Source organism: Microcoleus sp. A003_D6 (assembly GCF_036702825.1).
Taxonomy (GTDB): domain Bacteria; phylum Cyanobacteriota; class Cyanobacteriia; order Cyanobacteriales; family Microcoleaceae; genus Microcoleus.
In genome coordinates, this window is sequence record NZ_JAUBWA010000044.1 from 1 (window position 1) to 50605 (window position 50605).

Here is a 50605-nt window from a genome sequence, read left to right on the forward strand (position 1 = left end):
ATAGACCTCTTGCAAAAATAATTAGGACGGGCTCTCCGGCCCATCCCACAAGAGTTATTTTTTCTTGTGGGATGGGCAAGATGCCCATCCCATCAATTGATGAAAAGGATTTTTGTAAGAGGTCTAATATATTGCTTTTATCTCAAACAACCAGCTCGATCGACATTCCATCAATCTAAAATCTAAAATCTAAAATAATATTATGAGATCGATCGACGAAATCAACGATAAAATCAGCCAGGGCAAAGCCACAGTCTGGACAATCGAAGAACTCAAAACAAGAGTTCAAGAAACCAGCATTACCCAAGCCGCCAAAGAAGTCGATGTGATTACCACAGGCACCTTCGAGCCCATGGAATCCTCCGGTGCAATCATCAACCTCGGCCATACCGACCCGCCGATAAAAATCCGCCAGTGCTGGCTAGACGGCGTTTTAGCCTACTCCGGCTTCGGGGCAGTAGACCTGTACCTGGGAGCCACCCAAGTAGCCGAAGACGGCGAAGAATCCCGCGATCGGGGCGGCGGACACGTCATCGAAGACTTAATAGCCGGCAAACCCGTGCAGTTGCGGGCCTTGGGGCAAGTAACAGACTGCTACCCCCGCGCCTCCTTTGAAACCACGATTACCCGCGATACCATCAACCAGTTTTATTTATTCAATCCCCGGAACGCATATCAAAACTTTATTGTGGGAGTCAACGGGGGCGATCGCCCGCTGTTCACCTACCTCGGCCCCCTGCAACCGAACCTCGGCAACGCAGTCTATTCGAGCCTGGGAGCCATGTCTCCCCTGCTAAACGACCCCGACCTCCAACTCATCGGCATCGGCACCCGCATCTTCCTAGGAGGCGCTCAGGGCTACATTACCTGGGAAGGAACCCAGCACTTCCCTCTGCAAAAACGCCAGCCCAACCGCACCCCCGTCGGCCCGGCCGCCACCCTCGCACTCATCGGCGACGCCAAACAGATGAACTCGAAATGGGTGCGCGGCTGCTACTTCAAAAACTACGGCCCATCCCTGATGCTGGGAGTCGGCATCCCCTTTCCCGTCTTAAACGAAACAGTCGTCGCCAACTGTGCAGTATCAGACAAAAAAATAGTAGCGCCGGTGGTAGATTTCTCTATCCCCCGGCGCGTTCGTCCTACCTTCGGTTTAGTCAGCTATGCCCAATTAAAAACAGGTCGTATTTTGATAGAGGGCAAACCAGTGCGGGCCGCCCCCCTTGCGAGTATGTTTCTGTCCCGGCAAGTAGCATTGGAATTGAAGCAGCAAATTGAAGCGGGTCAATTTACCCTCACGGCCCCAGTTGCTCCCCTACCCACCGATCGAGTATTTCTCCCGCAAGATTTGTGGGGTGCCCAAGTGAGGCTCGAATAAAGGATTTTAGATTTACGATTTGGGGATTTTAGATTATTTCGCGATCGCACTAATCTAAAATCGCCCAATCGTAAATCGCTCTATTGCTCGATCGGCTTAGGCTTCTTGACCGGCTTAGGAAGAGGTTCCTTCGGGACAGGCGGTGGTGCTGCTGCTGCGGACTTGATGGTAGGACGCCCTACAGGAGTACCATCACCGCTGGGCTTAGGAGTAAAGGGACGCTTCCCTCCCCCTCCTTTGAAGCCACCGGGCGGCTTGCTTCCGGGGGGGAATTTCCGCTTTTTGATCGGCAGGGCGCCAATATTATTAGCCTGCTCAATCATCAGACTTTCAGCTTGCAATTTGACGTGGAAATCCCAAAAAAACCCGATCGCCTTTGTGCCTAAATCTCCCTTGAGTTTCAGCTTAAAAAACTTCATCTTGTCATCATTCTTGCGGGGAGCTTGCTTGATTTTGACGATGACATACTTTTCTTTTTCTTCATCTTGGGCTTGTTGATAAATCACCTCGCCTCGAATCGAAAAATAGCCATCTTCAACATCAGGTTCCGAGGGCGGCAAAGATGCGATCGATGCTTCGGCGCTAGTCTCAATCTCCGCTGCTTCCTGATTTTCCTCATCAGAGGACGGTTCGGGAGCTTTCTTGAGCGTTTCCGGCTCCCAAACTCCCATAATCTGCGCGTGCAAGTTGCCGTCTTCTTGCCTGGTGCGGGGATAGACCACCCACAGGTGTTCTTGTTCCAGATCCAGGTGATTTTTGACTAAACTCATGACTCTACCCAGCAAAACTGCGTCGATGGCAGTTCCGTCGGCAGCTATCAGCATACCCCGGGTGAATTGCTCTTCTGATTGGGTGTAGCGGCCCCGCACCAAACCAACAGCTCGGTACTGTCTGGGTTCGCTGGGGGGAGGAATGGGATGTTGGCGCATGACGGAGGGTATGTCCTCGGCCGCCTGATTTTCGCTTTGAGCAGCAGGCTCGGGGGTTGCCGGCGGTGCGACTGCGATCGCTGGAGTATCGCTGGCCCCGGTCGCAGGCGCTGCTTGCTCCGAGGGTGCAGGAGCATTGCTGGGCGGGTCTTTTGGCTTTGTTTTGTCCTTATCGAGGGCAGAACTGTAGCGGGGTCGTTGCAGCGAGTCCTTTGGCGCTGGGGCGTCCGTTGGCGCTGGTGGTCGATCTTGGTCAACAGGTGCAGCCAACGCCGAAGGTACCGGACTTTCGTCTGGCGTCTCGGGAACGGAGGCTGTAGCTGCGGGCTGATTGACGGCCGGCTCGCTCGGCTGAGCCTTGCGAGTTGAAGTAGATTTGGGCGATTTGGAAGAGCGGTTTGGAGAGGGGTTCATAAAAAACTCCTTGCAGCGGAGACACATCCCTTGAGGGAAATTAGGAATAAACTGAAGAAACTGCTTTCAAAACTACTAGCACCAGACAGGCGGGCTTGCGCCGGAAAGTTTGGTTTTGACCCGTCAACGCCAACTTTCAACGGTACGAGTGAGCCCGGGGATCGCTGGCTGCTAAAATCCTTGCTGGCAAGGATTTTTAGAGTTTTTGAACCCAAGGCTTTGGTCGATATCGCCCGAAAGCTGGCGTTGCTGGCTAATAGCATTTAGGATATTCAGCCTGCCTATTTTACTTAATCCAATTACCTAACGGGCCGATCCGCCATCTTTTCGGTAATTTTTAGCTGAACCAAACTAAATTGGACAGAAGTCCCAGTCCTTGGGGCTGTGGGTCTTTGTGTCCAAAATTGTTTAGCTAGCGTGGAGTTGTGGGTCTGTTACCATATTAGCTGCAAGCAAAAGACTGGTTTGTCAATTGGGACTTTGAAGTTAAGAACTTTTATGGTTGCATGGATCTAGTTAAATGGCAGAGGCCCCCTGGCGATGCGTTAATTCTTAGAAAATAGTAGATTTTAAGTTGGGATAGTTGAATTATGGAAAAAGCAAACAAGCGTCGCGGGTTGATTACTGTGGTGGTGGTGCTTTCGCTCATCGCTTTTTTGGGATTTTCTTTGGTTCCAATTTTGGACAGTATTCTCAAGGCCAGCCAAGTGCAAAGTCGATCGACTCCAACGCCTACTCAGACGGCGCAGTCTGGGGATAAGCAATCAGAGTTGCTGCAAGCTCAGGCTAAGGGGTACGAATTGGTTTTGCAGCGGGAACCTGATAATGTAACGGCTCTGCGGGGACTTTTGCAGGTGCGGCTGGAGTTGATCGGACAAGGAGTGGGGAGCATTAAGGATGTGGTGTCTCCTTTGGAAAAGTTGGCTTCGCTGAATCCTGAAACTACTGAATACGGGATTTTGCTGGCTCAGGCGAAGGAACGCACGGGCGATCGCGAAGGAGCTGCTCAGGCTTACAGGTCAATTTTAGCGTCTAAGCCTGGGGAAATTAAGGCTTTGCAGGGGTTGGTGAATTTGCTGTTGGTGCAGCAGCGGCCCGAAGCTGCGATCGGACTGCTGCAAGATACGCTGAAGGCGGCTCCGGCTGCAAATCAGGCGAAACCGGAAAGTGTTGATGTAACTTCAGTGCAGTTGATTTTGGGGCAGGTTTATGCTGTGCAGAAGCGGTTTGAGGAGGCGATCGCGATTTACGACGAATCGGCTAAGAATAATCCGAAAGATTTTCGCCCGACTTTAGCTCATGCGATCGTGCTGAAGGAACAGGGTAAAACAGATGAAGCAAAAACGCTGTTCGATCGAGCTACTGAGTTAGCTCCTCCTAACTATAAAGACCAAATTAATCAGTTAGCTAGCGGCACTCCTTCGCCTTCTCCTGCGGCTGCGACGACTCCCGAACCGGCTGCTTCTCCTAGTCCTGAAGGTGCGCTACCGAAACCTTAAGGAAAGTTTTGAGTGAAAGACTTTTGAGTTTTAAGTGAAATAGTTTTAAGTAAAAACTTGATACTTAAAACTCAAAACTACTCGCTTTCTTCCTAATTACGCAGGACTTACGAAAAGAAACCCGGTTTCTACGATAAATCTTGGTTGAGCGACGAGGGATACATGAAGAAACCGGGTTTCTCAGCCCTCGCGCGGAGCGTCCTGTTACCGATTACCAATTACTAATTACCGATTAGATAAAACCTCGGAGGGAATTATGACTACTAGCGTTAACCGCGTTGTTCTACCTCCTGCTTTTCCAGACCACACTCAATTACCAGAGTCGGATGGTACTTTTGTGAAAAATTTTCAGGAGCATCCGCAGAGCTTAATTTTAACTGATTCGCTCGGTCAGATTTTGCAGCAGCGGCATCCTGACGGACAATATGCGATCGGTCAAGACTGCGGCATTTACTGGCGAGAAACTGAACCGCCAGAAAAAGGTGCAGAAGCTCCTGATTGGTTTTATGTTCCCAATGTACCTCCTAATTTAGACGGTCAAATTCGGCGTTCCTACGTGCTGTGGCGGGAACACATAGCACCGTTAATTGCGTTGGAATTTGCGAGCGGGAACGGGGATGAAAAGCGCGATCGTACTCCTTTATCGCGCACCGATGAAGGGCTGTTAACGAAACCGGGAAAGTTTTGGGTTTACGAACAGGTGATGCGAATTCCCTATTATGGCATCTACGAAATTAACAGCGGCAGATTAGAAGTTTATCGGTTAATTGACGGGTATTATCGGCTGTTAGAACTTAACGAGCGGGGTCATTTTGCGATCGTACTTTTAGGCGTAGAATTGGGACTTTGGCAAGGAAGTTATCAAAATCAAGAGATGCTGTGGCTGCGCTGGTGGGATGAGGAAGGTAATTTGCTATTGATTGGCGATGAAAGGGCAGAATTGGAGAGAGAGATTGCGAGGGAACAGCGGGAAAGGGCAGACAGTGCAGAACAAGCGCGACAGCAAGCTGAACAAGCACGACAAGCTGAATTTCAAGCAAGAAGGGCTGCAATTCCCCGGTTGTTGGGAATGGGTTTGAGTGCCGAACAGGTGGCGGAGGCGTTAAGTTTATCTGTGGAGGAAGTTACGGAGAATGCTGGAGAGTGAGATAGCGGGAGAGAATTGGGGAAAAGGGCGATCAATCTTAATAGACTTCATCATGAGAACCCATTTTGAGCAATAAAATAGCTTCCTCCTCATCTTCTGGATCGGTCACAAACTCAAATAAAATCCGATAATCATAATCTATTGAACACGACCAGATACCCGATAAATCTCCTGTCAGTTTGTGAGTTCGCAAGCTGGGGTTAAAGCAGTCTTCAGACAAAAGTTCAAGCGTAGCTTCAATTAAAAGGCGAAGCTGAGGATTTTTACGAACTAACTTTTTGAAAGTACGAATAGATTTTGGAGTCCAACCAATTTTCATCAATCATCCAACTCCGCCATAAAATCGGCTACCGACCCAAATTTAACATTGCCCTCAGCATACTCTTGACGAACTTCTGCCACTTCCTTGAGTAATTCATTTCGTCGCTGTTGTCGCAGACGATTCTGAAGAATATCGAGAAGCATGGCTTGATCTTCTAGTGATAAAACTTCTACAGCTTCAAGAGCTTGCTGGAATTGAGATGTCTGTGTCGTTTTACTCATATGTTGTTTTTAGCTACTTAGAATCACGTTGGGAGAAGCAATCACCAGCGCCACATCCTCGCGTGTTGCTCCGATTGCTAACAAAGTTCTTACCATCAAATCAAGAGAAACAGACGGATCGCCAGCTTCAATTTTAGCTACCCGTGACTGACTTGACTTGATTTTCTTAGCTAAACTCTCTTGAGAAAGGTTTTGACTGATCCGAAGCTGCTTCAAGCGTTTACTCAGAGACAGCTTCATCTCAATAAAAGCAACTTCTTCGACCGAAAGTTCCAGAAAGTCGGCGGCATCTCCCACGCGCCAACCTGCTGCTTCTAAACGTTGACGTTTAATGGCATCCATTGTAAATTTTACCTCATTTAATTATGTAAATTTGGCGTTGCTGATTGACGGCATGAATTAAGTTCTACCCAAAAGCTCAAGGACTAAGGTATGTAGTTGCGCTTCAGCGCTCTTTGGTTGGGTATATAAAAGAGCGCTGTGTTGCTGATTGACGGTAGGAATTAAGTTCTACCCAAAAGCTCAAGGACTAAGGTATGTAGTTGCGCTTCAGCGCTCTTTGGTTGGGTATATAAAAGAGCGCTGCGTTGCTGATTGACGGTAGGAATTAAGTTCTACCCAAAAGCTCAACTACCCAAAAAGTCTGTGTTTTGCTCAAGCGTAAAAATGTGAATTCATACTCAAGTTCAGCAACGCCATGTAAATTTCACAGAAATCGGCTAACAAAAACAAAAACCAGTCACTTCAGCTAGGGGACTATTCCCAGAAACCCGGTTGCGCCACAAAGAGTGCAAGTCCTAAAAAATTGAATACGGTTCAGTTAACAGTGTTTGTTTCCGGAGAGCCCCTCGCATCCCCTCTTCAGAAGGGGGACGAAAGAGAATACTCTTGTTCCCCCCTTTTTTAGGGAGTAGGAGGGTTCTTCCTGCGGGCGGCTCAGTCTTAACTGAACCGCATTACTGAAAATTTAGGTTCCTCCTGAGATTTTATCGTACGAGCTCAGTCGTCTCTGACACTTTTCAATTACGGGGTTAGGCGTTCTCTGAGTGTTTTTTTTAAACACATCTGCGATGACAATAGCATCGAAGTCTATTCGGTAAATAATTCGCCACTGTTTATCGGCTTTACTATCACCGATCCGCAATTCGTGGCAGTGAGGGCCGATGCTTGGCATAGGTCGAGAATCAGGCATCGGTAAAATTTCTCCATTTTGTAACCTCCTTAATAACATCCCTGCCCCACTTCGCGCTGAGTTTGAAAAAGGGGGAGTTTTTACTTCGCCACTCAACCAAACAAGATTTTTATTCTCGCCTTGGGATTCCATAAGTTAACCACTGTATAGTCATAGAGCATCGATTTAGGGTTATGTCATATCTGATATAATTATAGCAACCCCTAACTAAAAGTGGTACAAGACACCAATGATTGCAGAATTTCTTCTCAATTCGTAAGGTGCGCACCGCAAGCCCAGACCTGTCAAGGTGTCTGCTGAGCCTGGAGAAAATCACCTCAAACCCTTGAAATCTAGAAAGCTGCGCTCGTTAAATCTGCTTTTTTTACCAAAAAACTAGGTGGATTGCCTCCAAACGGGCCAGTAGGATGAGGTAAATAAGTCGTAGCAAAGCGGGCCGTAAGCGATCGCGCCAATATGCTAAGAAGGCAATACGCACCTACAAACTATGAGATTTCAAGTGTTTTAGAGACTTTGAACCAAGCTCGATAGACACCCCAGACAGGACTGGCATCGCAAGCCCTGTCAATATGGTCAAAAAGTCCCTCAAACATCTTGACAGGGCTGGGTGCGCAGTGCGCACCTGTCTCCTCAAGTTTCAGCGCCTTGATTCTGAACACAAACTCCGAAAAGTAAGTAGGGTGCGTCAGCCATTTGGTAATCATGTAAAAAACAAAATTTATTGATGGCTGACGCACCCTACAGATTAATACTTTCGTTCCTGCGGCTCAAACATCGTAATCGCTACGGGCATATAAGCTAAATCAATCCCCGCAGGCGAATAATAAGCCAGGGTATGCTTCAAGAACTTCTCATCATCCCGCTCGGTAAAATCTTCCCGCGAATGAGCTCCCCGACTTTCCTGCCGGTTCAAAGCCGAAGTTAAAATCATTTTTCCGACAATTATTAAACTCCGCAACTCCAAAGCTTCCACAATTTCCGTATTCCACAACTTGCCTTTATCGTCTAAGTAAACCTCCTCATATTGTCGCTCTAAATCCTCCAATTTCTTTAAACCTTCCTGCATCAAATCGGCGCTACGAAATACGCCACAATACTCAGTCATAGTATCTTGATACTGCTGCCGCACTTGATTAATTCGGTATTTTCCGGGACGCTCTACAAGTGCTTGAATTTGCTCTTTTGCTTCCGCAATATAACGCTGTTCGTCCACTGTTGGAAGCTTGCGGTTTTGCACGAATTGTGCTATGGTTGCGCCAGTCACTTTGCCGTAAACGACGCATTCTAAAAGCGAATTGCTGCCCAAACGGTTCGCGCCGTGAACTGACACGCAAGCTGCTTCGCCGGCTGCAAAGAAACCGTCTACCAAACTGTCAGGACTGCTGCGAACTTGCCCGCTAACATTAGTAGGAATTCCCCCCATTGAATAGTGAACGGTAGGGCGCACGGGCATCGGCTGATTTACGGCATCAATGCCTAACAAACGGTGGGCTTCTTCCCAAGCAAAAGGAATTTTGCTCATGATTTTTTCGCGTCCCATGTGCCGCAAATCGAGGTAGATAAAGGGGCCGCCGGCACTACCATCAACATTAATTCCTCGGCCGGCGCGAATTTCTATGGAAATCGATCGCGATGTAATATCCCTGGGCGCTAATTCCATCCGCGACGGGGCATAATTGGCCATAAATCGATCGCCCTCTGAATTAATCAAATAAGCGCCTTCGCCCCGCACAGCCTCCGAAATCAACACTCCCACAGGATACAAACCAGTCGGGTGAAACTGCACGAATTCCATATCTTCCAGCGGCAATCCCGCCATAGCAGTCATCGCCAAACCGTCTCCAGTTGAGGCGTAATCGTTCGAGGTCGTGTTGTAAACCCGACCGTAACCCCCCGTAGCAAACATTACCGCCTTAGCCCGCACAACCTCAATTTGACCGTCTAGCAGGCGGTACATAACTACGCCCTTGGCTTGGCCTGATTCCAAAATCAGGCGGGTGACGTACCACTCCTCATAGATGTGAACTCCGTAACGGCGCAGATTGTTGACCAATTCGTGCAGGATGGCGTGACCGGTTTTGTCGGCGGCGTAGCAGGTGCGGCGGTGGGAATGTCCGCCGAAAGCGCGCTGGGCAATTCTGCCGTCTGGGAGGCGGGAGAAGAGGACTCCCATGTGTTCTAAATCGATGACTACACCGGGTGCTTCGCGGGTGAGGATTTCTACCGCGTCTTGGTCGGCTAAATAGTCTGAACCTTTTACTGTGTCGAAGGCGTGGGCTTTCCAACTGTCTTCGGGATCGACATTCTGCAAGCTGGATGCCATGCCGCCTTGGGCTGCGACAGAGTGCGATCGAATCGGGTGAGTTTTGGCAACAACAGCTACCTTTAAACTGGGGTCAGTCCGAGCAATTTCTACTGCGGCGCGGCAACCTGCTAAACCGCCGCCTACAATGATTACGTCGTGTTCTAGCATTTTTTTGAATTATTTTGAGTGTTCTCCTTTACATATATTGATACATAAAAAAAGTCCTCACCCAAAGGTAAGGAAGTTTTTAACTTTTGATTTTTAGTTCTAAATTGAATTGAAAATCTCAAAGTGTACTAGCCGACGGTTTCGACAGACTGCTGATTGGACTGATTTCCCGTTGCAGAAGGTTGATCTTGGCTGGCGGGGTCTACGGAAAGCACTTGAATGTTATTTAGCAAAGTTGTAACGAAAGCAAACAGCAAGAAGGGCAAAGACAGCACTAAAATCAAGCCGACAGTAGCCAAGGCGTAGATTTGGCGGGCGCTGCTCCACAGAGCGAGTGCCGACGCTAGACTTAGGAAGATGACTATCAGCCAAACAATGATTTGACCGTAAATGTCGCCAAAGGTGAGGGTACATTTAAGGCGATAGTTGTGGATGTTATTCATTTGATGCCTCGCGAGATTGCTATTACGACTTGTCCAAAAATACTTTGACAGTGCGTCAATGTTTCACTGTAAATTCCTAAGTTTAGCTGCATAAACCTCGTTTTAGGGCTGTTTTAAACATTTTTATAGAAGTTTGCAACAACACTTTATGAATTTTTGTTTCTGACTGGGAAATTTTGCCGAAACAAGACTTATGCACTCCGACAAAGAAACCGGGTTTTTTACTGTTTTGGCGGGCTGTAACCCGTCTTTTCGCAAAAAACCCGGTTTCTGGCAACTCCTGCGTCCAGGATTGTGAAACAAAGGCACAAGGGGAAAGTATACTTTTTGGCTGAGCCCCGACTTGGTAAAGTAATGTTAAGCTGCATGGGGATGGAATCAACCTTTATAGCGTCGCACCTGTCTTTTCGCCCATGTCTTCAGAGAGCACATTGCTGATTTCGCGCTGTTTCCTGGCTGGTCTGGGAACGCAGATGTTTGTGCACCGCGAAGACCGGATTCCCCAAGAGAGTCCGGTGCTGGTGGTGAGCAATCACCGCAGTTTCTTAGATCCTGTGCTGCTGACGGCGGCTTTGGGTCGATCGATCCGCTTTGCTTGTCATCACTACATGGGTCAAGTCCCGCTGATTCGGGAAGTTGTCACTACTTTTGGCGCTTTCCCCTTGGAAGCACCGGAGCAACGACAGCAACATTTTTTCTCTCAAGCGACGGCGCTGCTGCAAAGTGGGGAGATGGTGGGGGTGTTTCCAGAGGGTGCAGAACCGATGGTGAATTTTACTAAGCCTAATACTGTGGGGAAGTTTCAGCGGGGATTTGCTCATTTGGCTTTGCGGGCTCCGGTGCGGGATTTGGCGGTTTTGCCGGTGGCGATTGGTTCGATGGAAGAACAGTCGGTGCGATCGGGTGTACCGCTCAAGTTGTTGAGCTTGTTCGATCCTTCGGAACCGCTGTTCGATCGAGCTGGGTGGCATCCTGTGATAATTTATCAGCGAGTGAATGTTTTAATCGGTCGCCCTTACTGGATTACTGTCGATCGACAGCAGCAATATCGAGGCAAAAAAGCCAAAGCAGTTGTTGCTGAACTCACAGATCACTGTCAGGGGGAAATTGCAGAATTACTCCAACGAGGTTGTTTGTAAGTTTGTTGACTGTTGACTGTTGGCTGTTGACTGTTGGCTGGTCTCAGATTTCCAATCTAAAATCTAAAATCTAAAATCTAAAATCGATTGACTTTAATCATGCCAAATGCTAGCAACAAGGTTCGTTTTCTAACCCCGAAACCGCCGATCGCCGATCGCCCTTTATTTGTATTTCTGCCCGGTATGGATGGCAGCGGTTTGCTACTGCGGCCGCAAATTTCTAAATTAGCAAATGATTTCGACATTCGCTGCTTAACTTTACCGGCTGACGACATGGCCAGTTGGGATGTACTGGTTAGGGAAACAATTGCCTTAATTGAAGCAGAAAAGCAAAGTGGAAAGCAGCAGCGGCCGGTTTATCTGTGCGGCGAGTCATTTGGGGGCTGTTTAGCGATGAAAATTGTTTTAGAAGCTCCCCAATTGTGCGATCGGTTAATTTTAGTCAATCCAGCTTCTTCATTCCGACAGCAGCCTTGGGTGCAGTGGGGTTCCCACTTGACTCAGTGGCTACCCGCCAACCTTTATCCGCTGTCGGTAATCGGTCTTTTGCCGATATTAGCATCGTTAGGAAAGATTGCGCGCGACGACCGCCGCGCTTTGCTAGAAGCGATGCAAGCGGTACCGCAAAACACTTCTGTGTGGAGATTGGCGTTAGTGCGATCGTTTAATGTTGACGAAAATCAGTTGCGCGGCATCAAACAGCCGACGCTAGTAATTGCTAGCGGTGCCGATCGGCTGCTGCCTTCTATAGCAGAAGCGAAGCTGTTAGTCAAGGTAATTCCCAATGCTGAAATGGTGATGCTGGCTAACAGCGGTCATGCTTGTTTGTTAGAAGTAGATGTTGACCTTTTCGCGATTATGCAAGCTCGCAATTTTTTGACCAAATCCGAAGAAAATCTGGCATTAGTCAGCAGTCATTAGTTATTAGTCAATAGTCATTAGTCATCAGTCAATAGTCATTAGCTATGACTTCTCACTTCTGAGTCAGTCGGGGCAAAATTAGAGATTGGGAGAGGGATAAAGTTTATATTCTAATTAACCTGCCCTCACACTGATTAGTAAGTGCCGGAAGACAAGCCACTAAGGACTAATAACTAATGACTGATGACTAATGACTAATTAAGATTCAGCCATTTTTGAGCGTTAAGCCGCTGGACGACACCAAACACCATGAGGTCTAGAGTCACCTTGCGCTCGTCTATCAAAAAAGGCTCTAAAGTGCTGGTTTTGGTATTATTTTCAGCGCAGGAAAAAGCCCTTTGACTTTGAATATTTTCTTGAGGAAAATACAGGTTAAATTGGCGCTGACCTTCTTGGAATTTCCCAATTACCTGCCAGCAATCCCCAGCGGAACTCATGCCCGCAACGGGGAGTTTTTGCTTTGCCAAACTCACCTCTAAATCCTTAACACCCTGCTTAGTCAAAGCAGTTTGCAAGGCGGGCAAATAATCTTGTTGCATAAATTCAGCAAACGGCTTGTCTTCAACAGCGGGTGCTTTTTCCTTTTTAGCTTTAGCTGGGGGCTTGTCGCCGTCGGCCTTGGCTGCTGGCTTTTTAGCAGCCGCCGGAGGTTTGTCAGTGCTGGGTAAGTCGGTTGTCTCGGGTGCGTCGGAACTTGGGGCGTTGTCGATCGCAGCAGTGGGAGTTTCCGATTCTCCAGCGGTAGGATTTTTCGGTTCTTTTTTGGCTGCGGGCTTTTTAGCAGCCGCCGGAGGCTGGTCAGCGCTGGGTAAGTCGGTTGTCTCGGGTGCGTCGGAACTTGGGGCGTTGTCGATCGCAGCAGTGGGAGTTTCCGATTCGCCAGCGGTAGGATTTTGCGGTTCTTCTGACATTAACACTTCCTTTTAAAATTGATGAGTAGAGGAGTCAGTAGTCATTAGTCAGCAGTCGTGCCGTCTCAAGCTCTCTCTTCGGGACGATCGGAGGCTCTGACTAATAACTAATGACTAATGACTAATGACTATTCTAAATCTCAGCGACAGCTCGTTCAATCAAACGGCGGGCGAGAGTTTGAACACCGGTGTGTTCGTAGTAGTTGGTACTTATGTCGAGGAATGCGCCCACGTAGTCCACCTTGTCAGCAGAAATTTCCACAAAATTCTGCAAGTGGCCGAGTACGTTTTGAGGAGTCAAACCTCGATCGCTGACAAAAGAGCTCATCCAGCCAGAAACCGAGTTAAAGCTTTCGCCGATGAAGCCGAGTTTGCCTGCGGGAGAGCCCCCTGGAATCTGGTCGCCGATCGATTTAAACGCCTGATTATCTTGCAAATCGCTGGGAGAGAGCTTTTGAATCCAGGACTGAGTAGCGAGGATAAAGTCTGGGCCCAGGGGAATCAAACCGTCGAAACAAACCAAAGCAGCCATCCGCATCAGGGATTCGCCGCCGTAGTCGCCCAAAGCCCCGGCAAAATCGCCGATGCTGTCGCCCGGAAGGCCGTTGATTTGGCAAAAAGCGAGCAACTCAGTGACTAATTTCAAAGAAAGGTCGATCGTTTGAGCTTTTTCAGCCTTGGGAGTGATCTTGCCGAGGAACGACAAAAACGAGACATTTTCCGCAACCTTATTAGCGAGGGCGGCACTGCCCAAAGCCTTGTCGGCGCTGTCAATAGTTTGGTAAAGCCACAGAGCGCGCTGATAGCCCTGAGACTTATCGTTGTAGAGGTAGATGGCGCGATCGCCAATTTGCTGGATCAGTTCTTCGTCAGTTTCGCCAGTAACGGTGCGAATGGTATTTTCAAAGCCCACTAAATTGTTCCACTCGCCGGGAACCACAAAGTCAAGCGCTCGCAGGGCTTTGACAGTCATGTTGTCTTTAGGCAGGTTATCGACTAATTCAAAGACTGTTTTGCTCACAAAAAACTCCTTTTGCTAGAACGGGAATCAAAGCTATTACTTTTGGCAGATGGCAAAAACTTCACAGTCTCATTGTGGCAGACTTAGTTGTCCTAGCACCAGACAGGAGTCGGGCGCGGAGTTTGACAAGAGACATTGCTACTTGACGCTGGCGAGGCCGCCGAGGTTAAATTTTGACAGCCAAGCTTCGCGATCGCTAGCGGTAAAAGAGGCATCGCGGGATTGAACTTTCACCTGATAGCGATTTGCCACTAAAACAGCAGTGATATTAGTACCCTGATTAACGGCGGGATAGCCGCCGATTTGCTTGGTACTTTGCTGGAATTTTGCACCTGCGGTCGGGTTGCCGGCGATGTCGTTAATCGAGAGCATCGCGACATTTTTACCGCCTTTGTTGAGCTTAGCTTCAGCAAAACCGGATTTTTCTTGAGCGAAGACGCGATCGAATCCACCGCCAGAAGACGGGAAGTATTTATTTAACTTGCCACCTGCGACTGCCTTCTTGGGCAGGTTTTGATTTTGAGCAGTTGATTTGTCAGCAGTTGTCTGCTGGGCGTTACCAGGTTTTTGGGTGCTTTCCTGCTGGGCTTTGTCCCAGCGAGAGGGCGCCTGAGTTTGACCGCAAGCGGTGACTAACAAGAGTACCGAGATCAGGAATGGAGCTAAGATTTTGCGCGCGGAGGGAAATGGCATCGCTGTCTCCTTAAGATAGTTTCCTTGACACTCCCCAACCTAAAGGTGTGGGGATTCTTAATTCAGCGACTGACCTTTAAGTGCTACGTCCTTGCGGCAATACTCAAACTTTTTAACCGTAGGAATCCTACCAATTAACGAGCCTGATTCGCAGTCACCAAGCGAGAGTCTATCTTCAAAAGCTTACTAGGATATTGACCTAGAGTTCGGGTATGCCCTACCCTACCTAACAAAAATGAATTGTTTGTTTTTCTGGTTGTGAGGCTGTATTAAGCCCCTGGCTGTTTTTAGAGTTTTCGCCGCTCTTTGTCCCCCGGTTTACGCCTAAAAGTGTGTCTGAGTAACCGTTTCACGAGGGCGTTGCGAGTTTAACCTTGACTATTCTAATATACCACAAAAACCAACATTTTCGTGTTCTTTGAAAAAGGATTTAACAAATTAAAGCCGTCCTAGAATGACGGGGTTTTAAACCCAATTTTATGATAACAATTGTGATTGTGGCTCAGGAATTGGCAATTTGTCTTGTACGAGCGGATGATTTGTGCTGCGGGAAAAAATCTTTGTAAAAAAAATCCTCTGCCCGCACGGCAGAGGATTTTTCGCGATCGCGAACTTAGATGGAAGAAGACAGAAGGATTGCTCCACACAGTCAAGTCTGTGGGTTGGGGTAAAGAAATTAAATTTTCTAATTACCAGCAATCCCAAAACAATTTTTTCTGATTTTCCCTAGATTTATGAGAGAGGTTTCAGAACATTTGTCTGTCTGTCTTCCAACTTAGGTCTTGCTGTGCGCGTACAGATCAGGCGTCGCTTTCAATGTGAATAAACAACAAACCCATTACCACAACCGGCATCAGCCAGCAAACGACCGGAATCAAAATCCAAGGCAAGAAAGAAGCAGCGTAGGAACCTGTCATATCAAATTCTCCAAACTAAAGTTAGTGTGTTCCAACAGGGATATTTGGGAGTGGAGTCTAATTGTTGACTAAACCCCGGAAAATGGCATCAACGCCCTTAAAGTTTTCGAGTAAGAAGTAGGCAGCAAAGACGCCGCTCATCCCGCCAATGAAGAAACCAGCGGTAAGCTGACTCCAGCCTTCAGCATTTCTGAGGGAATCGGGGGTCATCGGATTAGCGCTAGGGTAGCTGGTATTGTCTTGTTTGAAAGAGACCAAACCGTAGGCAGACATACCTAGTGTGCCGAGTAGAACTAAGACGAGGGCTGTAATTAGTCCGCCGAGATTAGCTGCTTCTGGATAATCCCGCAGGGGGCCGAAGACGATTTCGGGGCCGACGAGGAAATAACCGTGTGCCAAACCAATTTCTAGACCTCGAACAAGGGGCGAGAGTCCTTTGCGGTAGGCGGGTAAGTTCCCAATAAATGCTTTTGTGAAATCAGAAGCACTGATGGGGGTGGCTAGATGACCCGTGAAGGGGTCGCCGTTAAAGGGTTTAATAAGCTCTGCATCTCTGGGATCGGCCATATTCTGTTTGTCCTCGCAGTTTAAAAAGTTGAGGCGTTCAAGTCATATTTTACGCAGGGACGTGTTTCCTATTTACATAATTAACGGCGAGCTTTAGAAAAGTTCACTATTCTTTAGTTTTTGGAAGAATTTTTCTTTTGCCTCTTATACCAGAAAGCGAGTCGATCGGGCGACACTCCCAGGAAATAAGCGATGATTACTATTTGATTGATGGCGGTGGTTTGGATGACCCCAAGCTGCTGCCAGCGACGGGCGGAGGTCAGGACGGGCTGGGGTACTATTTCAATGCGGCCTTGTTTTTTCAACCGGCGCACGAATTCAAAGTCTTCCATGAGGGGCAAGTCGGGAAAACCGCCGATTTTGTCAAAGGTAGCTGCATTGAGGAAAATGGCTTGATCGCCGTAGGGTATTTGCAGAAAGTTCGATCGCCAGTTTACCCCTGTTTCTACCAGTCGGAGGCTGAGACTGCGGGCGTCAATCTTGAGTTCAAAGGCCCCCGCTACCGTACACGGGTTAGCTAGTGTCCGACGCGCGCAAGAGTCGTACCCGCGAGGCAAAAGAGTGTCTGCGTGGAGGAACAGCAATATATCTCCTGTAGCGACAGTGGCACCTGCATTCATTTGGGTGCCGCGGCCTGGGGCGGTGCAGATAACTCGGATGCCCAAAGATTTTGCTATATCTGGTGTACCGTCGCTGCTGCCGCCGTCGGCGACAATTATTTCAACATTTTTGCCCTCAAGGGCGGTGGAGATGACTGGGGCAATTGTAGGTGCTTCGTTTAAGACTGGAATGATAATGGAAATTTTGAGATTGGGATTTTCTGGCGGCATACAGAATTAAGCACCCCGAGAGAGAGGGCGGGTTTTGTACAAAGCTTATCTGCGATCGGCCAATTTCTTGCGCCGAGTCCGCTCTTAGATTCAGCATTATTAACTGGGAGGGCGGGTTTGGTACAACGCTCATCTGTTATTTGCTAATTTCTGGCTTTTTCAGGTGCCTACATTGGGCATTTATCTGAGAGGACGGATTTGGTACAAATCTTATCTGTTATTATTGCTATTTTTTGGCTTTTTCCCGCGCTCGGGAGTATTCTCCCAAGCGCGGTCTAACCACTACTGATATTCAGCATTTGGTTAGACAAATACACTTACTATATTATGACTTTGTGGTTTCACAATCAAGTAGTTTTTTTATAATTATTTATGATAATTTCTAATGATTTACCTAGTTTAAATATAGCTTAGTTATTTCAATATATTAATATCTAAACCTAGGAGGTCTTCTGGTCGATCGATATCTGCAAGAGTGGGAAGATAAGCAACATTCAGGTCGAGGTTTTGGGCGATCGCCAGCGTACTAGCAAATACTTCGCTGGTTCCCCAGTTAATGCCGTCGAACAATTCCGGTATCGATCGCCGCAGCCCTATCAGATAATAACCTCCGTCTTTTGCAGGGCCCAAAACTAAATCGTGCTGGCTCAATTCCTCAAAAGCTTGTGCCATGATTTCTGCATTCAAACCAGGACAATCAGTGCCGATAATTGCAGTTTTCTCAACCCCTGAATTAAAAGACTTTTGAAACGCTGCTGTCATTCTTGCGCCCAAATCGCCGTCTATTTGATTTTGATAAATAATATCAGTTCCCAACCAGTCTTGCATCTGTTGTTGGCTGCCGCCGGCTTGGTGAATTTCTACCGATAATTGGCGGGATTTTTGAAGAGAGAGAGCGCAGGCGATCGTCCGTTGGGCCATCAAGCGGTGAAGGTTGGCAGCACCTGTTTTTCCCAGTACCGGAATTAGTCGAGTTTTGGTTGTTCCCGGTTCGGGATAGCGAGTGAAAACAATCAGTTTTTCTAAAATCATCGATTGTCCATAATTTTTAAAGAAATGACCTAATGAAGTCCTAGACGCACGCGGGGCTAAAAACCCGGTTTCTGTGGCGAGCATCCACAATTTTTCGGAGAAACCGGGTTTTTCGCGTCCATGATTACTAATTTAATCTGTGGATTTAACCCATCCTAAAATACTGTCAACTGACAACTGACAACTGTCAATTGACAACCGTTAGCTCATTTCTAGCATTCGCTGGATGGGCTGCAAGGCTGCTAGTTGAATATCTAGGGGCATGGTAATTTCGGGGGTTAGATTTTTCATAGCTAGATACAATTTTTCCAAGGTATTTAATCTCATATGCGGGCATTCGTTGCAAGCACAACTATTATTGTTGGGAGGAGCCGGGATGAAGCGTTTTTGCGGAGCTTGCTTTTGCATTTGGTGAATGATTCCCGGTTCAGTCGCGACAATAAAAGCTTGGCTAGAACTGGACTGAGAATATTTGAGCAAAGCAGTGGTGGAGCCGATATAATTAGCGTGGCGAAGCACGGGAGGTTCGCATTCTGGGTGGGCAATTATTTCGGCTTCGGGATTTTCGATTTTGAGTTGAACTATCTTTTTTTCTGAGAAGTTTTCGTGGACGATGCAAGCTCCTTGCCAGAGTTCCATGTTTCTGCCAGTTTGTTCCATGACATAGCGGCCGAGATTGCGATCGGGTGCAAAAATTATCGGCTGATTTTCGGGAATTTGGTTGACAATTTTAACAGCGTTAGAACTGGTGCAAATTATATCGCTCATTGCCTTAATTGCGGCGGTACAATTAATGTAAGAAATTACCAAATGTCCTGGTCGATCGGCTTTGAAAGCTGCAAAGGCATCGGGAGGACAACTGTCGGCGAGGGAACACCCAGCATTTAAGTCGGGCAGCAATACTAATTTGTCGGGATTGAGAATTTTTGCGGTTTCCGCCATGAAATGAACTCCGGCAAAAACTATGACATCGGCGCTGGTGTTGGCGGCTTTGCGGGCAAGTTCTAGGGAGTCGCCAATGAAGTCTGCGATGTCTTGAATATCGGAGTCTTGGTAATAGTGGGCGAGAATGACGGCGTTTAACTCTTGTTTGAGGGCGTTAATGGCTGCAAACAAGTCGTGGGGCAGTCGGGTTTGAGTAAAGTTCGGAGCAGGTGCGGTGGTAAACACAGTTAGAATATTCCGGGGAAGGTGGCGAAGAGAGCTAAAGTGTATTTTGAATTATAGTTGAATTCACCAAAAACTGCTGGCTGTTCAGTGGAGCCAATTTAAAATCTCAAATCTAAAATTGCCTGGGGGAGAGTGCAAAAATGGGTCGCTGTTTCTTATGCTGAGTAAGAAGGGGCTAGGGATCGATCGCACATGACAAATCACATGAATAAAGCTAAATCTATCAAAATTGCGGTGGTGGGGGACGTTCACGATCTGTGGGAACCTGAAGACGGCGAGGCCCTGAAGCATCTGGGCGTTGACTTGGTGCTGTTTGTGGGGGATTTTGGCAATGAGTCGGTGGATGTGGTGCGGGCGATCGCATCTTTGGACATTCCCAAAGCAGCGGTGTTTGGAAATCATGACGCTTGGTACACGGCGACAGAGTGGGGCCGCAGTCAGTGTCCTTACGATCGAACTCAAGAAAATTGGGTAAAACAGCAGTTAGATTTAATGGGGGAAGCTCACGTCGGTTACTCTAAGCGTGATTTTCCAGAATTGGGCGTAACTGTGGTGGGAAGCCGCCCGTTTACTTGGGGAGGTTCGGAGTGGAAGTACGCGGATTTTTACAGCGAGTGGTTTGGGGTGGAGAGTTTTGAAGAGTCGGCACGACTCATTGCAGCGGCTGCTGCGGAGGCGGACTGCGAAAATGTGATTTTTTTGGGTCACACTGGCCCGACGGGCTTGGGAGAGGCTCCAGAAGACCCCTGCGGGCGAGATTGGAAGCCGTTGGGAGGGGATTGGGGCGACCCGGATTTTGCGGAGGCGATCGATCGAACTCGGAGTTCTGGGAAGCACGTACCTCTGGTAACTTTTGGTCATATGCACCACAAACTGCGGCACACGAAGCAGGAGTTGCGGAAGTCGCTGGAGGTGAGTGCGGAGGGTACGGTGTATTTGAATGCGGCCAGCGTACCGCGAATTGTGGAGAGAGAGTGCTCGAAACTGCGCAATTTCTCGATCGTCCTACTGGAAAATGGAACAGTGTCGGAAGTGTCTCTGGTTTGGCTGGGGGAGGATTTTGCGGTGGAAAGAGAACAAATTCTTTACCGACGCGCTGAATCTGCGGCTATTTGTAGTTAGAGACATTTGCTGGTATGATAAAATTTATGCGCCAGGAGAGGTGGCAGAGTGGTCGAATGCGCCTGACTTGAAATCAGGTGAACCGCAAGGTTCCGTGGGTTCAAATCCCACCCTCTCCGTTTAACAATTCTCTTGTCCGTTAAGGGTTTGAGATTCTCTATTGCCTCAAGAGTTCTCTTTTCCGCTCATGTTTGGCTCACTCGTGGTATTTCCCCCAAAAAAAACACCCCCGCAGGGGTGCTGTTGCTTACCAGGTAATTTTTTTTCTAGCCAACATACTCAACTAAACCCTTCCTCATCTGCCGGGTCGCCGTAGGGGTCTTCGCTCGCCGGACTCACGTTGCCGAACATTCCAGCATCCGCTACCTCGTCGGCGGGGTCGCCGTAGGGGTCTTCGCTGGCCGGACTCACGTCGCCGAACTCTCCGTAGTCGGCGGGGTCGCCGTAGGGGTCTTCGCTGGCCGGACGCGCGTTGCCGTACTCTCCGGAATTTGAGGGATCTTCGTAATTGCCGTCAGGATCGACTTGCTCGCTGTCTGACCCGACGACCGCATCTTTTATCTTCCGGAAAAAATCGTTTACCATGATAAAGTTCCTCTTTTTTATGTGTTGAAAAATGGCTGTTTTAGATTGGGAATCCCAGATTTAATTGAAAATCACGCAACCGGCAATCTAAAATCTCAAGTGGTTAGGCTACTGGGCCGGAACAGGAGCTGTAGCTTCCGGCACGCTAGTAAGGTCTCGACCGGTTTCTTGGTTGTTGTAGCCCTGGAATTCGCGATAAGCGGCTGCCTCGGACTCCGGCACTTTAATTCCTTCTGGCGGCGGCGTTACCCAGTGAGCGCGATTCTGGGCATCGCGGTAGTAAACGCGACCGTTTTTGGAAAGGTAATGTTTTCCCTGCGGCCCCTTTTCTTGTTTATTTTTGTGCTGATTGTAGATGTAGTAAAGGGCGGCTGCTCCTGCTAAAGTAATCCCTACTTTTTGAGCATTACTCAATCCTTTTTTTGCTTCGGGCGTTGGGCTGGAGGCGCGATTAGTTTGCACTCCTCCCGCGCGAGTATCGTCAACAGGAGGCGGAGGAGCGGAACTTTGCTGGCTAGAACCGCAAGCACTCATAAACGGAAATGTCAGCAGCGTTGTCAGCAGCAGAGCCATGAAGCGCGATCTTTTGGGTTCGGGTTTGATTTTGTTCATTGCCGCTCCGAATTGTCGGGATTATAGGTAGGGTGTGTTCTGGCGAGGTTGAGGAACCTGAGCTGCTGCTAACAGTTTTTATTTTAGAGTAAATTAATTTCTCAAAGCAATTTTGACAAAAGTAGTTGCTGAGAACTTAACAGCGCAGCTACAGTATGGCGTTTCTATATTAATTATCCTCAAGTCTCTCGAAAATTTCCTCTTTCCAGGGATATAAATAAAGTTTCTTTGATTTCAGTCCGCAGGTATATGCAAATACGCCCATTCGGGTAACAATATATTTCATTTGTGGACTGCTCAAAGCAAAGTGAAGCAGGCGGAGGGGGCGATTCCGAAACTCAAAGCAGCACTGGCGAGGGGAAAGGAGGGGGGATTTATAAGTCTGGCGGTGTTTAATTGCGATGGACTGGTTCTCGGAGATGCCTGCATTTTGTTGTGAAAATTCTGGAGAGGTCGATCGCGCTCCTGTATTAATAATTAACCGCGAGAGAAAGCCGCCGAAGCTTTTCGGATATTTATGAAATTTTAAAATTTAGTTACTTTAGTTACTGTTGGATTGTCGATCGCAGCGTTATTCGCTGCGGCCAAATACATATCCGTTTTAAACCAGCTTGCACCAAGTCAAGCAACTACTCGAAACTAAACAGTGTCACGAATGCAATCTCAGCAATGCAAACCTGAAGGGAATAGAATGGCAAGGATTTAACTTGCAGAGAGCCAACATTGAAAATGCTAACTTCTCAAAAGCAAAATTGGCGAATGCCAACCTAAAAAATGCTAAGTTAAATAGAGCGAACCTGACTGGATCTGATTTGGGCTGTAGCGGCATAAGTTTCAATCTTTATTCTAATCAAAAAGAAGCAAATATGGATTTTAAAGTTAGTGCAGTCCCCGAAAATAATAACCCAAAAAATGCAGTAGTTGGTTTTAACATGAAAGCAACAGATCGAGGAACCATAATGCGTTTTAACCTGCCGGGATGCGCCGACTTAGAGAATGCTAGATTGCAGGAAACTAAAATGCCCGATGGCAACATTCATCCTTAATTGCAGCAAATACAGCAATCTGCTGTGTCCTCATTTGTCAACTTCTTTTCATTCTTTCCGCTCTCTTTTTTCTCTTTCTCTGTGTCCTCTGTGGCCTCTGCGGTTCATAAAAAAAAAACCGCCGTCTGAATAACAGACAGCGGTTTTTTAAGCAACTAACAGCCCCTAAAATTAGTGAGCAGAACCGTTACCGTGATACTTGTCGCTGTCGTAGAATCCGTTTTTTGTGCCGAAGAACAGACAGCAAACGGTGAAAACTGCCGTCAAGACTGCTAAAACTAACTTAACGTCCATAATTTACTGTGTCCTATTGAGTGCAAATACTCAGATTGTAGAATCTTTTTGGCTGGCGCGGCCATCTACCAACGTAGCGCCAGATTTGCTGGGATGTTCTCTGGTGCGGCAGTTTCCTGACGGCGAGACGATTCGGGGAATTATTGTCGAAACCGAAGCTTACGGCCCAGGAGACCCCGCTTGTCACGCTTATAGGCTGCGAACTCCTCGCAATGAGGTGATGTTCGGGCCTGCGGGTATGAGCTACGTTTACTTAATCTACGGGATGTATCACTGTTTCAACGTGGTGACGGATGCAGAGGGAGTTGCTAGTGGTGTGCTGATTCGAGCTTTGCAGGTAGATGCGGTTCCCCAACAATTCGCTGGAATTCCCGATAAGAAGCGATCGCGCCTCGCCGCCGGGCCTGGGAAACTGTGTAAGGTACTGGATATCGATCGAACTTTAAGCGGTTTTCCCTTGGGTGCAGGCCAACCGCTGCGCTTGGAACACCGGAGCGATCGCTTTCAGCAGGCTCTGGAGGAGGGTACAATAAATTTTGTGCAAACTACGCGGATCGGGATTTCTCAAGGAATTGATTTGCCTTGGCGCTGGTATGTAGGGAACTCTAAGGCTGTGTCACAACTCTAGTAATGTCAAAGGTATCAGTGTAAATTTTGTCGCTTATCTTAGTGAAATTATGACTTACTCTTCTGAAAATCCGATCGTACAACTCAAGAAATGCCTAACCCTGGTTCAGGATGTTAGCACTCACACCGAAGCCAACCGGGCCTTCGAGCAATTGTGCGGGATTATCGATGCTGAAAATCCAATGGCAGCGCAACTTTTGGAGATGCTGTGGGAAGAAGCAATTATGGCGAGGCGATCGGCTTTATTTTGGCAGCAAATGAGCGATGTTGAGAAAGATATGGCTAATAGAATGATGGAAAATATGACGCAGATGAGACAAAATTATTTGCGGTTGATGCAGGAAATGTAAGATTGGGCAATGGGTAATTGCTAATTAGTAATTACCCATTGCCCAGACTGCGATCGGAAACGAGAAAAACGAGCAAAAGCAGGGTAAGCGCATCTAATTTAGTATCAAATATAACAGACAAAAAATGGCGGTACAGTATTATCGCCGATCGGTTTGTCTGAGAGATTCTATAATGACTCTCAAGCACGGATTCTGTTGAACCCCTATTGACTGGATACTTATTCATATCTTGCCCTTAAAGTCAAGTACAATTTATACCAAATTAGATGAGTTTACCCTGCCTTGTGTCAAGCCTAATTGAGATGCTCTTACCCTGAAGTTAGGAATGCTAAAAATTGACAGCGAATCATCCCATCAAAACGCAACTGAAGATGAAGTGTGCGGACTTTCGGTAGATTCTGGCATCTGTCTTGTCAAGCATTACGAAGCTACCCGATGCAGCGAACAACCCGATCTAGTTGTGCAGGAGTTTTTGGAAATATTGAGTCAGGCATAGGAAAGTTTTAAGTCTGCAATTGTCAGCTATTTTGGCATATTTGCGGGGGTTTAATTTTCTACTTATTGTAGCATGGTTAATTCAGCACCATACTCACTAGGATTTTTAAATTTTTTTATCCATATTTTAACAAATAAGGTGGGCATTGCCCACCTTACTCTTAGTCCGCGAAGGCGGACTTTGTTTGTGTAGCCTCGAATTCGATTTGGCAGGTTAACATCGGGTTTTTAATCCGATGTTACTAACCCCGATTCTTCTCCGACCAAATCCGAGTTGGCAGTCCCCAAACATAGACAAACCCTTCGGCCGCCTTGTGGTCGAATTCGTCTTCTGCGCCGTAGGTTGCTAAGTCGAAACTGTACAGAGAATTGTCAGATTTGCGCCCGACAATTGTGGCATTTCCTTTGAATAGTTTGAGCCGCACGGTTCCAGTTACTCGCTTTTGGGTGTCCTGAATAAATGCGTCTAAAGCTGTTTTTAAAGGGTTGTACCAAAGACCGTTGTAAATCATTTGGCTGTAGGTTTCTTCGATGCCTCGCTTGTATCGCGTTACATCTGCTGTCAGCGTCAAACTTTCTAAGTCTCGGTGCGCGTGCATCAAAACTAAAATCGCTGGGGTTTCGTAAATTTCCCGCGATTTAATCCCGACTAGGCGGTTTTCAATCATGTCGATGCGCCCGACTCCGTGATTCCCAACTATTTCGTTGAGTTGGGAAATTAAGGCGACTGGTGATAACTCTTTGCCGTTCAAACTGACAGGATTTCCGTACTCGAAACCGATTTCAATGTATTCGGGTGTGTCGGGAGTTTGCTCGATCGCCTTTGTCATCAAATACACCTCTTCCGGCGGTTCCGCCCAAGGATCTTCGAGGATTCCGGCTTCAATTGCCATACCCAATAAATTGCGATCGATACTGTAAGGCGAAGACTTCTTCACGGGCGACGGAATGCCGCATCTCTCGCCGTAAGCAATTGTTTCCTCGCGGCTCATTTTCCACTCGCGGGCCGGTGCTAAGATTTTAATCTTGGGATTCAGCGCGCCGATCGACACATCGAACCGCACCTGATCGTTTCCCTTGCCGGTGCAACCGTGGGCGATCGCATCTGCACCGTACTTTTCGGCAGCTTCCACTAACAGTTTAGCAATCAGCGGGCGAGCGAGGGCTGTAGAAAGGGGATAGCGGTTTTCGTAAAGTGCGTTGGCTTGAATCGCTGGAAACGCATAGTCTTTGACAAATTCCTCAGTAGCATCAATTACCAGCGATTCCGAAGCACCGGATGCTAAAGCTTTTTTGCGGATCGGTTCTAATTCGTCTCCCTGTCCCAAATCCGCAGCCAAAGTAATTACTTCTTCAACACCCCACTCGTTTTTGAGGTAAGGAATGCAGACGGAGGTATCGACTCCGCCGGAATATGCTAGGACAACTTTTTTAGCGCGACTCATGGGCATTTACATCCTGAATTTAACTGACATTTTGCACTATTGTCACCAAGCTTTTTTGGGCGGGCAAGATGCCCACCCCACATGAAAATTAAATTTTTGTGGAACAGGCATCTTGCCTGTTCTGGAGAATGGTGCAAGATGCCCACCCCACAAAAAAATGTCATTTTTGTGGAACAGGCATCTTGCCTGTTCTGGAGAATGGTGCAAGATGCGATATTTAACCAACTTTGTATTATGCACCTAATTGAGATCGATTCTTGTCAGAAATAGTACAGATTTAGATATTCTTTTTTTGCTAAACTTGGCTATTTCCCGGGCGAGTTGCTGCGAAAAATCTGCTACCGTGGGATACGGTAACTGTGGCGATGGGGAAAAGCCGTGTTTTTTAGTGTTGTGATTCCGACGTACAATCGTCAACCGATTTTGGCAAAATGTCTGCTGGCTATGGAAAATCAGCAGTTTGGTAGCATTGTCAGAGATTATGAGGTGATTGTAGTCGATGACGGCTCGACGGACGGGACGATCGAGTGGTTGGCGGCAAATGCGGAGGATTTGTCTCACGTGCGATCGATCTGTCAATCTCACCAAGGCCCCGCCGCCGCCCGGAATTTGGGCGTTGAAGATGCTAAGGGCGATACGATTATTTTTATTGACAGCGATTTGGTGGTAACGGAGCATTTTTTGCAAGCACACGCAGATGCTTTGCTACAGGGTTACAAGGATAGTGATGCGGTTTTTACTTACGGCAGCGTGATTAATACTTGCAATTTCGACAATCCCACCTCGGAACCTTACAAAATAACTGATTTTTCGGCGGCTTATTTTGCCACGGGAAATGTGGCCATCGCCCGCCACTGGTTGATGGAAGCTGGACTGTTTGACAATCGCTTTCAACTGTACGGATGGGAAGATTTAGAATTGGGTGTTAGGTTAAAAAAATTAGGTTTGAAACTGATTAAATGTCCGGCTGCTGTCGGCTATCACTGGCATCCACCTTTTAATTTAGAGCAAATTCCGGGCATGATTGACCGAGAAATTCAGCGGGGAAGAATGGGTGTTTTGTTTTATCAAAAGCACCCAAGTTGGGAAGTGAGGCTGATGATTCAGATGACTTGGCTGCACCAAATACTCTGGGGAGTTTTATCTTTGGGCGGGATGCTGAACGAGCGGACGATGGCTCCTTTTTTGCAGTGGTTGATTGACCGAGGCAAGCCGCAGTTAGCTTTAGAAATTGCTCGAATTTTTCTGAATTGGTATAATGTCAAAGCCGTGTATGTCGCTTACAGTGAATTGCAGGCTGATACAAGGATGTCATAGGTTAGCCCGATCGCACAAACAAAACATAACATATTGTAGGAGCTTGTCAGGGCGGGTTTATTTGCCGTTTAGACTAAGTAGATATACTGCAAAAACACAGCACCGAGCAACCCGGTAAATGCAGGTAAAACCGGGTTCTAAACACTATAAAAGTTTTACGTTTAATGAAACTTGGCTGCTGAGTCGGTGATTTGACGCATATCGGCTATTTTCTCGCTCTGCTGTGATAAATTGCTCTGAAAAGAATAAAGAAAAATTAAGAAATTTCTGATAAAGTTAATACACATATAAGAGGTGCGCTATCTTGGCGATCGGACGGTTCCGCTGCCATAGCGTTAAAAGGAGGCTGAGGGTCTGATTTATCCTCCCATAGCTGATAAAGGCATCGCCTACAGTCGCTCATTGACCGCCAGCGCTGGAAAAACAGGATGTGGAGCTGATTAAAACTGTATTGCTCAAATCCGCGCAATCAATCAACCTCTACCCAATACTCTGGCTGCTGCAAGCTAATAGTTCTACCTACCAATAGTTGTGGGCTTTAATGAAGTTAAAAAATTATTAAACAAATAATTTGAGGGGATCTGTTGTGAATGAATCTGACAAAAACTATCCAAAAATACAAACACTCGCTTCAGAAAGCGATGCTTTAAAACAAAACATTTTAATGGTTGACGACCAACCAGAAAACTTGCGTCTTTTATCCCATGTTTTGTCTGAGCAGGGATATAAAGTGCGGCCAACATTGAATGGAAAATTGGCTCTGCGCTTGGCTAAATCGACTCCACCGGATTTGATTCTGCTGGACATCATGATGCCCGGTATGGATGGCTATCAAGTCTGCGAACTGCTAAAAGCTTGTCCGCAAACCAAAGATATTCCTGTGATTTTTATCAGTGCTTTAAATCAAGTATTTGATAAAGTCAAAGCTTTTTCGCTGGGGGCAGTAGACTACATTGCTAAACCGTTTGAAATACAAGAAGTGGTGGCTCGCGTCGAAAATCAACTGCTACTCAGTCGGCTTTCTAAAGAACTTTTAGCAAAAAATGCGCTTCTAGAAGCTGAAATAGAAGAACGCAAGCGGATCGAAGCACAACTGCGAGAAAGCCAGCACTGGCTGTCGGCAATAATTAAAACGAATCCTAATCTATTGTACGTTTACGATTTGATAGAAGAGCAAACTCTCTATATAAACCGCGAAATTTATAGCGATCTTGGGTACAGGTTTGAAGAAATACAGCAGATGGCAAGCGCATTTATTCCTAAGTTAATACACCCTGACGATCTCCCTGCATTCTCAGCACAAAGAAAAAAAATTGAGACAGCAAAAGATGGCGAAATATTTGATTTTGAATACCGGATACAGCACAAGAATGGTGAATATCGGTGGTTTTGCGGCCGGGAGAGCGTGTTTGCCAGAACAGCGCAGGGCAAACCTTGTAAAATTCTGGGAACTGCTGCTGAAATTAGCGATCGCAAACAAGCAGAACTCGAACTTAAAACAGCTTTGGCTGCTTTGGAACGGCAAATCAAGCAAAGATTTCTGCTAGAAACAATTAGTCTGGAAATTCGCTACAGCTTAAAACAGGATCAAGTTTTTCAGACAGCGGCGGCCCAAATCGGTCGAGTTTTTAATGCCGATTGCTGCATGATTCACACCTACATAGAAGACCCAATTCCCCGTGTTCCTTGTGTGGCTAAGTACCAAAAATTAGAATCAGAATCTATTCTAGATGTAGAAATTCCAGTGCAGGACAATCCGCACGCTCAGTTTGTATTGTCCCAAGATAAAGCTGTGGTTTGTGACGATGTTTTGGCCGATCCGCTGCTAGAAAATCTCAGAGATTTGTGCGGTCAAGTAGGTCTGAAGTCGATGATGGTCGTGCGCACTTCCTACCAGGGAAAAGCCAACGGAATGATCTGCTTGCAGCAGTACGATCGCCGCCACTGGACGCAAGATGAGAGCAGATTGTTGAAAACTGTAGCCGCACAAATGGGAATCGCGATCGCTCAAGCTAATCTTCTCGAACAAGATAAGCAGCAGCGACTTAAACTTCAACAAAGCGAAGCTAGTCTAGCAGCAGCCCAGAAAATCGCCCACATCGGCAGTTGGGAATATGATTTCCTCACAAATAAAATTACTTGGTCAGAAGAAGTATTCCGCATTTTTGGTCTTGACTCAACCGCACCTGAACCGACATATGCCGAAATCAGCGAGATGTATCATCCCGACGACAGAGACTTGTTTCAACAAACTCTCACTCTCGCTATCTCACGAGGAACTTCCTACAAAAAAGAGTTCCGAATTTTGTATCCGGGCGGTCAAATCCGATACGTGGAATCAAGGGGAGCATCTATTTTAAACGAAACCGGGCAAGTTATTAAACTATTGGGAACAGTAATGGATATCACCGATCGCAAAGAAGCCGAAGCAGCTTTGCTTCTTAGCGAAGAACGTTTTTATCTGGCATTTGAAGGCAGTGCGACTGGATTGTGGGATTGGAATCTTGCCACGGGAGAATTCTATTTAAATTCGCGGTGGAAGACGATGCTGGGATATGAAGTAGAGGAGGTAGAAAATAGTTTCCAATCGTGGGAGAAACTCGTACATCCAGAGGATTTCCCTCTGGCTGTAGCAGCGCTAAATGCTCACCTGGAAGGCAAAAATCCGACTTACGAAGTGGAATTTAGGATGCTGACAAAATCCGGCGAGTGGAAGTGGATTTTGGCTCAAGCTAAGGTTGTGGAACGCGAGGCATCGGGAAATCCTTTGCGGATGACGGGGACGCACATCGATATTAGCGATCGCAAACAAGCCGAAGCAGATTTGCAATTTAGCGAACAGCGAGAACGAGAAAAAGCGCAACAGTTAGAAAAAACTTTGGAAGATTTAAAAAATGCTCAATCCCTGCTCATTCAAGCCGAAAAAATGTCAACTATCGGGCAAATGGTAGCGGGAGTTGCCCACGAAATTAATAACCCCGTCAGCTTCATCTACGGCAATATTATTCCCGCCACACAGTACGCTCGCGATTTGGTAAAATTGATCCAGCTCTACCAGCAACACTATCCCGAACCTGTTCCCGAAATTGCCGAAGAATTGACAGAAGTAGAAGTAGATTTTATCGCTGAGGATTTCCCGAGAATCCTGGCTTCAATGCAAGCAGGTGCTAACCGAATTAAGCAGATAGTGCTGTCTTTGCGAAACTTTTCGAGACTCGACGAACAAGATCGCAAAGTAATCGACATTCATGAAGGGATAGAGAGCACTTTGGTGATTTTGCAGCACCGCTTGCAGTCGCAGCCAAAACGTCGGGAAATTCAAGTTATTAAAAGTTACGGCGAACTGCCAAAAGTCGAGTGTTATCCGGCTCAATTAAACCAGGTATTTATGAATTTGCTGTCGAATGCGATCGATGCTTGTGAAGAGTCATCAGTCATCAGTCATTCGTCATTAACAAACAACATTCCAACAGTTACAAATGATTCAGGACAAATTTTTGAGAAAAATCCTATGATTCGCATTAGCACTGAAATAAATAGGGACAATCAAGTTGTTGTGCGGATTGCTGACAATGGGCCCGGTATCCCTCCCGAGGTTCAGTCAAGGATATTTGACCCGTTTTTTACTACCAAACCGGTGGGAAGCGGCACTGGTTTGGGATTGTCGATTAGCTACCAAATTGTGAAAGACACGCACGGCGGTAAGTTGGAGTGTCATTCAGAGGTTTGCCGGGGAACAGAATTTGCGATCGCACTGCCGATTTCGCAAAAGTTGAAACTTAAAAGTTAAAAGAAGGAAGTTCGGCAACGGATTATGTAACGGATTTAACGGAAGGATCTATTTTAGGGTGAGTTAGAATCTGATATTTTTAGCAAACAGTTTAGCATTTAGTTTCTTTTTATCCTAATCGTGATACAATTAAAGGCTACTTTTTTCGCTGCTAGAGGTTGCACTCTTTGTGTGACGAGCCAACATTGCAGTTTTTCTCTAGCAAACTCTGTTAACTTAAGTCTGTAGCATCTACCACATTTTAACTGAATTATGACTGACTCAATTCGCTTCCTGATGTGCGCTCCCGACCACTACGACGTGGATTACGTGATTAACCCTTGGATGGAGGGCAACGTCCACAAATCATCGCGCGATCGCGCCGTCGAACAGTGGGAAAAACTCTACCACGTGCTCAAAGAAAACGCCGTGGTAGACCTCGTGCCGCCAGAAAAAGGCTGGCCGGATATGGTTTTCACCGCCAACGCAGGCTTGCTTTTAGGTCATACCTTCGTCCTCAGCCGTTTCTATCATAAAGAACGCCAAGGCGAAGAACCCTATTTCAAAGCATGGTTTGAGAATAAAGGTTTCACAGTTCACGAACTACCGAAAGACTTGCCGTTTGAGGGCGCTGGCGATGCTTTGCTCGATCGCGAAGGACGCTGGTTGTGGGCCGGATACGGCTTCCGTTCCGAACTCGACTCGCACCCGTTACTCGCAAAATGGCTCAACATAGAAGTGCTTTCGCTGCGTTTAGTAGACGAACGTTTCTATCACCTAGACACCTGTTTTTGTCCCCTCACAGGCGGCTATTTACTCTACTATCCAGCCGCATTTGACTCGTACTCCAACCGCTTAATTGAAATGCGAGTTGCGCCGGAAAAACGCATTGCCATTGAAGAAGCAGATGCCGCAAACTTTGCTTGCAATGCTGTCAATATTGACAAAGTTGTGGTAATGAACAAGGTTAGCGAAGCCTTGAAAACGCGCATTACTCAGGCAGGTTTTCAAGTAATTGAAACGCCGATGAGCGAATTTCTGAAAGCAGGCGGCGCCTGTAAGTGCTTGACACTCCGAGTGACGGAACCGATGCAAGAAGATCGATCGGCAAACGTGATGGTAGAAAGCCGCACAATTCGCATGGACGGCCACCTGCTCGATGCTGGTTTAATCAGCCGTGCTTTAGACTTAATTGTCGATCTCGGCGGCAGTTTCCAAGTGCTCAACTTCAATCTGGGAGAGCAGCGGCAAAGCACATCTAGTGCCGACGTTAAAGTTTCGGCTCCTTCCCACGATGTGATGGAAGAAATGATGGGAATGCTGATTGACCTCGGTGCAGTACCGCCGCCGCAAGAGATTTGCGACGCTAGTTTGGAACCTGTGCTGCAAGATGGCGTCGGCCCGGACGACTTTTATGTTAGTACGATTTATCCTACTGAAGTGCGGGTAAGCGGTCAGTGGGTGAAGGTACAAAATCAGCGGATGGACGGTGCAGTTGCTATTACTGAAACTGCTGATGGCCCAGTTGCTAAGTGCAAATTATTGCGCGATTTAAAAATAGGTGAAAAAGTCGTTGTTGATGTGGTCGGCATCCGCACCATCCGCAAAACAGAATCGCGGGAACAGCGCAATTCTCAAGAATTCAGCTTTATGTCTGGGAGTGTTTCTAGCGAGCGCCGCGTAGAATTGGTAGTGGAACAAGTAGCGTGGGAATTGCGCCAAATTCGCGATCGCGGAGGTAAAGTTGTAGTTACCGCAGGGCCGGTTGTCATCCACACGGGCGGCGGCGAACATTTAGCGCATTTGATTCGCGAAGGTTACGTGCAAGCGCTGTTAGGTGGAAATGCGATCGCAGTTCACGACATGGAACAATCGAGCATGGGAACCTCTTTAGGGGTTGACATGAAACGCGGTGTTGCTGTGCGCGGCGGACACCGACATCACTTGAAAATAATTAACACTGTGCGGCGCTACGGGAGTATTGCTAAAGCTATTGAAGCAGGGCTGGTTACTAACGGTGTGATGTACGAGTGCGTGAAGAACAATATACCGTTTTCTCTTGCCGGTTCGATCCGCGATGACGGCCCGCTTCCCGACACGCAAATGGATTTAGTTAAGGCTCAAGAAGAATATACTGAGCTGTTGCGGGGCGCGGATATGGTGTTAATGCTGTCGTCTATGCTGCACTCAATTGGTGTGGGAAATATGACGCCGGCCGGTGTGAAGATGGTCTGCGTGGACATTAATCCGGCGGTGGTGACGAAATTGAGCGATCGGGGTTCGATCGAATCTACTGGAGTTGTTACCGATGTGGGATTGTTCCTGAGTTTGTTGGTGAATCAATTGGATAAATTGACCAGCCGCCATCATGTAGCTCAATCTGTTTAGATTTAGCTAGTAGACATCTCCCATAATTATTGTGAAACAGGCATCCTGCCTGTTCAAGACAGGCAATTCTTGCGATGTTTAGTAGGGTGCGTCAGATTTGAGATTTTCAAGTTGTACGGAAAGCATATTTCTGACGCACCGTTTGGCGAGGTGCGTCAGTTTTGAGATTGTTGATTTGCATCGGAAATAATCTTACCTGACGCACCCTACATTAACTGGCGAAACTTTAGCTTTGGCAATCCAGATCGTATCGAGGATTGCTTCAGAGTCGTACTCGTGAAAAATCAGCCGTTTTAAACCAGAGATAAATTCCGGTGAATTTAGCGTATTTTGGCATTCTAGACACCAATCATTACTTTGAGTATTTAGGGCATTTTTGACTGCCACAGGACGTTCAATCGCATCTTTTAATAGACTTCTTGCAAAAGTCCTTTTAAGCAAATTTTCGGACGGGCAAGATGCCCATCCCACAAGAGAAAAAACTTTTTGTGGGATGGGCATCTTGCCCGTCCCAGCTATTTTTGCAAGAGGTCTAATAAAGAAAGACCTCCCGCAGATTTGGCAAATTTTGGGGAGATTTGCTGGTGCAGTATCCGGTTGGGGTCAATGTAATCTTTGCGCCAAGGTGCATCGGGGATGAGAACTTGACAGGCGGGAGCAAGTATGATACTGGCAGTAAGAATCGGTGGATTTTTAACTGGGCGGCCTTCTAATGACTGTTGAGATTCTAGGCGGCTGATTACCTCGATTGCATAGTTTTTGTCTGCTGCGTTTAACGGTGTGTTTCTGTACTCGGCTGCTAATTGTTCGAGAAAATTTAGGTAATCTTGCACAACGGGCGATCGCCCCAACAATCATCTTCTCAAGTTTGCGATTAGGCGATCGCTATTTCACCCAACTACAAATATTCCCAAATGATTTGATGTGTTTTAGAGGGCGATCGCCAATAATCTCTCCGAACTCAACAACAAAGTCAACTATTTTTGCTTGCCCAATCTCGAATAGAACCAGATTGCCTAAGTTATCAATTTTTATAAAATAGGTTTTGCTAGTCATTCAACGACTCAATTCCTTGCTCTTTAAGTCTAGATAATCCATCTTTCATAGCTTTAACTTGCTCTAGTGAATGTCCTTGCCAAATTGCAACTTCACCAACAACCTTAAACGGATATAATGAACGATAAGACATTGTTGGATTACCAGGGAATTTTCTATCAGTTAAATCAGGATCATCTTCAATGGGTCCTGTTGGTTCTACTAAATATATTCTTTCACACCCTTCCCCCAAGGCAAGTTCAGCCCCCCAAATAGCGGCATCTAAGGTTGCTGTCAGGAAGATATACTTAGCTTTTTTTCCTTGTCCAAAATTTGAGCCGAAACCAACTTCAATAAAGTCTCCAATCTTTAGGGCAACCTTTGTTCCATGAAAGAACGTCTGAGAAAACGGTGTTGCGTTAGGTTCGATTAATTTTTTCTTGCTTTCACTATTTTCCATTGATGTAACCTATCATTAATATTTTTCTTGATTGCTGAAATTGTTCATTACAATTACTGCTAAGCTGTGTTGCATCTAGATTGCCTATGGTATTAGAGAGGGAGAGGGGGAGAAGGGGAGAGGGGGAGAGGATTTGACGATTGTTCGATCGGGACTCGAAATATACAATTTAAATGCACAACAGCTTAACGGTTGAATTGAGTGGCAGAAAAACTTATCCCCAAAACCAAAATATCATAATTTGTCCTCTCCAATGATTTGTTGTGGCCCGATCGTTTCTCAATTCTTAACTTTTAAGCCGTAGGGTGTGTCGCCATCGACAATCCTTCATCAACAGCGACAATCTCATGGCGACGCACCTGTTTTTTTCCAGAGATGAGGAAACAAACCCAACATTTTGGTAAGGTGCGTCGCTACTCGAAAAGTCGATTTTTATTGACAGGTTTTTGCAAGGCGACGCACCCTACGGCTACAGCTTTGAGGTTAAGATGGCGACCTGTCCTCGATCGCAATATAAGGAGCACCGTGAGTCCCCGTATATATTTGAGTGGGGCGGTAAATGCGGTTTGTTTCTAGCTGTTCCTTCCAGTGGGCCAGCCAGCCGGCAACGCGGGCGATCGCAAAAACCGGCGTAAATAAGTCGATCGGAATTCCCATTTTTCGGTAAACCAGACCAGAATAGAAATCTACATTTGCATAAATTCCTTTGTGACCCAATTTCTCCTCAATCACTTCTTCCAACTTAACAGCAATGTCGTAATAATCATCGTGGCCGAAGTTCTCAAACAACTGTTCCGCTAACCTCTGAAGAATAGTTGCTCTCGGATCTTTCACCTTGTAAACTCGGTGACCGAAGCCCATAATTTTGTCCTTGTTTTCAACGCACTTCTCGACAAAAGGCCGCACGTTTTCTACCGAACCAATTTGCTGCAACATATCAATCACTTCTTCATTAGCTCCCCCGTGCAGCGGCCCCGCCAAAGTGCCAACTGCCGAAGCAATCACCCCATAAGGATCTGTCAGCGTCGAAGCTGTTACCATTGCCGAAAATGTAGAGGCATTAATTGTATGTTCGGCGTGGAGAGTTAGACAAGTGTCAAAAATGCTAGCTAACAGCGGATCTGGTTCTTGCTCGTTGAGCATATAAAGAAAGTTAGCCGAGTAGTTCAAGTCATCCCTCGGCCGCACCGGGTCATTTCCCCGTCGCATTTGCTGGAACGCCGCCACCATAGTCGGAATTTTGGCTAGCAGCCGCACGACAGCTTCTCGAATATATCCCTGGTTGGGCAGAGCTCTGCGGGAGTAGAACAAGCCCAGGGCGGCCGCTGAAGCTTGCAGGGCATCCATTGGATGTCCTCTTTCTGGAAAGCATTTCATCATGTCGCGGATGCGATATTTGATCCGGCGGTGATAGCGAATTTCATGCTCGAAAGCTTCTAGTTCTTCCCGAGTTGGAAGTACCCCCCAGATTAATAAATATGAAGTTTCCAGAAAGGAACTTTTCAGTGCCAGTTCCTCGATGCTAATCCCGCGATATTCCAGCAACCCTTTTTGTCCATCGACGTAGCTAATGCTGGACAAGGTGGCGGGAACACCTTCTAAACCTGGTTTGAATTCGCCGACGACCATTGCGATACCGTTTTGTGTGAGTTCAATCTACTAAAAGTACATTACCAGAAACCAAGATAGTGTCGCAGTCTTGACAAATAATCATTTAATTGCGCTTGGGAAACCGGGTTTTTCAACAGAGAGCCCGATCGCACCGCTGCCTATTGTCGCCCCTCAAACCCGGTTTCGGCGTCCGAGAATGCGAGTTTAAGAGGGCTGGCGCGTCCTGTTAATGTCGGGGCAATTTGCTGTTTCTAGCAGAGCAAAAACTTGGGCGGAGTCAGCCAGAACATTTGGCTGCGGCCCACTGGGGAGCCGGTTTCTGGGAGGATTAAGCCGATGATACCTGCTTTTTTGAGGATGAGGGCATCTTGCGATCGCCCCCAAAGCAAAGTTTCTGCCCAGTTGCCTAAATCTGGTTGGTGGCCAACCAGGGCCAAGCTGCGGCTGCCTGTTTCCTGCCACTGTCTGTACCACTCCAACCAGTTCCCGATGTCTCCTGATGGTGCGAGGGTGGCGGATTCTTCTATTTTGGAACTCAAACCGACTGTTTGCAGGATTTTGGCGGTTTGCCGGGCCCGCAGTAGGGGACTGGCGAGAATCAGGTCAAACTGAATTTCGAGTTCGTACAGCCGCTGGGCGATTTTCCGGGTTTTACGATCGCCCTCTTTAGTCAGCGGACGTTCTGAGTCTGTATCGTATTCTTCGGGTTCGGCTGCGATACCGTGACGGATCAGGTAAATAACCATATATAGCAGTGGACAGTTGACAGTGGACAGTTGACAGTTGCATAACGGGAATCAAACCATTGATGCAGTACGGGTATCGGCTCTATTCATGAAGTTATTTATAGCAGTTCGAGCGAAAAATGAGGTAAGCTGGTACGCATTTAAATTGGAAATTCGGGACAGGCTAGAAGCCCGTCCCACAAAAGTTTTATTGATTTTTGACACACAATTTAAATGTAGAACAGCTTATTGACCAATCAATCCCTCAATCTAAAATCTAAAATCTAAAATCTAAAATCTAAAATCTAAAATCTAAACCTGTACCTCACCTTTTTGAGAAAGGCTATACCTACCTTTTGCCTATTCTACAACTGCACTGTCATCTAGCGCCGTCATCTGGTTCGCGATTATGCAGCGATCGCGCCCTTGTCGTTTCGCATCGTACAATGCTCGATCGGCGAGGGCAACGAGTGCATCCGGTGATGTTTCCGCAGTGGGAATCACAGTTGCAATTCCCATACTCACAGTCACGATCGCGCTCACATCAGATTGCTCGTGAGGGATTGCCAAATCTCGGATTGCCTGTCGCATCGAATCAGCAACCGCGATCGCCCCAGCAGCATCCGTACTCGGCAGGATAGCAGCAAATTCTTCGCCCCCATAGCGCACAAACAAATCGGTAGAACGTTTAACAGCGGCTGCTGCGGCTTTGGCCACTTTCACCAAACAAGTATCCCCAGCTTGATGTCCGTAGCAATCGTTATATCGCTTGAAATAATCTACATCCAACATAATCAACGAAAGCTCTTGTTTTGCCTGCATCATTCGGTACCATTCCAACTGCAACCGCTCATCAAAACAGCGGCGGTTTGCTACTTGGGTTAACCCATCTGTCGTAGCAATTAATCTTTCTTGTTCCGCCCGGTGTCTGAGCATCTCCTCTGCCCGCTTGCGTTCTGTAATATCAGCAAAAGTCGTCACTACTGCATAAGGTTGAGACTGATTCATTTGGAACAGCGGTTGCGAATTAATCGAAATCCAAGTCAGCGTTTTATCCGATTTGTGAATGCCCATCACCACATTTGATAAGGGTTTTCCCGTCCGTAGGGTCATCATTGCCGGATCCTGTTCTCTGGGGAAGGGAGAGCCATCTTCTTGAACTGTTCGCCAGTCTAAATCTATGGATGTACGCCCCATCATTTGTTCGGGGGTCAGCCCTATAATCCTTTCTGCACTAGCATTACAGGTAGTAATTTGTCCGTTTGCTAGCTGAAGTATGACCCCTTCAGTCATGCTTGTAATCACAGAACGATACCGTTCCTCGCTTTCCTGCAATTGACTCAGGAGAATGTTTTTAGCATCAAACTCTGAAGCCAGATGCAGGCTGCTTGCCAGAAACCCAGCCATCAGTTGTAAGGTCTGAATATCTGACTCTGTAAAGGCACAGGGTGTAGCTGAAACAACTTTTAAGACCCCAACCCGATCGTCCTGATAGAACAAGGGAACAACCACCAGTGACCGGATACCAATGCGCTGACAGACAGACTGCTCCACCCGTGCATCGGTTTGCGAATCATCGCAAAGCATGATTTGGCCGGTCGCAATACATTTTCCCGATAAACTTGTCTTTACTTTGATCCGTAATCCAACATAGGCGCTGGCGATACCGCTGGCTGCCCGATACACCAACTCATCCCCTTCCAGCATTTCAATCACGGCCCCATCGGCACCGAGCGATTTTTGAGTTCGATCGGTAATCACCGCCATCACTGCATCCAAGTTAGGATTGGGGGTGGCGATTTCCTGTTGGGTGGCAATCACCACAGCCAGACGCTCGAACTCTTGTTGCAATGCTGCTTCTGCTTGCTTGCGATCGGTGATATTTTTCATAAAGCAGTGATGCCCGATCGATCGCTCTTGCGAGTCGTAGGCCGCCAACATCACCACCTGCTTGTAAAAGATCGAGCCATCTTTCCGGATACCCCGGGCCTCAACCTCCACTCGACCCTGGGCTAGCATTTTTTGATAAGCGGCCATCATCCTGTCGCAGTCTTCGGGATGAACTGTTTTCTGCCAATTCATACCAACCATTTCTTCAGGCTGATAACCTGCTATATTCGCGTAGGCTTGATTAACGGTGATGTACCGTCCGAAAATATCCAGCCGCGAGATGCCCTCAACTGCATTAGCAAGAGCTGTACTCAATTCTCTGAGTTCTGTTTCTGCCTGGACAAGATCCGTAATATCTTGGGATGTACCAAACAACCGAAGGACTTGTCCCTCTGCATTGAGTTCCGCCTGTCCTCTGGCTTCGGTATGGCGGATAGAACCATTCGGGCGCAAAACTTTGAGGCGCAATAGATAAGGCTCTCCGCGAGTCAGCGCTCGTTGAACTACCAGGTGTAGCTGTTTGGCACTTTCGGGATGGTAAAGCCGCAGGTTTTCTTCATAGGTAGGTTCGCCCAGGGCCCTGTCGCGTCCCAAAATCTCGAATAGTTCGGGAGACCAGGTAATTTTACCCGAGAGCGCGTCCCATTCCCAGCTACCGATGTGGGCAACGCGCTGGGCTTCTGACAACCGGGTTTCACTCTGTTGCAGGGCTGTTTCTGTTTGCTGGCGACGCTCGGTAATGTCCTTTTCGTTCACGACCAACATCGGGTTGCCTGTTACCGGGTCTTTGGTACACCGCACATCGATCCCGTGCCAGCGAATCCCCGCCAGAGTAATCACTTGAGCCTCCGTGCTAAATACCTCACCGTACCCTCGAACTGCCATTGCTCGCTCTCCTACGCGAGAGTCAACAAAGTGGCGCCCAAAAGCATTGTCTGTCGCAGAGTTAGGGTGCAGCGCATCCCCATAACAGCGCAAGGCCGCCGGGTTTTGCAGCAGTGGCACGCCTTGGAGGGTGTACAGCGAAACCATCAGCGTGGTGTGCCGGAGTGCCTCGCTCGATCGCAGGGTTTGCGCATCGATTTGATGAGTTTCCACCGTACCCTCCACCAGCATCGCCAAACGCCCGCTGTCAATCCTGATGCCAGAGAACCGACAGCCGACAGAAACAGGCTCACCGCCCGGGTAAAACGTCCACTGCTCGGACAAGGTTTTGCCTTGCTCAAACTGCTGCCGATAGCTCTGCAAGCGAATCCGAGTAGACTCTGAGACATCGCTAAAGTTGCGGCTCGCGAGTTCTTGCCGGCTGTTGGCATTCCACAGGTACAAGGATGCTTGGTTTGCCCACCACATTTGCAAATGCTCGATATCAAATATCCAGATCGGGTTTTGCAACAAGTCAAAGGCTTTGAGGTGGACAATATCCCCGCTCAGGGAACAGGCAAACTCTCGTTGTAGACAATTTTGAGGATTGACTTTGGGCGCGCTTTCTGTATTGGGATCAGTTTGATTTGGTTCTGTTTCGACTTCCGGCGGTAGATTTGCCCCCAGCACCGGGCGGTGAGATTCCAAGTGCCACATTCTCAACCCAATGTGCATTGCAACCTGTTGCAGGATCTGAACGTCGAGAGGTTCCCACTGACGCGGACTTCGGCATTGATGAGCAATCAACAGTCCCCAAAGCTTCGGAGATTGCTGCTGTTGGCCATCTAGCAAGATTGGCGCAACTAAATTTGCCTGAACCTGGATGCGCGAGAGCAATTCGACATCACAAGCTTGAATATCACCAGCGTGAATATCAGAAATGGCACTCGTTTGTCCCTGGCTGTAACGATCTACCCAGATAGCTTCAAAGCAAGGGTCATAAATCTGTTTTCCCAGGATTCGCTGCCACTCGGCACCAACGGATTCAGCCAATACTACACTATCCCCATGCGGTAGGAAGCGATAAATAATTACGCGATCGGTTTGCAGCAGCACCCTGGTTTCTTCTACCGCACATTGCAAAATTGTCTCCATATCCCCGAACTCGTTGAGTTGAATTGCAATTTCTGAAACTTTTTCTATAATTTTCTCTAATGACCAAGAGAAAGTCTGTTTTGTAGACATCTCCGTGTTCCTTTTTTTGTGAAGCTATTTTATACTATTCTAACCCAGAAAAATAAATATAATAATTTGTTTTAAATCGTAGCAACTGGTTGTTTTGTTTGGTAACTAAACCAACACTTTATGTGGAAAACAAGACTTTTTCAAATCCTACAATTTTAAATCATACAATTTCTTTTTTATGTGAGTTAGCCAATAATTTATATTTCCCCCTCTCTATTTGGCTTATTGTACGGCGCTTTTTTCTAAAAGGTTAGCTAAATTCTCCTGCACCAACTCGAACAATCTGTGATTTATTTAGCGAATTTATAGGGAAATATAAAAAAGCTAAACATATAAAATTGTTATAATTTAACAATTATGTAGTGAAGTGTAGTAAACTAGATAAAACTAAGTTAGCCCAGAAACTTGGGTTTTTACCAAAATACTTCATTGCATCCCTTGACAATAGTTAACAAAACGGTTTCTTGGGTATGTATTTTTGGGAAATTGGGAGAAAATTTATTATTGTTAGTCCTGGACGGAGTAATCATTTTTTTTAACCCCCTTACGTCGTTCAAACCCTCAATAAGAGTTAAAAAACCCGGTTGATGAGAGTTGGAGTGCCGGCAGGACTGATTGTCAAGTTAAGATTTTGCCCGGAATGAGAAAAAAACACGACAACACCTGGTAGCAACGGGAGGTCTAACCCAGTAGCATTCCCAGGCTGTTGCTGCAATCAAGACCGCACCTAAAAACTTCAGAGTTAATGATCGTAAACAGGATTGTCTTTAGGACTAATTAAATTCAGCAACTTTTGCTTGATCTGAGCATCGAATACTTCCCATTTCAGCCTTGCATAATCGCTATTCTCATTCCCGCCGGAAAGAAATCCCACCGGAATTTCAAAACCTCCCGCTTGACTTCTTCCACCTCCAAAAAAGCGTCCTTGAGCATCTTTACCGAAAGCTTCTTTAATAAATTCGTCGGGATCGAGAGTGAGTTTAGTAGTTCGCAGCGATCCAATTACTAATTCAATTTCCTCGTCTTTGTCGTGAACAATTGCGTAAACAACTGCTGTGTGTACGTTCTCTTCTGTTACTAAAAAGTCCGCCGCTTGGGGAATAGAATCCCGATCGTCATAGCGGAGGTAGCCGATGCCTGCGATCGAAAAATTGTTCTGGACGGTGCGGTGTTTGAGCGATCGCTCGATCGCGTCCATCACCCACTTAGAACGAGACGACTGCAACACCGCATTCAGCAACTGCGGGTCGTAAAACCTGCTCAAATAAGCCGCAGCTAAAAAGTCCTCCTCCTGAGCTTGTCTGAGGGCGTTCGTATCCGATCGCAAACCGTGCATCAAAGCTGTAGCGCACTTGATATGCAGACTGACGCTGGCGTCGAGAGTTAGGAGTCCAGCCTGTAAATACTCGGCAAAAATCGTGGCTGTAGCGCGGATTTGAGGGCGCAAATCAGTAAATTCTGCCTTCATTTCCCCCTGTAAATTGTGGTGGTCGATGACGGCGGCGATCGGAACTCCTGCCGCTAAAATAAACTCGGTTAAGTTACAAGTAGTCCCTTGGTTGTCGATGAAAGCGCAGCCCTGAAACACTGACAAATCCTTAGTTTTTACTGTTTCCAGCGTCCACCGCTGCAACGGCAACCCTGTCAATTTAACTAAGGCAATGTTTTCTTGGTGGCTGAGGGCGCCGGCGTAGATCATCTCGCATTGGATATCGTACTGTTCGGCGATTAATTTGTAAGTCCAAGCGCTTGAAAGTGCGTCGGGATCTGGAAAATCTTGCAGTAAGATTAACTGGCGAGTGCCTTTGTGCCGATCGAACATTTGGCGCAATTGCTCGACTTTGCGATCGTGCAATTCCTCGCGGAGACGGCCGCGATTCTCTTCGGAAGCAACTTCGGCTTTGGTGCGCCGTTTCCCAGGCGCACTCAATCCGGGTACAACCTCGCTGCTGGCTTCAAGTTCACCTTCGCGGTTGCCAGATGTTTCATCGGAATTGGTAGCGGAATGGTCTTTCATCGTTAAAAATTGGGTAGAAACCCCGTCCTTTTAGGACGGCTTTGTGTTACAATATAATTGGTCAATGACCCACCCGCGACGATGGAGACATAAACCCGCGTCTCCAAAGCTTGCAATGACTGCAACGGGGAAGAAAAATCGGTAGACCGGGAAAAGAGGACAGGGCAATGGGCAGTCCACCCCTAGAATCAAACAACAAAGGTTTTTGTTGGTATTCGACACATAAAACCGCAGGGCTTGCGGGGTTAGTCTGTGGAGCGAACGTAAGACCAAATCTCTTTGAGGGTGGAGGCAGTTGCGAAAGAGCGCAGAAATTCAAATCGTGAGGTTTGGGAATCCCCGTCCGCGACGGTCGGGGTGGATGTCAAGCAGAGAGTGTGCGTTGCCAAGAACGAAGCAATCTCAGAAATCAGAACTTCCGCAAAAAACCCCCGCGCTTGCTTGCGACAGGGGTTTTTAAAGGCCAATTACATATTTTTGCCATTCTTTGTGCATACCGCTCTTAACGTGTTTAGTCACTTCAAAATAAAGACCGCTGTGAGGCTTCCTCGGCGGATAGCGCAGCAGCATTCCCGCTTCTTTCGGCGTGCGACTGCCTTTATTGACATTGCAGCGCATACAAGCCGTAGCGAGGTTTTCCCAACTGTCGCCTCCTCCGCGCGATCGGGGAATCACGTGATCCAGCGTCAAATCATCCCCGGTATAACCGCAGTATTGACAAGAGTGCGCGTCCCGGTGCAAGATGTTCCGGCGGGTAAGCGGAATATCCTTATAGGGAACTCGGACGTAATGCCGCAGTCGGATCACAGTTGGTAGCGGGAAGTTTGGCGCAATAAATTTCCCGTTGTGTTCTACCTGTTCTGCTTTTCCTTTCAGCAACAAAACTACCGCCCTTCGCCAATTGGTGATGTTAAGGGGTTCGTAGGAGGCGTTCAGCACCAGAACATTGCCCATTGTTGATTATTAAAGAGAATATTTTTTCCGATGTTAGCACAGGTTCCAGTTTAGGTGGGGCGGGCTCAGGAAGAGCGAGGCGATCGCAAAAAACGGTGAAAAACCGCACCTTTACCCTATACCTTCGCGCCTGCACCCCCTGTGAGCTCACCTATTTTCTGCCTTCCGCGTGCGCCAGCATTTTTCCCTGAGTTTTGGCGATAATCAGGCCAGTGCGTGCGATCCTCTCCGAGGGCTTCGCTAACGGCAAAACTTTGCAGAATAAATTTTATTTTTTCCCTAAATGCCTAATCTTCCCGGCAAAAAGCAGTCTAACTTTTTAGAGTATTAGTAACCTTAAATGAAAAAGCTTATTACTGCTCATGAAATTTCGGCTCTTAAAGTCAGTTTTTAGCGCGTCAATTATTGCCCTTGCTGCTCAGATTTTAGCAAACAGTCCAGCCTTTGCCCAAACGCCTTCATTCTTCTGCGGCGCTGCTGGCGGCCGCCCAGCTACAATTGCTGTCCAACAAGGCAAAAATATTCCCGTTATTCTGTGGCTAGCTGATAACTATTTCAATGAATCGGGAGAAGACGCCATTACTCGGTGCACCCGAGTCTCGGGAATTCTCAATAACTCACAATCGCAAGGAAGCTGGGAGAATATTGTCACAGCAGGTGCATCTCCCACCGGTCAACTAATTATTTGTGCAGCTAATCCTCAAGACGGTTCCTGTAGATTATTATATCAATTACCCAAAGGGCAAAATCCCGAACAAGCCCGACAAGAACTCTTAAGAAGAGTCAAAAATCCTAATGTAAGTGTTTCGCCTGTCAAGGTAAATTGATAGATCGGACGGCGGTTGAAACCGCGTCTATAAAAACAAAACCCGCCGACGCGGGTTGAAGAACGGGCAGTGAATAATAAATTAGACGGCGGTTGAAACCGCGTCTATAAAAACAAAACCCGCCGACGCGGGTTGAAGAACGGGCAGTGAATAATAAATAGGTTCTTTTCTTCAGTCCGCGGAGGCGGACATCGTTTGTATAGGCGCGGTTTCAACCGCCGTCTACGTTACTTGCAGAGAGTTGAAACTCTTCTAAAATACTCCGGTTTACTGCTGAGAAAATTGCAGCTTTGCTTCAGCAATTCTTCCAAACCTTCAACCTGCCTCAACCAGACAGTGCCGTTGCTTCCAGCTACAGCAATTTGCCTTCCATCTCGACTCCAACCGACACTAACAACATTCTCCTCAAACTCAAATTGAGCAACCTGCCGACCCGCTAAATTCCACAGCCGCACCGTCTTGTCAATTCCCACTGTAGCAATTCGTTCTCCGTCGGGACTAAAACTAATTGATTTCGCATCTAAATGCAAGGTTTGAAATTCATTAACTAATTCTTTTTCTGACAGCTTCCACAGCCCGACTTTGCCGTTCAATGTTACTGTTGCAAAGCGATACTGCTGTTGAGATGGACTGAAACTAATCCCAATTGCCTGTACCGGCAGTATTTTTTTTAGTTGTCCCGACAAACTCCAAATTCGCACTGTAGATTTGCCATCTAAAGTCGTTAAAAAATCGCCCATAGGGCTAAAATTTACGCTTCTCACTAAACCGTTATGACCGGGGAGTTTCACGCTAGATAATATTAGTTTTGGCAGTTTTGACAAGTTCCAAATTGCAGCACTACTGTCTATTCCTGCCGCCGCTAACAAGTTTCCTTCGGGACTAAAACTAATGCTGGTGACAGATCCTTGAATTCCTTTCAATATAGAAATATTTTTTCCTGATAAATTCCATAATTTAACTGTGCTGTCCCTTCCTGCGGTCGCTAAAACTTTGCCGTCCGGGCTAAAGTTTACCATATTAACTGACTGCTGCAAAGCTTTCCACTCAGCAATTTTATTCCCGGAAAAGTTCCATATCCGAACTCTATCGTCTATTCCTGCGGTTGCTAAAATTTGTTTGTCCGGGCTAAAATTGACGCTGGTAACTGCACCTGTATGAGCTTGCAAAGTCATCTTTCTTGGCGAAACGGATGATGCTTTGATCGGCTGTTTTTCGCTAATTTTATCGAGAATTACTTGCAAGGCTAACAGCGGTCTAGTTGCCGGATATTGTTCTAGCTTTTGTTTGTTTTCAACCAAGCTTTTTAATCTTTTTCCAGAGGCGATCGCTCTCAGTAAAGCTTCTGATAAAGCTTCGGTGTTTTCTGTTTTTTGAGATACCGCCAAAAGTAAAGCATCGCTGCCATTTTGTTCGATTTCAATACTTGCTTGTGCTAGTTTAAACCGCTGGTAAGCGAGAGTTGAAAAGCCGATCGCCCCCACTAACGATGCTGCCAGTACCGCAGAACCGATGCCGATCCACTGTTTGGCTTTTTGTTTGGCAGAGTCAGCTTCACCCAAAGCTTTTGCAGCATCGCACACAGCTTTTTTGGTTTCTAGTGTAGCTGAATGCAGCAGTTGATTTTGGTCGCTCAAAATAACTTTTTGGCTGGCCGTCAAAAACTGAAAATCTTCGTTTCTCAAGCTTTTATCTGCCGCCCAAACTAATGCTGACTGCAAATCATCCCCTCGCAACAGTTGGGAATCATCTTCACAGCTAGAATTCAGCCAGAGTTTGATCGCTTCTGAGTAAGGTGAGAGTTTTTCTAATTTTTCTTCAATTAAGTCTTTGTTAAATACAGCTTCATAAATAGGATTAGAAATTGTTAATTTTTCCCGGTGCTTAACGATTAATCCGCTCAATCGCAATTCCATTTGTTCGCCACTACCATCGGGGACAATTTCAGCTTGTTCTAAAATTTGCTGATACAATCCGAGTCTCCTCACAATCCGCTGGTTTTCTCTGAAAAGCCGATCGCGAATTGTGGACAAATGTTCGGGCACATCTTGAGTTTCCCAATTCTCCACGATTTTTAATCGCACTACCTTCTCAACCCACTCTTTAGAAGTGCTAATTTTATCTTTCTCCCCCCCTTGCCGACGGGCGGCTGCATCTTCCTCCCCCCCTTGGCAAGGGGCGGCTGCATCTTCCTCCCCCCCTTGGCAAGGGGGGGCTGGGGGGGGTAAATTCGGGATTAATTGTGGATTTTCCAACAATAGTTTGCACAGCTTTTGAGTCAAAAAAGGCTGCCCGCCCGTCCAATACAAAACCTCTCTCAAAACTTCATTAGGGCTGTCTGTCAGCTCTACCAACCCCGCTGCTAGGGGTTGAGCTTCAGTTTCGTCAAAACCAGTTAATTCGATCGCCCTGCCGATATTAAAAGGCGTGTTGCTGGTGGCATTTTGCTCGCGGCACAAATCCGTCGGCGATGCTACGCCTAAGAGGGCCCAGGTTAGGCGATCGAACTCTGAATGGTTCGCGCGCTTGTTGTAGCACGATCGAATTAAGGCTAAAAAATCATCGGCGGGAAAATCTAGGGCGAGAATGCTGTCGATTTCGTCAATAAAAATGACAATATTGCTGGAAATGTTGGCTAACAGTACGGTTTCAATGAATTCGCTCAATCTTTGAACCGGAGTTAAAAAATTGCGATCGCGCCACCAAGTCCGCACGTTGACAATATCCGACAGGTTAAAATTATTTTCGAGAATGCGTAGCAAACCAGCATACCACTGTTCGGGAGTGACGCCGCGGTTGCCAATTTCCGAAATGTCGATCGCAGCACAAGCAATTCCTTCATTTCTCAGCCGCTGAATTGTCCGCACCTGCAAGCTAGATTTGCCCATTTGCCGGGAATTCAAAACATAACAAAATTCCCCGGCTTTCAATCCGTTATAAAAGTCGTCGTCGGCTTGCCTCTTCACATAATTGGGAGCGTTATTTGTGAGACTCCCACCGACTTGATAATAACTGGGTTTTGCGGTAAAATTCATAAATTCGTTCGGCGGTTGAAACCGCTACTATACAAACGAAGTCCGCCTTCGCGGACTGAAGAATCGAAGCGGTATAAAAGCACAATTTTGTATGATACATTGTACCATAATAAGTAAATTAACTTAATCAAACGTAAGATACAAAGGGCGAAACAGCTTGCTATACAACCATTATTCCTTCTGACTGACATCCGTTACATCCGTTACAGAATCCGCTGCCGAACTGCCTTCTATATACACCATGCAAACTGATTGGACTGGATATCACCGCGAAAAAGACAAGTTAAGAGCTGAAATTTGGTCTTTGCTGAAGCACCAAGCCGCATCTATTGGCGATCCGTTTGGTCATATTCCAAACTTTGTCGGTGCCCAGTTGGCTGCCGAAAGATTGGCAACTTTACCAATATGGCAACAAGCAAAAACCATTAAGTGCAATCCAGATTCGCCCCAAATTCCGGTGCGGATGCGGGCTTTGCAAGACGGAAAACGCCTGTATATAGCAGTACCGCGATTGACAGAACATAGGTGTTTTGTAGAGTTAACTGCTGAGGATTTGCAGAGGCAAAATATATCAATTGCCGAAAGTGCGTTAGCGAAGCCCTCGAAGAGGATCGCCAAAAAAGCAGTCACCTGCGGCCGGTTAGTGAGTTTTGAAGAAATGCAGCCAATAGATTTAGTAATAGTCGGCTGCGTAGCGGCGGCGCCGGGCGGTGGAAGAACCGGGAAAGGTGCAGGATTTGCTGATTTGGAATTGGCTATGTTGCAAGAATTCGGGTTAGTAGAAATCGACACGCCAATTGTGACAACAGTGCATCCTTTGCAGATAGTCGAAGATTTGCGTTTGCCAATGCAAGCTCACGATTGGGCGCTGAATTGGATTGTTACTGCCCAGGAGGTAATTGAGACTAATACAAATTATCGGCGTCCAAGTGGGTTAAACTGGGATAGTTTGCGATCGGAACAGTTGGAGCAAATTCCGATTTTGCGAAAGTTGAGAGAGCAAGATTAGATAACGAGTTTCTGTGCTAAACTTGTCTAAAGTTTACTATTGTAGAAGAATATGAAAGTTATTTTGGGCGACATCACAAAACTCGAAGTTGATGCGATCGTGAATGCTGCAAATACCAGTTTACTTGGGGGTGGCGGAGTAGATGGAGCAATACACAGAGCAGCAGGATCGCAACTTTATGATGAATGCCGATTACTTGGAGGATGTAAGACTGGAGATGCTAAACTAACTAAGGGATATAAATTGCCTGCACGCTTCGTCATCCACGCAGTAGGGCCAGTATGGCGGAAGGGTAATGATGGAGAACCGGAACTCTTAGCCGAGTGTTACCGTAAGTGTATGCAAATCGCCGCAGAGCGAGAGTTTGAGAGTTTGGCATTTCCTTGCATTAGCACCGGCATTTACAGCTTTCCTAAAGCTCTAGCAAGTGAGATTGCAGTGAAGGTATGCTCGGAATATATACAAAATAATGGTGGTTCTCAAGAAGTAATTTTTTGCTGTTTCGATCGAGAAAATTATGAAATATATGAGAGGATTCTATCTAAATACAACCGTAAAAAATCTCTCTAAAATTTCATCTAACACACCCTACAAGTTTAGAATTTATCTCAAATCCGTTACTATCGGAATTATTCATCTCTCTCTTCTCTTCCTCTGCGCCCTCTGCGGACTCTGCGGTTTAATCATTCAAAAACAACCGTAAACGATATTACTAATTTTATCTCAAGGTAAAAGAGAATTCACAGCGATCGCCCCAATTTCTATTCCTTCAATAATAAACGGTATAACAGCCGATCGCCCGAAATCTATCCTTTGACTGTAATCTGACGGCTCAACTTCCACAATCGGTTGAGAATACACCTCAACCAATCCTTCAACAAGATTCACAATCCCATAAATCGCAATTCCAGCGCGGGCATAAATCCGTTTTTTGACAGTGCGATCGCGCTGAAGCGTCGTATCGGATACTTCAACAATCAGGGCAATATCTTCGGCATCAGGATGGCGATCGAGATACTGTCGCGTATCCCCTCGAACAACCACTATATCAGGTTCTGGTTCGCTGTTAGATAGCGTTATCGGTTCTTGAGAATCGACATACCACCCCGCAGGTAAAATATTCTCTAAAGCTGTTCTGACCAGACGAGTTGTGACTCGATGCGGTGGATTTTTGGGCATTTTGAAAACCAGCCAACCTTCCAGCAATTCTACAGAGTCATCATCCGTGAGAATGCCAGCTTGAATTATCGCATGATACTGCTCGATGCTCAAGCGGAAAATCAGATCGTTCGGAATTGCTGCGACGCTTTCAACAGGCGACATAACAGTATGCGGGAGTTGATTTAGTTAGGATTTTACCTAGTTTTAACATATATTATCTACTTTGTGGTGAACACGCGCCATGCAATGAAAGCTGTAAAGGCTAGATAACCAAACACGGTTATCCAATCTAGCCAATTGTCGGAAGTTATCAAAAAAATATCGTTCACGGGCACCGTTTACCTGATTATTAATTACAGAAATCATACCAAATTTCGGTTAGTTATTCCCATCTATCTCTTCTGGAGACTTTGCGTACTCTGCGTCAATAAGCTGTTCGACATTTAAACCACTAACGAGGCCTGTAGGGTGCGTCAGCTAGAACACTTACTAAGCAAGGGAAA

General features: G+C 46.8%; 47 protein-coding genes and 1 tRNA gene. 19 read left to right on the forward strand and 29 right to left on the reverse strand.

Going from position 1 to position 50605, the window contains the following annotated elements; genetic code table 11:
* Positions 1-202: 202 nt before the first annotated feature.
* Positions 203-1378 (forward strand): homocysteine biosynthesis protein, encoded by a 1176-nt coding sequence (locus QUB70_RS14055; RefSeq protein ID WP_332981173.1) that lies wholly within the window; start codon positions 203-205, stop codon positions 1376-1378.
* Positions 1379-1458: 80 nt separating this feature from the next.
* Here the strand turns inward: QUB70_RS14055 and QUB70_RS14060 are convergent, their stop codons facing one another.
* Positions 1459-2721, reverse strand: a complete 1263-nt coding sequence (locus QUB70_RS14060; protein ID WP_332981174.1) for a hypothetical protein — start codon at positions 2719-2721, stop codon at positions 1459-1461.
* A gap of 30 nt (positions 2722-2751) precedes the next feature.
* On the opposite strand from QUB70_RS14060, the gene QUB70_RS14065 reads away from it, so the two are divergent.
* The 3 genes from QUB70_RS14065 to QUB70_RS14075 all read left to right on the forward strand — a co-directional run bounded on the left by QUB70_RS14065 (position 2752) and on the right by QUB70_RS14075 (position 5367).
* Positions 2752-2988, forward strand: coding sequence for a hypothetical protein (locus QUB70_RS14065; RefSeq protein ID WP_332981175.1), 237 nt, complete (start codon positions 2752-2754; stop codon positions 2986-2988).
* Positions 2989-3311: 323 nt separating this feature from the next.
* Complete coding sequence (locus QUB70_RS14070) at positions 3312-4220, forward strand: tetratricopeptide repeat protein (protein ID WP_332981176.1); 909 nt, start codon at positions 3312-3314, stop codon at positions 4218-4220.
* A gap of 256 nt (positions 4221-4476) precedes the next feature.
* The gene (locus QUB70_RS14075; protein WP_332981177.1) at positions 4477-5367 is read left to right on the forward strand and encodes a Uma2 family endonuclease; all 891 of its coding nucleotides are present in this window, start codon (positions 4477-4479) and stop codon (positions 5365-5367) included.
* 37 nt (positions 5368-5404) lie between these two features.
* Here the strand turns inward: QUB70_RS14075 and QUB70_RS14080 are convergent, their stop codons facing one another.
* From QUB70_RS14080 to QUB70_RS14105, 6 genes are all read right to left on the reverse strand, one after another.
* A complete protein-coding gene (locus QUB70_RS14080) occupies positions 5405-5686 on the reverse strand; it encodes a type II toxin-antitoxin system RelE/ParE family toxin (protein ID WP_172191064.1) in 282 nt (93 codons plus the stop codon).
* On the reverse strand, positions 5686-5910 hold the full coding sequence (locus tag QUB70_RS14085; protein ID WP_096831014.1) for a hypothetical protein: 225 nt from the start codon (positions 5908-5910) through the stop codon (positions 5686-5688). Before QUB70_RS14085 ends, QUB70_RS14080 begins: the two co-directional genes overlap by 1 nt.
* Positions 5911-5919: 9 nt before the next feature.
* Complete coding sequence (locus QUB70_RS14090) at positions 5920-6252, reverse strand: helix-turn-helix transcriptional regulator (protein ID WP_332981180.1); 333 nt, start codon at positions 6250-6252, stop codon at positions 5920-5922.
* Between the two features lie 625 nt (positions 6253-6877).
* A complete protein-coding gene (locus QUB70_RS14095; protein ID WP_332981181.1) occupies positions 6878-7234 on the reverse strand; it encodes a type II toxin-antitoxin system RelE/ParE family toxin in 357 nt (118 codons plus the stop codon).
* Between the two features lie 613 nt (positions 7235-7847).
* Positions 7848-9575: a succinate dehydrogenase/fumarate reductase flavoprotein subunit gene (locus QUB70_RS14100; protein WP_332981182.1), complete on the reverse strand. Its 1728-nt coding sequence runs from the start codon at positions 9573-9575 to the stop codon at positions 7848-7850.
* Between the two features lie 128 nt (positions 9576-9703).
* Complete coding sequence (locus QUB70_RS14105; protein ID WP_332981183.1) at positions 9704-10018, reverse strand: hypothetical protein; 315 nt, start codon at positions 10016-10018, stop codon at positions 9704-9706.
* Between the two features lie 413 nt (positions 10019-10431).
* Between QUB70_RS14105 and QUB70_RS14110 the strand changes: the two genes are divergently transcribed.
* Complete coding sequence (locus QUB70_RS14110; protein WP_332981184.1) at positions 10432-11157, forward strand: lysophospholipid acyltransferase family protein; 726 nt, start codon at positions 10432-10434, stop codon at positions 11155-11157.
* A 99-nt stretch (positions 11158-11256) separates the two neighbouring features.
* Complete coding sequence (locus QUB70_RS14115; RefSeq protein ID WP_332981247.1) at positions 11257-12078, forward strand: alpha/beta fold hydrolase; 822 nt, start codon at positions 11257-11259, stop codon at positions 12076-12078.
* Between the two features lie 194 nt (positions 12079-12272).
* Here the strand turns inward: QUB70_RS14115 and QUB70_RS14120 are convergent, their stop codons facing one another.
* The 8 genes from QUB70_RS14120 to nadA all read right to left on the reverse strand — a co-directional run bounded on the left by QUB70_RS14120 (position 12273) and on the right by nadA (position 19219).
* Positions 12273-12989, reverse strand: a complete 717-nt coding sequence (locus tag QUB70_RS14120; RefSeq protein WP_332981185.1) for a DUF2996 domain-containing protein — start codon at positions 12987-12989, stop codon at positions 12273-12275.
* A gap of 133 nt (positions 12990-13122) precedes the next feature.
* Positions 13123-14010: a hypothetical protein gene (locus QUB70_RS14125; protein ID WP_332981186.1), complete on the reverse strand. Its 888-nt coding sequence runs from the start codon at positions 14008-14010 to the stop codon at positions 13123-13125.
* Positions 14011-14148: 138 nt separating this feature from the next.
* The gene (locus tag QUB70_RS14130) at positions 14149-14703 is read right to left on the reverse strand and encodes a hypothetical protein (protein WP_332981189.1); all 555 of its coding nucleotides are present in this window, start codon (positions 14701-14703) and stop codon (positions 14149-14151) included.
* Positions 14704-15503: 800 nt separating this feature from the next.
* Entirely contained in the window at positions 15504-15620 is a 117-nt protein-coding gene (locus tag QUB70_RS14135; protein ID WP_293148481.1) for a photosystem I reaction center subunit VIII, read from the reverse strand.
* 57 nt (positions 15621-15677) lie between these two features.
* Positions 15678-16187, reverse strand: a complete 510-nt coding sequence (locus tag QUB70_RS14140; RefSeq protein WP_293127049.1) for a photosystem I reaction center protein subunit XI — start codon at positions 16185-16187, stop codon at positions 15678-15680.
* 113 nt (positions 16188-16300) lie between these two features.
* Complete coding sequence (locus QUB70_RS14145; protein WP_332981195.1) at positions 16301-17017, reverse strand: TIGR04283 family arsenosugar biosynthesis glycosyltransferase; 717 nt, start codon at positions 17015-17017, stop codon at positions 16301-16303.
* Positions 17018-17431: 414 nt separating this feature from the next.
* Entirely contained in the window at positions 17432-18049 is a 618-nt protein-coding gene (locus QUB70_RS14150; RefSeq protein WP_332981196.1) for a TIGR04282 family arsenosugar biosynthesis glycosyltransferase, read from the reverse strand.
* A gap of 201 nt (positions 18050-18250) precedes the next feature.
* Positions 18251-19219 carry a quinolinate synthase NadA gene (gene nadA, locus QUB70_RS14155; protein WP_332981198.1) on the reverse strand — a complete coding sequence of 323 codons (969 nt, stop codon included), beginning with the start codon at positions 19217-19219 and terminating at the stop codon, positions 18251-18253.
* 204 nt (positions 19220-19423) lie between these two features.
* Between nadA and QUB70_RS14160 the strand changes: the two genes are divergently transcribed.
* Both QUB70_RS14160 and QUB70_RS14165 read left to right on the forward strand, forming a co-directional pair.
* Positions 19424-20341 (forward strand): TIGR04168 family protein, encoded by a 918-nt coding sequence (locus tag QUB70_RS14160; protein WP_332981200.1) that lies wholly within the window; start codon positions 19424-19426, stop codon positions 20339-20341.
* 34 nt (positions 20342-20375) lie between these two features.
* Positions 20376-20460: transfer RNA gene (locus tag QUB70_RS14165), tRNA-Ser, on the forward strand.
* Between the two features lie 160 nt (positions 20461-20620).
* Here the strand turns inward: QUB70_RS14165 and QUB70_RS14170 are convergent.
* Positions 20621-20926 carry a translation initiation factor gene (locus QUB70_RS14170; RefSeq protein WP_332981201.1) on the reverse strand — a complete coding sequence of 102 codons (306 nt, stop codon included), beginning with the start codon at positions 20924-20926 and terminating at the stop codon, positions 20621-20623.
* A gap of 108 nt (positions 20927-21034) precedes the next feature.
* A complete protein-coding gene (locus QUB70_RS14175; protein ID WP_332981202.1) occupies positions 21035-21538 on the reverse strand; it encodes a hypothetical protein in 504 nt (167 codons plus the stop codon).
* A 611-nt stretch (positions 21539-22149) separates the two neighbouring features.
* On the opposite strand from QUB70_RS14175, the gene QUB70_RS14180 reads away from it, so the two are divergent.
* Positions 22150-22584, forward strand: coding sequence for a pentapeptide repeat-containing protein (locus tag QUB70_RS14180; RefSeq protein ID WP_332981204.1), 435 nt, complete (start codon positions 22150-22152; stop codon positions 22582-22584).
* A gap of 171 nt (positions 22585-22755) precedes the next feature.
* On the opposite strand, the gene QUB70_RS14185 is transcribed toward QUB70_RS14180, so the two are convergent.
* Positions 22756-22878 (reverse strand): hypothetical protein, encoded by a 123-nt coding sequence (locus QUB70_RS14185; protein WP_096830678.1) that lies wholly within the window; start codon positions 22876-22878, stop codon positions 22756-22758.
* A gap of 16 nt (positions 22879-22894) precedes the next feature.
* Here QUB70_RS14185 and QUB70_RS14190 point away from each other — a divergent pair, with 16 nt between their 5' ends.
* The 3 genes from QUB70_RS14190 to QUB70_RS14200 all read left to right on the forward strand — a co-directional run bounded on the left by QUB70_RS14190 (position 22895) and on the right by QUB70_RS14200 (position 24351).
* Positions 22895-23506 (forward strand): DNA-3-methyladenine glycosylase, encoded by a 612-nt coding sequence (locus QUB70_RS14190; protein ID WP_332981209.1) that lies wholly within the window; start codon positions 22895-22897, stop codon positions 23504-23506.
* 49 nt (positions 23507-23555) lie between these two features.
* Complete coding sequence (locus tag QUB70_RS14195; RefSeq protein ID WP_332981210.1) at positions 23556-23855, forward strand: hypothetical protein; 300 nt, start codon at positions 23556-23558, stop codon at positions 23853-23855.
* 325 nt (positions 23856-24180) lie between these two features.
* On the forward strand, positions 24181-24351 hold the full coding sequence (locus tag QUB70_RS14200) for a hypothetical protein (protein ID WP_332981213.1): 171 nt from the start codon (positions 24181-24183) through the stop codon (positions 24349-24351).
* 241 nt (positions 24352-24592) lie between these two features.
* On the opposite strand, the gene QUB70_RS14205 is transcribed toward QUB70_RS14200, so the two are convergent.
* On the reverse strand, positions 24593-25795 hold the full coding sequence (locus QUB70_RS14205) for an argininosuccinate synthase (protein ID WP_332981214.1): 1203 nt from the start codon (positions 25793-25795) through the stop codon (positions 24593-24595).
* A gap of 138 nt (positions 25796-25933) precedes the next feature.
* Here QUB70_RS14205 and QUB70_RS14210 point away from each other — a divergent pair, with 138 nt between their 5' ends.
* The 4 genes from QUB70_RS14210 (at position 25934) to argZ (ending at position 33269) form a co-directional block, all read left to right on the forward strand.
* Positions 25934-26065: a hypothetical protein gene (locus QUB70_RS14210; RefSeq protein ID WP_332981215.1), complete on the forward strand. Its 132-nt coding sequence runs from the start codon at positions 25934-25936 to the stop codon at positions 26063-26065.
* A 108-nt stretch (positions 26066-26173) separates the two neighbouring features.
* The gene (locus QUB70_RS14215) at positions 26174-27112 is read left to right on the forward strand and encodes a glycosyltransferase family 2 protein (protein ID WP_332981216.1); all 939 of its coding nucleotides are present in this window, start codon (positions 26174-26176) and stop codon (positions 27110-27112) included.
* Positions 27113-27698: 586 nt separating this feature from the next.
* Positions 27699-30902 carry a PAS domain-containing protein gene (locus tag QUB70_RS14220; RefSeq protein WP_332981218.1) on the forward strand — a complete coding sequence of 1068 codons (3204 nt, stop codon included), beginning with the start codon at positions 27699-27701 and terminating at the stop codon, positions 30900-30902.
* 252 nt (positions 30903-31154) lie between these two features.
* On the forward strand, positions 31155-33269 hold the full coding sequence (gene argZ, locus QUB70_RS14225; RefSeq protein WP_332981220.1) for a bifunctional arginine dihydrolase/ornithine cyclodeaminase: 2115 nt from the start codon (positions 31155-31157) through the stop codon (positions 33267-33269).
* 192 nt (positions 33270-33461) lie between these two features.
* Here argZ and QUB70_RS14230 read toward each other — a convergent pair whose 3' ends face one another.
* The 8 genes from QUB70_RS14230 to QUB70_RS14265 form a co-directional block, all read right to left on the reverse strand.
* On the reverse strand, positions 33462-33770 hold the full coding sequence (locus QUB70_RS14230) for a hypothetical protein (protein WP_332981221.1): 309 nt from the start codon (positions 33768-33770) through the stop codon (positions 33462-33464).
* A 14-nt stretch (positions 33771-33784) separates the two neighbouring features.
* On the reverse strand, positions 33785-34102 hold the full coding sequence (locus tag QUB70_RS14235; RefSeq protein WP_332981223.1) for a hypothetical protein: 318 nt from the start codon (positions 34100-34102) through the stop codon (positions 33785-33787).
* 215 nt (positions 34103-34317) lie between these two features.
* A complete protein-coding gene (gene arr, locus QUB70_RS14240) occupies positions 34318-34734 on the reverse strand; it encodes an NAD(+)--rifampin ADP-ribosyltransferase (protein WP_442927786.1) in 417 nt (138 codons plus the stop codon).
* 513 nt (positions 34735-35247) lie between these two features.
* Positions 35248-36393 (reverse strand): citrate synthase, encoded by a 1146-nt coding sequence (locus QUB70_RS14245; RefSeq protein ID WP_332981226.1) that lies wholly within the window; start codon positions 36391-36393, stop codon positions 35248-35250.
* 233 nt (positions 36394-36626) lie between these two features.
* A complete protein-coding gene (sixA, locus tag QUB70_RS14250; protein WP_332981228.1) occupies positions 36627-37121 on the reverse strand; it encodes a phosphohistidine phosphatase SixA in 495 nt (164 codons plus the stop codon).
* A gap of 339 nt (positions 37122-37460) precedes the next feature.
* Positions 37461-41099: a diguanylate cyclase domain-containing protein gene (locus QUB70_RS14255; protein WP_332981230.1), complete on the reverse strand. Its 3639-nt coding sequence runs from the start codon at positions 41097-41099 to the stop codon at positions 37461-37463.
* A 742-nt stretch (positions 41100-41841) separates the two neighbouring features.
* Positions 41842-43116 (reverse strand): DHH family phosphoesterase, encoded by a 1275-nt coding sequence (locus QUB70_RS14260; protein ID WP_332981232.1) that lies wholly within the window; start codon positions 43114-43116, stop codon positions 41842-41844.
* A gap of 456 nt (positions 43117-43572) precedes the next feature.
* Complete coding sequence (locus QUB70_RS14265) at positions 43573-44070, reverse strand: HNH endonuclease (protein WP_332981233.1); 498 nt, start codon at positions 44068-44070, stop codon at positions 43573-43575.
* A gap of 362 nt (positions 44071-44432) precedes the next feature.
* Between QUB70_RS14265 and QUB70_RS14270 the strand changes: the two genes are divergently transcribed.
* Positions 44433-44897 carry a COP23 domain-containing protein gene (locus QUB70_RS14270; protein WP_332981235.1) on the forward strand — a complete coding sequence of 155 codons (465 nt, stop codon included), beginning with the start codon at positions 44433-44435 and terminating at the stop codon, positions 44895-44897.
* Between the two features lie 227 nt (positions 44898-45124).
* On the opposite strand, the gene QUB70_RS14275 is transcribed toward QUB70_RS14270, so the two are convergent.
* Positions 45125-47932, reverse strand: coding sequence for an AAA-like domain-containing protein (locus tag QUB70_RS14275; RefSeq protein WP_332981236.1), 2808 nt, complete (start codon positions 47930-47932; stop codon positions 45125-45127).
* A gap of 241 nt (positions 47933-48173) precedes the next feature.
* Between QUB70_RS14275 and QUB70_RS14280 the strand changes: the two genes are divergently transcribed.
* Positions 48174-48941 carry a 5-formyltetrahydrofolate cyclo-ligase gene (locus QUB70_RS14280; RefSeq protein WP_332981239.1) on the forward strand — a complete coding sequence of 256 codons (768 nt, stop codon included), beginning with the start codon at positions 48174-48176 and terminating at the stop codon, positions 48939-48941.
* A 51-nt stretch (positions 48942-48992) separates the two neighbouring features.
* A complete protein-coding gene (locus QUB70_RS14285) occupies positions 48993-49511 on the forward strand; it encodes an O-acetyl-ADP-ribose deacetylase (protein WP_332981242.1) in 519 nt (172 codons plus the stop codon).
* A gap of 153 nt (positions 49512-49664) precedes the next feature.
* Here the strand turns inward: QUB70_RS14285 and QUB70_RS14290 are convergent, their stop codons facing one another.
* Positions 49665-50264: a Uma2 family endonuclease gene (locus QUB70_RS14290; RefSeq protein ID WP_332981245.1), complete on the reverse strand. Its 600-nt coding sequence runs from the start codon at positions 50262-50264 to the stop codon at positions 49665-49667.
* Positions 50265-50605: the final 341 nt, after the last annotated feature.

What these genes read in the sequence shown, in the direction of transcription:
- QUB70_RS14280 (WP_332981239.1), top strand. Translation starts at nt 48,174, where the DNA reads ATGCAAACTGATTGGACTGGATATCACCGCGAAAAAGACAAGTTAAGA.
- argZ (WP_332981220.1), top strand. Translation starts at nt 31,155, where the DNA reads ATGACTGACTCAATTCGCTTCCTGATGTGCGCTCCCGACCACTACGAC.
- QUB70_RS14265 (WP_332981233.1), bottom strand. Translation starts at nt 44,070, where the DNA reads ATGGGCAATGTTCTGGTGCTGAACGCCTCCTACGAACCCCTTAACATC.
- QUB70_RS14275 (WP_332981236.1), bottom strand. Translation starts at nt 47,932, where the DNA reads ATGAATTTTACCGCAAAACCCAGTTATTATCAAGTCGGTGGGAGTCTC.
- QUB70_RS14055 (WP_332981173.1), top strand. Translation starts at nt 203, where the DNA reads ATGAGATCGATCGACGAAATCAACGATAAAATCAGCCAGGGCAAAGCC.
- QUB70_RS14175 (WP_332981202.1), bottom strand. Translation starts at nt 21,538, where the DNA reads ATGAACAAAATCAAACCCGAACCCAAAAGATCGCGCTTCATGGCTCTG.
- QUB70_RS14080 (WP_172191064.1), bottom strand. Translation starts at nt 5,686, where the DNA reads ATGAAAATTGGTTGGACTCCAAAATCTATTCGTACTTTCAAAAAGTTA.
- QUB70_RS14285 (WP_332981242.1), top strand. Translation starts at nt 48,993, where the DNA reads ATGAAAGTTATTTTGGGCGACATCACAAAACTCGAAGTTGATGCGATC.
- QUB70_RS14255 (WP_332981230.1), bottom strand. Translation starts at nt 41,099, where the DNA reads ATGTCTACAAAACAGACTTTCTCTTGGTCATTAGAGAAAATTATAGAA.
- QUB70_RS14195 (WP_332981210.1), top strand. Translation starts at nt 23,556, where the DNA reads ATGACTTACTCTTCTGAAAATCCGATCGTACAACTCAAGAAATGCCTA.
- QUB70_RS14110 (WP_332981184.1), top strand. Translation starts at nt 10,432, where the DNA reads ATGTCTTCAGAGAGCACATTGCTGATTTCGCGCTGTTTCCTGGCTGGT.
- QUB70_RS14145 (WP_332981195.1), bottom strand. Translation starts at nt 17,017, where the DNA reads ATGCCGCCAGAAAATCCCAATCTCAAAATTTCCATTATCATTCCAGTC.
- QUB70_RS14260 (WP_332981232.1), bottom strand. Translation starts at nt 43,116, where the DNA reads ATGAAAGACCATTCCGCTACCAATTCCGATGAAACATCTGGCAACCGC.
- QUB70_RS14060 (WP_332981174.1), bottom strand. Translation starts at nt 2,721, where the DNA reads ATGAACCCCTCTCCAAACCGCTCTTCCAAATCGCCCAAATCTACTTCA.
- QUB70_RS14105 (WP_332981183.1), bottom strand. Translation starts at nt 10,018, where the DNA reads ATGAATAACATCCACAACTATCGCCTTAAATGTACCCTCACCTTTGGC.
- sixA (WP_332981228.1), bottom strand. Translation starts at nt 37,121, where the DNA reads ATGGTTATTTACCTGATCCGTCACGGTATCGCAGCCGAACCCGAAGAA.
- QUB70_RS14185 (WP_096830678.1), bottom strand. Translation starts at nt 22,878, where the DNA reads ATGGACGTTAAGTTAGTTTTAGCAGTCTTGACGGCAGTTTTCACCGTT.
- QUB70_RS14090 (WP_332981180.1), bottom strand. Translation starts at nt 6,252, where the DNA reads ATGGATGCCATTAAACGTCAACGTTTAGAAGCAGCAGGTTGGCGCGTG.
- QUB70_RS14160 (WP_332981200.1), top strand. Translation starts at nt 19,424, where the DNA reads ATGAATAAAGCTAAATCTATCAAAATTGCGGTGGTGGGGGACGTTCAC.
- QUB70_RS14135 (WP_293148481.1), bottom strand. Translation starts at nt 15,620, where the DNA reads ATGACAGGTTCCTACGCTGCTTCTTTCTTGCCTTGGATTTTGATTCCG.
- QUB70_RS14140 (WP_293127049.1), bottom strand. Translation starts at nt 16,187, where the DNA reads ATGGCCGATCCCAGAGATGCAGAGCTTATTAAACCCTTTAACGGCGAC.
- QUB70_RS14115 (WP_332981247.1), top strand. Translation starts at nt 11,257, where the DNA reads ATGCCAAATGCTAGCAACAAGGTTCGTTTTCTAACCCCGAAACCGCCG.
- QUB70_RS14070 (WP_332981176.1), top strand. Translation starts at nt 3,312, where the DNA reads ATGGAAAAAGCAAACAAGCGTCGCGGGTTGATTACTGTGGTGGTGGTG.
- QUB70_RS14270 (WP_332981235.1), top strand. Translation starts at nt 44,433, where the DNA reads ATGAAATTTCGGCTCTTAAAGTCAGTTTTTAGCGCGTCAATTATTGCC.
- QUB70_RS14120 (WP_332981185.1), bottom strand. Translation starts at nt 12,989, where the DNA reads ATGTCAGAAGAACCGCAAAATCCTACCGCTGGCGAATCGGAAACTCCC.
- QUB70_RS14095 (WP_332981181.1), bottom strand. Translation starts at nt 7,234, where the DNA reads ATGGAATCCCAAGGCGAGAATAAAAATCTTGTTTGGTTGAGTGGCGAA.
- QUB70_RS14150 (WP_332981196.1), bottom strand. Translation starts at nt 18,049, where the DNA reads ATGATTTTAGAAAAACTGATTGTTTTCACTCGCTATCCCGAACCGGGA.
- QUB70_RS14290 (WP_332981245.1), bottom strand. Translation starts at nt 50,264, where the DNA reads ATGTCGCCTGTTGAAAGCGTCGCAGCAATTCCGAACGATCTGATTTTC.
- QUB70_RS14130 (WP_332981189.1), bottom strand. Translation starts at nt 14,703, where the DNA reads ATGCCATTTCCCTCCGCGCGCAAAATCTTAGCTCCATTCCTGATCTCG.
- QUB70_RS14075 (WP_332981177.1), top strand. Translation starts at nt 4,477, where the DNA reads ATGACTACTAGCGTTAACCGCGTTGTTCTACCTCCTGCTTTTCCAGAC.
- QUB70_RS14230 (WP_332981221.1), bottom strand. Translation starts at nt 33,770, where the DNA reads ATGCCCATCCCACAAAAAGTTTTTTCTCTTGTGGGATGGGCATCTTGC.
- QUB70_RS14210 (WP_332981215.1), top strand. Translation starts at nt 25,934, where the DNA reads ATGCCCACCCCACAAAAAAATGTCATTTTTGTGGAACAGGCATCTTGC.
- QUB70_RS14200 (WP_332981213.1), top strand. Translation starts at nt 24,181, where the DNA reads ATGCTAAAAATTGACAGCGAATCATCCCATCAAAACGCAACTGAAGAT.
- QUB70_RS14205 (WP_332981214.1), bottom strand. Translation starts at nt 25,795, where the DNA reads ATGAGTCGCGCTAAAAAAGTTGTCCTAGCATATTCCGGCGGAGTCGAT.
- QUB70_RS14245 (WP_332981226.1), bottom strand. Translation starts at nt 36,393, where the DNA reads ATGGTCGTCGGCGAATTCAAACCAGGTTTAGAAGGTGTTCCCGCCACC.
- QUB70_RS14100 (WP_332981182.1), bottom strand. Translation starts at nt 9,575, where the DNA reads ATGCTAGAACACGACGTAATCATTGTAGGCGGCGGTTTAGCAGGTTGC.
- QUB70_RS14085 (WP_096831014.1), bottom strand. Translation starts at nt 5,910, where the DNA reads ATGAGTAAAACGACACAGACATCTCAATTCCAGCAAGCTCTTGAAGCT.
- QUB70_RS14170 (WP_332981201.1), bottom strand. Translation starts at nt 20,926, where the DNA reads ATGGTAAACGATTTTTTCCGGAAGATAAAAGATGCGGTCGTCGGGTCA.